56 protein-coding genes (1 of these 56 only partly in view) are annotated in these 52,241 nt (G+C 67.6%); 38 read left to right on the top strand and 18 right to left on the bottom strand.

The genetic code is table 11. The annotated features are described in order from the left end of the window. The first annotated feature begins 445 nt into the window (after positions 1 to 445). From rpmH to HF024_RS19595, 8 genes are all read left to right on the top strand, one after another. On the top strand, positions 446 to 583 hold the full coding sequence (gene rpmH, locus HF024_RS19630; RefSeq protein WP_055897189.1) for a 50S ribosomal protein L34: 138 nt from the start codon (positions 446 to 448) through the stop codon (positions 581 to 583). 9 nt (positions 584 to 592) lie between these two features. Further along, positions 593 to 946, top strand: a complete 354-nt coding sequence (rnpA, locus tag HF024_RS19625) for a ribonuclease P protein component (protein WP_085367446.1) — start codon at positions 593 to 595, stop codon at positions 944 to 946. After that, positions 943 to 1,254 (top strand): membrane protein insertion efficiency factor YidD, encoded by a 312-nt coding sequence (gene yidD / locus HF024_RS19620; RefSeq protein ID WP_085367445.1) that lies wholly within the window; start codon positions 943 to 945, stop codon positions 1,252 to 1,254. Before rnpA ends, yidD begins: the two co-directional genes overlap by 4 nt. A gap of 7 nt (positions 1,255 to 1,261) precedes the next feature. Further along, entirely contained in the window at positions 1,262 to 2,224 is a 963-nt protein-coding gene (gene yidC, locus HF024_RS19615; RefSeq protein ID WP_085367444.1) for a membrane protein insertase YidC, read from the top strand. 12 nt (positions 2,225 to 2,236) lie between these two features. Beyond that, complete coding sequence (locus tag HF024_RS19610; protein ID WP_168690697.1) at positions 2,237 to 2,854, top strand: R3H domain-containing nucleic acid-binding protein; 618 nt, start codon at positions 2,237 to 2,239, stop codon at positions 2,852 to 2,854. A gap of 29 nt (positions 2,855 to 2,883) precedes the next feature. After that, positions 2,884 to 3,513, top strand: a complete 630-nt coding sequence (gene rsmG, locus HF024_RS19605) for a 16S rRNA (guanine(527)-N(7))-methyltransferase RsmG (protein WP_168690696.1) — start codon at positions 2,884 to 2,886, stop codon at positions 3,511 to 3,513. Positions 3,514 to 5,250: 1,737 nt separating this feature from the next. After that, positions 5,251 to 6,168: an AAA family ATPase gene (locus HF024_RS19600; protein ID WP_085367441.1), complete on the top strand. Its 918-nt coding sequence runs from the start codon at positions 5,251 to 5,253 to the stop codon at positions 6,166 to 6,168. Then, complete coding sequence (locus HF024_RS19595; RefSeq protein ID WP_168690695.1) at positions 6,168 to 7,121, top strand: ParB/RepB/Spo0J family partition protein; 954 nt, start codon at positions 6,168 to 6,170, stop codon at positions 7,119 to 7,121. The genes HF024_RS19600 and HF024_RS19595 overlap by 1 nt, the downstream gene beginning before the upstream one ends. Before the next feature lie 155 nt (positions 7,122 to 7,276). Here HF024_RS19595 and HF024_RS19590 read toward each other — a convergent pair whose 3' ends face one another. The 6 genes from HF024_RS19590 to HF024_RS19565 form a co-directional block, all read right to left on the bottom strand. Beyond that, positions 7,277 to 8,233: a D-alanine--D-alanine ligase gene (locus tag HF024_RS19590; protein WP_168690694.1), complete on the bottom strand. Its 957-nt coding sequence runs from the start codon at positions 8,231 to 8,233 to the stop codon at positions 7,277 to 7,279. A 91-nt stretch (positions 8,234 to 8,324) separates the two neighbouring features. Then, on the bottom strand, positions 8,325 to 9,647 hold the full coding sequence (locus tag HF024_RS19585; protein ID WP_168690693.1) for a PLP-dependent aminotransferase family protein: 1,323 nt from the start codon (positions 9,645 to 9,647) through the stop codon (positions 8,325 to 8,327). Positions 9,648 to 9,782: 135 nt separating this feature from the next. Beyond that, on the bottom strand, positions 9,783 to 10,109 hold the full coding sequence (gene trxA, locus HF024_RS19580) for a thioredoxin (RefSeq protein WP_055897216.1): 327 nt from the start codon (positions 10,107 to 10,109) through the stop codon (positions 9,783 to 9,785). Positions 10,110 to 10,121: 12 nt separating this feature from the next. Continuing rightward, positions 10,122 to 11,108 carry a thioredoxin-disulfide reductase gene (trxB, locus tag HF024_RS19575; protein WP_085367437.1) on the bottom strand — a complete coding sequence of 329 codons (987 nt, stop codon included), beginning with the start codon at positions 11,106 to 11,108 and terminating at the stop codon, positions 10,122 to 10,124. A 75-nt stretch (positions 11,109 to 11,183) separates the two neighbouring features. Beyond that, a complete protein-coding gene (locus HF024_RS19570) occupies positions 11,184 to 12,800 on the bottom strand; it encodes a lipid II flippase MurJ (RefSeq protein WP_085367436.1) in 1,617 nt (538 codons plus the stop codon). Continuing rightward, on the bottom strand, positions 12,793 to 15,126 hold the full coding sequence (locus tag HF024_RS19565; RefSeq protein WP_168690692.1) for a DUF6049 family protein: 2,334 nt from the start codon (positions 15,124 to 15,126) through the stop codon (positions 12,793 to 12,795). The genes HF024_RS19570 and HF024_RS19565 overlap by 8 nt, the downstream gene beginning before the upstream one ends. A gap of 111 nt (positions 15,127 to 15,237) precedes the next feature. Here HF024_RS19565 and HF024_RS19560 point away from each other — a divergent pair, with 111 nt between their 5' ends. The 9 genes from HF024_RS19560 to HF024_RS19520 all read left to right on the top strand — a co-directional run bounded on the left by HF024_RS19560 (position 15,238) and on the right by HF024_RS19520 (position 23,928). Further along, positions 15,238 to 16,665, top strand: a complete 1,428-nt coding sequence (locus tag HF024_RS19560; protein WP_168690691.1) for a CCA tRNA nucleotidyltransferase — start codon at positions 15,238 to 15,240, stop codon at positions 16,663 to 16,665. Between the two features lie 278 nt (positions 16,666 to 16,943). After that, entirely contained in the window at positions 16,944 to 17,333 is a 390-nt protein-coding gene (rpsF, locus tag HF024_RS19555; RefSeq protein ID WP_085367434.1) for a 30S ribosomal protein S6, read from the top strand. 4 nt (positions 17,334 to 17,337) lie between these two features. Then, on the top strand, positions 17,338 to 17,850 hold the full coding sequence (locus HF024_RS19550) for a single-stranded DNA-binding protein (protein WP_085367433.1): 513 nt from the start codon (positions 17,338 to 17,340) through the stop codon (positions 17,848 to 17,850). A gap of 60 nt (positions 17,851 to 17,910) precedes the next feature. Continuing rightward, the gene (rpsR, locus tag HF024_RS19545) at positions 17,911 to 18,174 is read left to right on the top strand and encodes a 30S ribosomal protein S18 (RefSeq protein WP_055897232.1); all 264 of its coding nucleotides are present in this window, start codon (positions 17,911 to 17,913) and stop codon (positions 18,172 to 18,174) included. An 11-nt stretch (positions 18,175 to 18,185) separates the two neighbouring features. Continuing rightward, positions 18,186 to 18,638, top strand: a complete 453-nt coding sequence (rplI, locus tag HF024_RS19540) for a 50S ribosomal protein L9 (protein ID WP_085367432.1) — start codon at positions 18,186 to 18,188, stop codon at positions 18,636 to 18,638. A 511-nt stretch (positions 18,639 to 19,149) separates the two neighbouring features. Further along, on the top strand, positions 19,150 to 20,523 hold the full coding sequence (gene dnaB / locus HF024_RS19535; RefSeq protein WP_085367431.1) for a replicative DNA helicase: 1,374 nt from the start codon (positions 19,150 to 19,152) through the stop codon (positions 20,521 to 20,523). 137 nt (positions 20,524 to 20,660) lie between these two features. After that, complete coding sequence (locus HF024_RS19530) at positions 20,661 to 21,701, top strand: cupin domain-containing protein (protein WP_168690690.1); 1,041 nt, start codon at positions 20,661 to 20,663, stop codon at positions 21,699 to 21,701. Between the two features lie 62 nt (positions 21,702 to 21,763). After that, the gene (locus HF024_RS19525; RefSeq protein WP_168690689.1) at positions 21,764 to 23,350 is read left to right on the top strand and encodes an MFS transporter; all 1,587 of its coding nucleotides are present in this window, start codon (positions 21,764 to 21,766) and stop codon (positions 23,348 to 23,350) included. Positions 23,351 to 23,427: 77 nt separating this feature from the next. After that, positions 23,428 to 23,928: a hypothetical protein gene (locus HF024_RS19520; protein WP_168690688.1), complete on the top strand. Its 501-nt coding sequence runs from the start codon at positions 23,428 to 23,430 to the stop codon at positions 23,926 to 23,928. Here HF024_RS19520 and HF024_RS19515 read toward each other — a convergent pair. Then, the gene (locus tag HF024_RS19515) at positions 23,925 to 24,626 is read right to left on the bottom strand and encodes a Pr6Pr family membrane protein (RefSeq protein ID WP_085367426.1); all 702 of its coding nucleotides are present in this window, start codon (positions 24,624 to 24,626) and stop codon (positions 23,925 to 23,927) included. The genes HF024_RS19520 and HF024_RS19515 overlap by 4 nt on opposite strands. 137 nt (positions 24,627 to 24,763) lie before the next feature. On the opposite strand from HF024_RS19515, the gene HF024_RS19510 reads away from it, so the two are divergent. Further along, positions 24,764 to 25,351 (top strand): DUF308 domain-containing protein, encoded by a 588-nt coding sequence (locus HF024_RS19510; RefSeq protein ID WP_085367425.1) that lies wholly within the window; start codon positions 24,764 to 24,766, stop codon positions 25,349 to 25,351. Further along, positions 25,348 to 25,668, top strand: a complete 321-nt coding sequence (locus HF024_RS19505) for a hypothetical protein (protein WP_085367424.1) — start codon at positions 25,348 to 25,350, stop codon at positions 25,666 to 25,668. The genes HF024_RS19510 and HF024_RS19505 overlap by 4 nt, the downstream gene beginning before the upstream one ends. An 83-nt stretch (positions 25,669 to 25,751) precedes the next feature. Here HF024_RS19505 and purB read toward each other — a convergent pair whose 3' ends face one another. After that, positions 25,752 to 27,131 (bottom strand): adenylosuccinate lyase, encoded by a 1,380-nt coding sequence (purB, locus tag HF024_RS19500; RefSeq protein ID WP_085367423.1) that lies wholly within the window; start codon positions 27,129 to 27,131, stop codon positions 25,752 to 25,754. A 49-nt stretch (positions 27,132 to 27,180) separates the two neighbouring features. Beyond that, the gene (locus tag HF024_RS19495) at positions 27,181 to 27,567 is read right to left on the bottom strand and encodes a phage holin family protein (RefSeq protein ID WP_085367422.1); all 387 of its coding nucleotides are present in this window, start codon (positions 27,565 to 27,567) and stop codon (positions 27,181 to 27,183) included. Between the two features lie 89 nt (positions 27,568 to 27,656). On the opposite strand from HF024_RS19495, the gene HF024_RS19490 reads away from it, so the two are divergent. From HF024_RS19490 to HF024_RS19430, 13 genes are all read left to right on the top strand, one after another. Then, positions 27,657 to 28,766: a pyridoxal phosphate-dependent aminotransferase gene (locus tag HF024_RS19490; RefSeq protein ID WP_247597217.1), complete on the top strand. Its 1,110-nt coding sequence runs from the start codon at positions 27,657 to 27,659 to the stop codon at positions 28,764 to 28,766. A gap of 4 nt (positions 28,767 to 28,770) precedes the next feature. Then, positions 28,771 to 29,910 carry a pyruvate dehydrogenase (acetyl-transferring) E1 component subunit alpha gene (gene pdhA, locus HF024_RS19485; protein WP_085367420.1) on the top strand — a complete coding sequence of 380 codons (1,140 nt, stop codon included), beginning with the start codon at positions 28,771 to 28,773 and terminating at the stop codon, positions 29,908 to 29,910. 374 nt (positions 29,911 to 30,284) lie between these two features. Then, positions 30,285 to 31,244, top strand: a complete 960-nt coding sequence (locus tag HF024_RS19480) for an alpha-ketoacid dehydrogenase subunit beta (protein ID WP_085367651.1) — start codon at positions 30,285 to 30,287, stop codon at positions 31,242 to 31,244. Positions 31,245 to 31,304: 60 nt separating this feature from the next. Then, the gene (locus tag HF024_RS19475; RefSeq protein WP_085367419.1) at positions 31,305 to 32,777 is read left to right on the top strand and encodes a dihydrolipoamide acetyltransferase family protein; all 1,473 of its coding nucleotides are present in this window, start codon (positions 31,305 to 31,307) and stop codon (positions 32,775 to 32,777) included. Positions 32,778 to 32,874: 97 nt separating this feature from the next. Continuing rightward, entirely contained in the window at positions 32,875 to 33,786 is a 912-nt protein-coding gene (locus tag HF024_RS19470; RefSeq protein ID WP_168690687.1) for a zinc ABC transporter substrate-binding protein, read from the top strand. Next, the gene (locus tag HF024_RS19465) at positions 33,783 to 34,655 is read left to right on the top strand and encodes a metal ABC transporter ATP-binding protein (protein ID WP_085367417.1); all 873 of its coding nucleotides are present in this window, start codon (positions 33,783 to 33,785) and stop codon (positions 34,653 to 34,655) included. Before HF024_RS19470 ends, HF024_RS19465 begins: the two co-directional genes overlap by 4 nt. Continuing rightward, a complete protein-coding gene (locus HF024_RS19460; RefSeq protein WP_085367416.1) occupies positions 34,652 to 35,533 on the top strand; it encodes a metal ABC transporter permease in 882 nt (293 codons plus the stop codon). The genes HF024_RS19465 and HF024_RS19460 overlap by 4 nt, the downstream gene beginning before the upstream one ends. 6 nt (positions 35,534 to 35,539) lie before the next feature. Beyond that, positions 35,540 to 35,929 (top strand): transcriptional repressor, encoded by a 390-nt coding sequence (locus HF024_RS19455; RefSeq protein ID WP_085367415.1) that lies wholly within the window; start codon positions 35,540 to 35,542, stop codon positions 35,927 to 35,929. A 181-nt stretch (positions 35,930 to 36,110) separates the two neighbouring features. Further along, on the top strand, positions 36,111 to 36,347 hold the full coding sequence (gene rpmB / locus HF024_RS19450; RefSeq protein WP_018188988.1) for a 50S ribosomal protein L28: 237 nt from the start codon (positions 36,111 to 36,113) through the stop codon (positions 36,345 to 36,347). Next, complete coding sequence (gene rpmG, locus HF024_RS19445; protein WP_085367414.1) at positions 36,347 to 36,514, top strand: 50S ribosomal protein L33; 168 nt, start codon at positions 36,347 to 36,349, stop codon at positions 36,512 to 36,514. Before rpmB ends, rpmG begins: the two co-directional genes overlap by 1 nt. Positions 36,515 to 36,518: 4 nt before the next feature. Then, complete coding sequence (gene rpsN, locus HF024_RS19440) at positions 36,519 to 36,824, top strand: 30S ribosomal protein S14 (protein WP_085367413.1); 306 nt, start codon at positions 36,519 to 36,521, stop codon at positions 36,822 to 36,824. 255 nt (positions 36,825 to 37,079) lie between these two features. Further along, positions 37,080 to 37,367, top strand: a complete 288-nt coding sequence (locus tag HF024_RS19435; RefSeq protein ID WP_085367412.1) for an HU family DNA-binding protein — start codon at positions 37,080 to 37,082, stop codon at positions 37,365 to 37,367. Positions 37,368 to 37,530: 163 nt separating this feature from the next. Then, a complete protein-coding gene (locus HF024_RS19430; RefSeq protein WP_210724114.1) occupies positions 37,531 to 39,441 on the top strand; it encodes a cytochrome c oxidase assembly protein in 1,911 nt (636 codons plus the stop codon). Between the two features lie 26 nt (positions 39,442 to 39,467). Here the strand turns inward: HF024_RS19430 and HF024_RS19425 are convergent, their stop codons facing one another. Continuing rightward, on the bottom strand, positions 39,468 to 40,538 hold the full coding sequence (locus tag HF024_RS19425) for a hypothetical protein (protein ID WP_247597216.1): 1,071 nt from the start codon (positions 40,536 to 40,538) through the stop codon (positions 39,468 to 39,470). A 91-nt stretch (positions 40,539 to 40,629) separates the two neighbouring features. On the opposite strand from HF024_RS19425, the gene HF024_RS19420 reads away from it, so the two are divergent. After that, positions 40,630 to 41,919 (top strand): AAA family ATPase, encoded by a 1,290-nt coding sequence (locus HF024_RS19420; RefSeq protein ID WP_085367411.1) that lies wholly within the window; start codon positions 40,630 to 40,632, stop codon positions 41,917 to 41,919. A 38-nt stretch (positions 41,920 to 41,957) separates the two neighbouring features. Then, entirely contained in the window at positions 41,958 to 42,317 is a 360-nt protein-coding gene (locus HF024_RS19415; protein ID WP_085367410.1) for an FHA domain-containing protein, read from the top strand. On the opposite strand, the gene HF024_RS19410 is transcribed toward HF024_RS19415, so the two are convergent. From HF024_RS19410 to HF024_RS19395, 4 genes are all read right to left on the bottom strand, one after another. Then, positions 42,314 to 42,958: a biliverdin-producing heme oxygenase gene (locus HF024_RS19410; protein WP_168690686.1), complete on the bottom strand. Its 645-nt coding sequence runs from the start codon at positions 42,956 to 42,958 to the stop codon at positions 42,314 to 42,316. The two genes, HF024_RS19415 and HF024_RS19410, sit on opposite strands and share 4 nt — an antisense overlap. 114 nt (positions 42,959 to 43,072) lie before the next feature. After that, a complete protein-coding gene (locus tag HF024_RS19405) occupies positions 43,073 to 43,615 on the bottom strand; it encodes a hypothetical protein (protein WP_085367408.1) in 543 nt (180 codons plus the stop codon). A gap of 31 nt (positions 43,616 to 43,646) precedes the next feature. Next, positions 43,647 to 44,060: a DUF4383 domain-containing protein gene (locus HF024_RS19400; protein WP_085367407.1), complete on the bottom strand. Its 414-nt coding sequence runs from the start codon at positions 44,058 to 44,060 to the stop codon at positions 43,647 to 43,649. A gap of 82 nt (positions 44,061 to 44,142) precedes the next feature. Beyond that, a complete protein-coding gene (locus tag HF024_RS19395; protein ID WP_168690685.1) occupies positions 44,143 to 44,442 on the bottom strand; it encodes a DUF2470 domain-containing protein in 300 nt (99 codons plus the stop codon). Positions 44,443 to 44,527: 85 nt separating this feature from the next. Here HF024_RS19395 and HF024_RS19390 point away from each other — a divergent pair, with 85 nt between their 5' ends. Beyond that, on the top strand, positions 44,528 to 45,790 hold the full coding sequence (locus HF024_RS19390) for a serine hydrolase domain-containing protein (protein WP_168690684.1): 1,263 nt from the start codon (positions 44,528 to 44,530) through the stop codon (positions 45,788 to 45,790). A 17-nt stretch (positions 45,791 to 45,807) separates the two neighbouring features. Here the strand turns inward: HF024_RS19390 and HF024_RS19385 are convergent, their stop codons facing one another. The 4 genes from HF024_RS19385 to flgN are packed head-to-tail and all read right to left on the bottom strand — an operon-like array spanning position 45,808 to position 49,006. Next, positions 45,808 to 46,191 (bottom strand): flagellar assembly protein FliW, encoded by a 384-nt coding sequence (locus HF024_RS19385; RefSeq protein ID WP_168690683.1) that lies wholly within the window; start codon positions 46,189 to 46,191, stop codon positions 45,808 to 45,810. Continuing rightward, positions 46,188 to 47,072, bottom strand: coding sequence for a flagellar hook-associated protein FlgL (flgL, locus tag HF024_RS19380; RefSeq protein ID WP_168690682.1), 885 nt, complete (start codon positions 47,070 to 47,072; stop codon positions 46,188 to 46,190). The genes HF024_RS19385 and flgL overlap by 4 nt, the downstream gene beginning before the upstream one ends. A 2-nt stretch (positions 47,073 to 47,074) precedes the next feature. Next, complete coding sequence (gene flgK / locus HF024_RS19375; RefSeq protein WP_168690681.1) at positions 47,075 to 48,499, bottom strand: flagellar hook-associated protein FlgK; 1,425 nt, start codon at positions 48,497 to 48,499, stop codon at positions 47,075 to 47,077. Positions 48,500 to 48,511: 12 nt separating this feature from the next. Then, positions 48,512 to 49,006 (bottom strand): flagellar export chaperone FlgN, encoded by a 495-nt coding sequence (gene flgN, locus HF024_RS19370; RefSeq protein ID WP_085367402.1) that lies wholly within the window; start codon positions 49,004 to 49,006, stop codon positions 48,512 to 48,514. Positions 49,007 to 49,398: 392 nt separating this feature from the next. Between flgN and HF024_RS19365 the strand changes: the two genes are divergently transcribed. The 3 genes from HF024_RS19365 to fliD all read left to right on the top strand — a co-directional run. Then, positions 49,399 to 50,214, top strand: a complete 816-nt coding sequence (locus tag HF024_RS19365) for a sigma-70 family RNA polymerase sigma factor (RefSeq protein ID WP_085367401.1) — start codon at positions 49,399 to 49,401, stop codon at positions 50,212 to 50,214. 113 nt (positions 50,215 to 50,327) lie between these two features. Then, the gene (locus tag HF024_RS19360; protein ID WP_210723993.1) at positions 50,328 to 51,161 is read left to right on the top strand and encodes a flagellin; all 834 of its coding nucleotides are present in this window, start codon (positions 50,328 to 50,330) and stop codon (positions 51,159 to 51,161) included. 108 nt (positions 51,162 to 51,269) lie between these two features. Then, a protein-coding gene (gene fliD / locus HF024_RS19355; protein WP_168690680.1) for a flagellar filament capping protein FliD crosses the window boundary here: on the top strand, positions 51,270 to 52,241 show its 5' portion. The gene runs 414 nt beyond the window's last position; the window shows 972 of its 1,386 coding nt (coding positions 1-972); the start codon lies at positions 51,270 to 51,272; its stop codon lies beyond the right edge, outside the window.

The raw sequence follows: 52,241 nt of genomic DNA, 5'->3' as shown, positions 1-52,241 counted from the left end.
CGTTCCCCGTAATTCGTCTCGTGTGGATGCCTTCGACCGGCGAAGTACCCCGACTCCTTCGTCGATGCGTTCATCGGTTCGGCTGCGCGTACGCGGCCGGAAAGGTATTCACAGGGTTATCCACCGCTGTGTGTCCAATACCGTAGCGATCTCCTGCCGATTTTGGGATGGGCTGGGGATAACTTTGGTCCTCACGGTAACTTGTCCACAGGTTGTGGATCAAATTCGTTTGCGGGCATACGGCGGCGCGTCGCTCCTCAGGTTCTTCCCATTCCTGTGCATAATCATTGGATTTGTCTCGTCTGGTTTGACCTCGTCCGCCACAGGTCGTAGTTTTAATCAGTTGACTTCAGCCGTTGAGGCTGCCCAAAAACTTTTCACGGCCTCCCCGTGCTGGACTTTGCATCAGCACCGGCCTGTTAAGAGACCACACGGAGATTGAGATATGAGCAAGCGAACCTTCCAGCCGAACAACCGCAAGCGGGCGAAGACCCACGGCTTCCGTCTGCGTATGCGCACCCGTGCGGGTCGCGCGATCCTCGCTGCACGTCGCAGCAAGGGCCGCACGAAGCTCTCGGCCTAGCCTTCACCGGTGCTCGCCAAAGCCAATCGCATCACGCGGGGGGCGGACTACAAGGCGACTGTGCGCCGCGGCGCTCGCTTCACTGGAGCGAACACCGTGACGTACATCCGTCCCAGTCCGGACCCGGATGTGGTGCGATTCGGCTTTATCGTGGGCAAGACAGTCGGTGTCGCCGTCCGGCGGAATCTCGTGCGTCGTCGCCTGAAGGCTGCGGCCCACGAACTGCTTCCGCGGATGTCGCCGGGCACCGACATCGTGATCAGGGCATTGCCAGCGTCCGCTCAAGCGGAGTGGGCTACCCTGCACGAAGAGATCTCCGCAGCAATCAGCCGATTCACCAGTAGAGGCAACGTCCGTCGATGAACACCGCATTCACTGCAGTGCTCCTTCTTCCGCGGAACTGTGCCGTGTTGGTGCTTCGCGCATACCGTGCGGTTATCTCACCTCTGTACGGAGACGTCTGCCGGTACTACCCGTCCTGTTCCGCTTATGCGTTGCAGGCCATCCAGGAGCACGGACTCGCTATCGGGACCGTGCTCGGCGTTCGCCGAATCGCCCGTTGCCACCCGTGGGCCGCGGGCGGGGTCGATGATGTCCCCCTCAAGAAGAAGCGCCGCTATCGGGTGACACCGTTCGGATTCGTCGTCGCCACAAGCCAGGGAAAGGCCTAGCAACCACATGGACATCATCGGAACGATTCTGTGGCCCATCAAATGGGTCGTGGAGCTCATCCTCGTTGCGTTCCACTGGCTGTTCTCGCAGATCGGCCTCGACCCGGCCGCCGGCCTCACCTGGGTGCTTTCGATTGTCGGACTGACGGTCGTCGTCCGTGCCGCCCTCATCCCGATCTTCGTCCGCCAGATCAAGAACCAGCGCCGGATGCTCGAAATCGCTCCGCAGCTGAAGAAGATCCAGGAGAAGTACAAGGGCAAGAAGGATCAGTTCTCGCGTGAGGCGATGTCCCGCGAGACGATGGACCTCTACAAGAAGACCGGCACGAACCCGCTGAGTTCGTGCCTCCCCCTGCTGCTGCAGATGCCGGTGTTCTTCAGCCTCTTCCAGGTGCTGAACGGCGCCCAGGGTGGCCACGCAGGCGTCGGCCCCCTCAACTCTGAGCTTGCCAAGCAGTTCGGTGGTGCCACCCTGTTCGGTGTCGCTCCCCTGCACCAGAGCTTCCAGGGTGCGATGAACGCCCACCCGCAGCAGGTCGCCGTGATGATCATCGCGGCCGTGATGGTCGTGCTGATGACCGGTTCGCAGTTCCTCACTCAGCTGCAGATCGTCTCCAAGAACATGTCGCCGGAGACCAAGGCGAGCCCCCAGTTCAAGCAGCAGCGCATCCTGTTGTACCTCCTCCCCTTTGTCTTCCTCTTCTCGGGCTTCGCCTTCCCGCTCGGCGTCATGTTCTACTGGCTGACCTCGAACCTCTGGACCATGGGTCAGCAGTTCCTCGTCATCCGCAACATGCCGACCCCGGGTTCGGACGCCGCGAAGGCGCGCGAGGCGCGTCTGGCACGCAAGGGCAAGCTCGTCCAGGAGGACGGCGCCGTCGTGCTGACGGTCGAAGAGGAAACGAAGAAGACCACTCAGCGCGTTCAGCCCGTGAGCAAGAACCGCGCGAAGAAGCAGGCCGGAAAGTAGTAGGGATTCCCAATGACCGATGTGCAGCAGTCCGAGTCCGTAGCCGAGCCCACCTCGGCTGAGGTTCCGTCGGCCGAGGTCGACGTGGACGTCGACGTCGAGTTCGCCGAGTCGGGCGCTGAGTCGCCGGCTCCCGTGTCGTCGGAGTCCGGTGACTACGAGCAGCCGACCGCCGACCAGCTCGATCAGGAAGGCGACATCGCCGCCGATTACATCGAGGAGCTGCTCGATATCGCCGACATCGACGGCGACATCGACATCGACGCCCGCAACGGCCGTTCGTACATCTCGGTCAACGCCGACGAGAACGCGAACCTGCGCCTGCTCTCGAAGCCGGACACGGTGACGGCGCTGCAGGAGCTCACTCGCCTGGCTGTCCAGAACAAGACCGGCTCGTTCTCTCGCCTGATTCTGGACATCGCCGGCTCGCGCGACGCCCGCCAGGCCGAGCTCGCAACGCTCGTCGAGCGCGCGATCGCCCGCATCGAAGAGGGTGCGGAGCAGGCAGCACTTCCCGCGATGTCCTCGTACGAGCGCAAGCTGGTGCACGACATCGTCTCGGAGCGCGGCTTCGTTTCGAATTCGCAGGGCGAGGGTCGAGACCGTCACACGGTCATCACCAAGTCCTAGTTGTTTCACGTGGAACGGGGATCCGAGCGATGAACGACGTCCTCGAGGCTGAGCCTGCTGCTGCCGCTCTTCTCTTCGGCCCGCGCATCGAAGTGGCTCGACAGTTCACGACGAACCTTGCCTCGCAGGGTGAGGAACGCGGACTGATCGGCCCACTCGAACTCCCGCGCCTCTGGTCGCGCCACATCCTGAACAGCGCCATCGTCGCTCCCCTACTCCGTCCGGGCCGCGTCGGCGATATCGGAAGCGGCGCCGGACTGCCAGGGCTCGTCCTCGCCATCGCGCGGCCCGATGTTTCGTTCGTTCTCATCGAGCCGATGGAGCGACGCGTCGCCTGGCTCAACGAGCAGGTCGCCGAACTTAGTCTCACCAACGTGGATGTGGTCCGCGCCCGAGCCGAAGACGTTCGCCTGGATGCGCCGCTCGACCAGGTGACCGCGCGAGCGGTCAGCGCCTTCCGCAAGCTCCTCCCCCTCACCGCTCCACTTCTTCGCGATGGCGGCGAGCTGGCCCTGATGAAGGGCGCCGGCGCGCAGGCCGAAGTGGATGCGGCGACAAAAGAGATTCGCAAGTACAAAGTGCACGAAATCGAGGTTATGACCCTTGGTCAGGACGTCCTGGACGAGGTCACGAGGGTAATCCGCGCGACCGTGAGGTAGCAAGAGGCGCTTAGGATCGCTCCTGTGGCACTGAAGCGGGTGTGTTTTCGGGGGTTTATGCCCTGATAGTGGGTGCTGTTTTGGTGTTTCGGGATATTGCGGGCTCGAAGTCTGATCGCGTTCGTGTTGGTTCCTCGACGGTGTGTAGGTCCTACTAGGGGTGGCGGCGTACGGCGGAGCTCTGCTCTACGCTGAGCCGAAGGTCGTGGCACTTCGCGGCTTGATGCCGTTGGGGCGTTCATTGCTGGCGCATGGCGGCGTGGTAGGGCCCAGCGCCGGTCGGCTGCGGCTGCACCTGTCGCTGCCTATCGGTGGTGATGAATGCGGTGGGGTACCCCGGTCGGCGCAGCGGTCGCGGGCACAGACCGACGCAGCCAGTTCGGCGTGGAGTTGTTGCCTCGTGAGCGTCAGGTGGAGTTGCTTCCCTCGTGGCTCCGCAATAGACGTGAGGCAATGCGGGGAAACGGGGTGTGACGTGAGACCTGAGGATCCTTATCAACCCGCGCTCTCCGATGAGTCGCTTGACCTGGGTGAATCTACTTCGTCGGCTTCCTGTTGCCCGCGACGACGCAAATGGTATTGGCGGGCCGTGCCGGGCGCGGAGTTGAGGTCGATTCAGGTGCGCGCGTGTGGATCGGGGATCGTTGGATGGGCGTGTGGCGATCGGCGCGGCCTACTGGGTTCCCAGCGCAATTCGCGTCCGACATATAGAGACCGGCGCGGGGATCGCAGCGTGACTGGACGGCGTTTCACGTGAAACGGGCACCTGAACTGGCCGTCGCCGGGCGCGCCCGGTGCGGCTATCGCCTGTCATGTGGGGGCGCTTGCCCGTCGCTAGAACCGGTTTCGTGTGTGCCTCGGTGCTGGTATCTGGCCAGGGGTGTCCTCGCTCCTCACTGGAAACGAGTTGGTGTATCCGGGTCCGACCAGAGAGCGTGAGATCGCTTTCACCGCGGTGGTCAATGTAATGGGAGTGGCCCGCTGTCCAGCCGCCCGCCCCCGGTCGAGCAGCGTGGCTGCGATCCCAGGAAGTCGCATCACCAGGGAAGGTGTCGGCAACTCCGCGCGCCGACATGAGCGGCACGCGGAATCCTGCGCGCGCCGTTCAAGTCGGGTCACTCTGGACGGCGCAATCCGCCACCCGACACTGCTCCTCCGCCGCTCAGGACCAGCAGTCCCCCCCGGCGCACATCACATCACATCGTCCCTACAGGCACTAATTGGTGCGCGAACTGGTTCCGCCTGGCCCGCACATCCACTCGCAGGAGCCGTGCGCCTAACGTCCGCATGATTGGGAGGCCTGTGCGCCAGATATGCCGAGCCCGCACCCTTTACGCGATCGGTGACGGAACGAGTCGCCGCGCGGGACGCGCCGAGCGTTTCACGTGAAACTGTAGCCCAGGAAGCGCCGACATGGACGAGCGGCGCAGCCCGCGAACGGTGCGAGGAGCTCGCGAGGACCGGCGCGCCGAATTCCTATGTAGATGTGAGCGGTTTCGAGGCAATCTAAGGAGTACATCCCCGCTGCCTAGAGCTACCCGGCGGCGCGAGCCGAGGCAACCATCATCTCGGGCCACTCCCCACATTTCCCACAGCCTCCAACTATCCACAGCGTGCCGCGAATCGGAATGGCAAGCACACCATCCAAGATAGAGTTGACTGATGGCCGCAGAGCGCATGCGACCCCGTACTCAGACACCCGGTGCCGTGCACCATGATCGAGCGACAAGGTTTCACGTGAAACAACCGGACCAGGATGCCCAGGTCGGATCGAGCCCGACCGGCTTCGACGCATCCACTCCCCTGGCGCAGGAAATCCACGAACTGACCCGTCGACGGGAGGCTATCGCCTCCGAGACACTCCCCCTGCCGTCGCGGACCCGTATCTTCACCATTTCTAATCAAAAGGGCGGGGTCGGGAAGACTACCACCGTCGTGAATCTCTCCGCTGCACTCGCGAAGTCGGGTGCTCGGGTGCTGGTGATCGACCTGGATCCGCAGGGAAACGCATCCACTGCTCTCAGCGTTGAGCACCGTGAGGGCACTCCCAGCGTCTACGACGTGATCGTCAACGACAAAGAGCTAGACGAGGTGATTCAGAAGTCTCCGGAGTTCGATGGACTGTTCGTGGTCCCGGCGACAATCGACCTCGCCGGCGCAGAAATCGAACTCGTGTCGATGGTTGCGCGTGAGCAGCGCCTGGGGCGCGCCCTGACAAGGTTCCTCGACGAATACGACTTCGACTACGTCCTGATCGACTGCCCCCCGTCGCTCGGATTGCTCACGATCAACGCATTCGTGGCCGCGACCGAGGTGCTCATCCCCATCCAGTGCGAGTATTACGCTCTGGAGGGCCTGAGCCAGCTGCTCAAAAACATTCAGCTGATCGAGCGGCACCTCAACCCCAAGCTTCAGGTGTCCACGATCCTGCTGACCATGTACGACTCCCGCACCAATCTGGCCCATCAGGTCGCCGAGGATGTGCGGGATCACTTCCCCAAGGAAGTCCTGAAGACCATCATTCCGCGTTCGGTCCGCATCTCGGAAGCACCGAGCTACGGGCAGAGCGTCATCAGTTACGACACGAATTCGTCCGGCTCGCTCTCCTATCTGGAAGCCGCCGCCGAGATCGCACGCAGAGGAGCACCCCGCTAATGGCAGCGAAGCGCACAGGATTGGGCCGAGGAATCGGCGCGCTCATCCCCACCACCGACCAGTCGGCGCGTCCCGTCGACGTGTTCTTCCCCGACTCCTCCGCAAACGCTGCATCGGATGGCCTAGTCGCCGTCCCGGGTGCCCGGCTTGCCAACCTCTCCCCCGCTGACATCGTGCCGAACGCTGTGCAGCCGCGCACCGAGTTCGACCGCGAGGCGCTGGACGAGCTTGTGGCGAGCATCCGGGAAGTGGGCGTGCTGCAGCCGGTTGTCGTGCGGCCGATCGCTGGGCAGCCGGACAAGTTCGAGCTGATCATGGGCGAGCGCCGCCTGCGCGCGACGAAAGAACTCGGGCTCGACTCCATCCCGGCGGTGGTCAAAGAGACCGCCGATGAGGACATGCTCCGGGATGCGTTGCTCGAGAACCTTCACCGCTCACAGCTCAACCCGCTTGAAGAAGCATCGGCGTACCAGCAGCTTCTTGCTGATTTTGGGATCACCCAGGAAGAGCTTGCTACGCGGATCGGACGTTCGCGCCCACAGATCACCAACACCCTGCGTCTTCTCAAGCTGCCGTCCAGCGTGCAGAGCCGCGTGGCGGCCGGCGTTCTGAGTGCGGGTCACGCGCGGGCGATCCTGTCCGTCGGGGACGACGAAGAAGCCATGGCGCGACTCGCGGACAAGATCGTCAACGAAGAGCTTTCGGTGCGCGCGGCCGAGGCTGCGGCGAGCACGAGTCCGAAACCGGTGCGGTCGAAAGCGACGGCGGGCAAACACCGTGGGCACCTGGATGAGATCGCCGAGAAGCTCGGGGACCGTCTGAATACGCGGGTCAAGATCTCACTCGGCGCGAGAAAAGGCCAGATCGTGGTGGATTTCGCGACGATTCAGGACCTCAACCGCATCCTGGATGAGATCGGGCAGCCGAGCTACACCAGGCCGACCTTCAGCTGACGCGGCGGGTGCACTGACGCAGCGGGTCCCCCCTGACTCCGCGGGTACGCTGACGCCGCGAGTCCGCTGACGCCGCGAGTTAGCTAGGGCCGCGAGTCAGTTGACCCCGCGGCCCGACTAGCGGTCGATCGGAGCCGCCACCCGCCGCGACCCCGTCACGCCTCCGCGATAGCCGCTAGCGCCAGCGCCGCGTACACATCCCCGAGGTCGCGCCCCGACGCCGCGATTGCCTGCGGCATGATCGACGTCTCCGTCAGACCCGGGAGCACGTTCGCCTCCAGGAACCACGGCACCCCGGCTTCGTCCACGATGAGGTCGATGCGGGACAGGTGGCGGAGGCCGAGCGCGACGTGCGCCGTCGTCGCAGCCGACGCCACCGCAGCGGCGGCCTCGTCGTCCAGCCGCGCCGGCACGTAGAACCGCGTCTCCCCCGCGTTGTACCGCGCGTCGAACGTGTACGCACCGGACACCGGCTCGATCTCCACGGCGGGCAGCGCTTCCGGCCCGTCCCCCGTGTCGATGACCGCCACCGACACCTCAACGCCCGTCACCTTGCGCTCGATCAGCGCGACGTCGGCGTAGGTGTACGCGTCGACCATCGCGCGCGGCAGCTCGTCGGCCTGCTCCACGATCGTCACGCCCTGCGCGGAGCCACCCTGCGCCGGCTTCACGACGAGCGGCGTGCCGAGACCGTCGAGCACCGTCGCCAGGACGCTGTTGGCGCCCAGCTCACGGAAGGTCTCCTTCGGGAGGGCCACCGACGGGGGCGTCGCCACTCCGGCGCGTTCCACGATGGTCTTCGCTGTCGGCTTCGACCAGGCCAGCCGGGAGGCGTCCGTGCGGGAGCCGACGAACGGGATGCCCGTCTGCTCCAGCAGGGCACGCAGAGCGCCGTCCTCACCGCTCGCGCCGTGCAGGGCCGGCCAGACCACATCCGGTCGGTTCTCGGCGAGGAAGCCGAGCAGGGACGCATCCGGGTCGCGGAACGTCACCCGGTGACCCAGCGAGTTCAGCGCGTCCGCGACGCGGCGGCCGCTGCGGAGGGAGATGTCGCGCTCGTGCGAGATGCCACCGGCAAGCACGACGATGTTGAGAGCGGCGTTTTCTGCCATGATCAGCTCTTTTCTTCAAACTCTGTCGGGTGATGAGTGCGCGGTGGCCTGCTGCGGGATGGGATCGAGCGGGCAGGACACTGGAGGCTGCTCAGCGCAGGTCGGTGGGTGGGTTGGGACTGTTGCGTTCGCGGCGCGCGGAGAACAGCGGGCCGGTGCCGGCGAACGTGTCCAGCAGGTCCTGCTCGCCGTTGAGGACGTTCGCCAGCCGGCGAACACCCACCCGGATGCTCTCGGGCGTCGGATAGCAGAACGACAACCGGATGTTCTGGGCGCCTGAACCGTCCGCGAAGAACGCGGTCCCCGGCGTGTACGCGACCAGTTCGGTGACCGCTCGCGGAAGCATCGCCTTCGAGTCGAGGTGCGGCGGGAGTGTCAGCCAGACGTAGAACCCGCCGTTGGGGTTCGTCCAGCTCAGCTCGGGCAGATACTCCTCGAGCGCGGCGATCATCGTCTCCTTGCGCTCCCGGTACACGCCGCGGAAGGTGTCGATCTGGCCCTTCCAGTCGGCGTCGCGCAGATACTCGGAGATGACCAGCTGGCTGAACGAGCTGGGGCTCAGCACGGCCGCCTCGTTGGCGAGGATCAGCTTCTCGCGGATCGCGTGCGGCGCCAGCGCCCACCCGACCCGGAACCCGGGGGCGAGCGTCTTGGAGAACGTGCCCAGATAGACAACACCGTCCTGCTCGACGGAACGCATCGCCTCCGGCGGCCGCTCACCGAAATAGAGCAGACCGTACGGGTTGTCTTCGAGCACGAGGATGTCGTTGGCCTTGCAGATCTCCAGAATCTCCAGGCGGCGCTCCCAGCTGAGGGTCACACCGGCCGGATTGTGGAACGTCGGCACCGTATACAAGAACTTCACCTTGCGGCCGGCGGTCTTCAGCCGGGCGATGTGCTCGCGGAGGGCCTCGGGGATCAGACCGTGCTCATCCATCGGCACGTGGTCGACCTCGGCCTGGTACGAGCGGAAGATCACCAGCGCGGTGACGTAGCTCGGCCCCTCGGCGAGCACCACATCCCCCGGGTCGATGAAGAGCTTGCTGAACAGCTCGAGCGCGTGCTGCGAGCCGGTCGTCACGACCACGTCGTCCGCGCTGGCCTTGATGCCCTCCAGCGCCATCACATCCAGGATCTGCTCACGCAGGGCAGGAACGCCCTGGCCAGAGCCGTACTGCAGCGCCACAGGGCCCTGCTCGCGCATCACCCGGTCCATCGCGCCGACGACCAGATCCTCCGGGAGGGCCGCGACGTACGGCATGCCGCCGGCCAGGGAGACCACCTCTGGCCTGCTGGCGACGGCGAACAGGGCTCGGACCTCACTGGCGGCCAGGCCGCTCGTGCGCTGCGCGTAGTGGTTGTACCACGGGTCCAGATTGTTGCCGCGTGAAAGCGGGCTGCCCTGTTCAGTCACTTGTCTTCCGTTTCTTACGCCGTTTGCCAATGCTATTTGTGTGGTGCGCCGTGCCCGAAATCGAGGGATGCGCGGTGATACAAAAAAAGACCCGCCCGGCGTATTCGCCGGACGGGTCTGTGAAGAACTGGTCGGCTACGCGAGGTAGGCGGCCAGGTCGGCTTCGAGGGCAGGCTTCGGCTTGGCGCCGATGACGGTCTTGACGACCTCGCCACCCTGGTACACCTTCATCGCGGGGATGGAGGTGATCTGGTACTTCGCAGCGGTCTGCGGGTTCTCGTCCACGTTGAGCTTCACGATCTCGATCTTGTCGGAGTGCTCAGCGGCGATCTGGTCGAGGATCGGGCCGACGGCGCGACACGGGCCGCACCACTCTGCCCAGAAGTCGACGAGGATCGTCTTCTCGCTGTTGAGGACATCGCTCTCGAAAGAGGCGTCCGTGACCGAACGTGCTGCAGACATTCTTATATCTCCTTATGCGGTGGTTGTGAGTTCGAGATCGCTGGACTCGACCTCGACGGTCTGGTCCAGCAGGTCTTTGGGGAGGGTCGTGAGGTAGTGCTCCGCGTCGAGAGCCGCGACCGTTCCGGATGCGGCTGCCGTGATGGCCTGACGATACGTCGGGTCGATCACATCACCGGCGGCGAACACACCGGCGACCTTGGTCTTGGACGAACGACCGGCGACCGCGATGGTGCCCTCCGGCGTGAGGTCGAGCTGACCGTGCACCAGGTGGACGCGCGGGTCGTTGCCGATCGCGATGAACAGGCCGTTGAGGGCGAGCTGGCTCTCGGCGCCGCTGTTCACATCCCGCAGGGTGACGCTCTCCACGGTCTCTTCGCCGTTGATGGCGACGACCTCGGAGTTCCACACGAACTCGATCTTCTCGTTCGCGAAAGCGCGCTCCTGCATGATCTTGGATGCGCGCAGCTCCTCCTTGCGGTGGATCACGTAGACCTTGTCCGCGAAGCGGGTGAGGAAGTTGGCCTCCTCCATCGCCGAGTCGCCTCCGCCGACGACAGCGATCGTGCGCTCACGGAAGAAGAACCCGTCGCAGGTGGCGCACCAGGACACACCGTGTCCGGACAGGCGCTCCTCGTCGTGGAGACCGAGCTTGCGGTAGGCGGAACCGGTGGCGAAGATCACCGAGAGGGCTTCGTGCTTGGCACCGGAGCCCAGGGTGACGCTCTTCACGTCGCCGGTGAGGTCGACGGACACGACGTCGTCGAGGACGACCTCCGTGCCGAACCTCTCGGCCTGCGCCTGCATCTTGAACATGAGGTCAGGACCCATGATCCCCTCGGGGAAACCGGGGAAGTTCTCCACCTCGGTCGTGTTCATGAGTTCTCCGCCTGCTTCGACGGAGGAAGCGATCAGCAGCGGCCGGAGGTTGGCACGCGCAGCGTAAATCGCTGCGGTGTAACCGGCGGGGCCGGAACCGATGATGATGATCTGCCGCACGGCGGGAGCTCCTTGCACTATCTGTAACGGCCCGGAACCGGACCGCTGAGGTGTAGAACACATCCTAGGCGGATGCTATTCCGTTTCACGTGTGAGTTCGGAGCGGACGCCCAACCGGTTCAGAACCGGTGCCAGACCGGCCTGCAGATCGCGCGAACGCAGCAGTGTCAGGATGCCCAAATACACCACGAGCATGACCACACCGACCACCGCGGACGACACCACGGCGCCGATGATCCCGCTCACCGGGAACGCACCTTCGTCCACCCCGCCCATGATCACCAGGAAGCCGCCGCCGGCGATCATCGCGGCCAGCGCGGCCACCGCGAACCGCCACAGACCGCTCAGAATGCGCCGCCCATCCACTCCCCCGGTCTGGCGGCGCAGAAGGGCGAACGCGAGAGCGGCCTGCGCGACGCTCGCGATCGAGACGACGAGGGCGACGGATGCGGCCCTCGCTGGCGCGGGGACGGCGAAGCACACGAGCACGCCCACCACGATCAGGATCACCTGGGCGAGCGTGAAGAAGAACGGCGTGCGTGTATTGCCCAGGGAGTAGAAGGCGCGCTGGGCCATGAAGACGAGCGAGAACGGCACGAGACCGACGAGATACGCGATCAGCACCCAGCCCATCGCCTGGTAGTCGACGGTGAACACGCGCGCGACGGGGAACGCGACGACGATCAGCGCAGCGGAGGAGAACGTGATCAGCAGCATGATCGAGCGGGTGGCCGACGAGAAGTCGTCGCGGAAGCCCGCGGTGTCCCTGAGGTGCGCGTGCTCGGCCATCCTGGTGTAGAAGCTGGTCACGATCGAGACGGCGATGATGCCATGCGGCAGCATGAAGATCAGCCAGGCGTTGTTCATCACGAACGTTCCCGCGTTGCCCGTTCCGGCGGAGTTGGCGACGTTGGTCTCGACCAGCCCGGCGACCTGGGTGGCGATCAGCATGGCAAGTGTCCAGCCCGCCGCCTTGCCTGCGTGGCCGAGATTGACGCCGCGCCAGCCGAAGTCGAAGCGGAAGCGGAGGCCGATGCGCCGCCAGAAGAAGAAGAGCAGAAACGCCTGCACGGCGACCCCGAGCGTCGCGCCACCCGCCAGCAGGGCGACCATCCCGCCCGACCATTCGTGGCTGCGCGTCCCGGCGGGGTCTGCGCCGAACATCGCGATGAAGGCGATGAGCATCCCGATCGCGATGACGTTGTTGACGACGGGCGCCCAGGTGAACGGCCCGAACGACTTGCGCGCGTTGAGCACTTCGCCGAGCAGGGTGTAGAGGCCGAGGAAGAAGATCTGAGGGAGCGACCAGTACGCGAACGCCGTCGCGAGGTCGGCCTTCGCGCCGCGCAGACCGAACAGCGTGATCAGCACGGGCGAGAGCAGCGTCGCGACGAGCGCGACGGCCGCGAACACGACGATTCCGAGCGTGACCAGCTTGTTGATGTACGCCTTGCCGCCGTCCGCGTTGACGGAGGCGCGCACGATCTGCGGCACCAGGATGGCGTTCAGGATGCCCTGGGCGATGATCGCGTAGATGCTGTTCGGGACGATGGTGGCGGTGGCGTACGCGTTGGAGGCGAACGCCACGGCGCCGATCGCCTGCAGCAGCAGCCACGCCTTCGCGAAGCCGAGCAGCCGGGAGACGAGCGTGCCGGAAGCGAGCACGGCGCTCGCGCGGCCGATGCTAGCCACGGGCGTCCCCCTCGGGCGGGGTGGTGGGCTCGGCCTCGTCGGTGGTGTCGGCCGCGTGCGTGGGCTCGGTCGCGTCGGTGGGCTCGGCCGCGTCGGCGGGGTCGGCTACCTCGGCCTCGCCCTCACCTCCGCCGCTCTCCCCCGCCAGCCGCTTCCTCCGCTGGTCGCGGCGGCGCAGGATGTTGCGCACGATGCCGAAGCCGAACAGCAGCACCAGCAGGATGCCGAAGATCAGCGCGCCGATGCCCTCCCAGTCGGCGTGCACATCCACTGTCACAGCGCTCGGGTCGCCGATCGGCACGCCGGCGGGGCTGTAGAGCCGCAGCGACAGCACCACCTGCCCGTTGCCGAGCTTCGCCTTCACCGGAACCAGCATGGTCGCGCGGGAGTCCTGCGGGATGCGCTTGGTCGCGTTCTGGTCGATCTCCAGCCGGCTGTTGGACGGCGCGGCCGTCAGCACGAGGTTCGCCGCCTCGTCCTTCAGCTCGTTGCTGACCGTGAACGGGATAGATCCCTGGGCGCTCACCAGGTTGACGTTCTCGGTCGGCAGGATCTTGATCGAGTGGAGGGTGTCGACCGTGCCCTTCCGGGAGGCGGCGACCGCTGCAGACCAGTCGGTGCGGGGGTTCTGCCACGACACGGCGAACAGGGTCAGCAGCTCGGCCCTGGTGCGTCCCGTCATCGTCTCCGGCTTGTCGAGCACCGTCGCGAAGGCGTCGAGCGAATGCTCGTCCTGCACCAGCGCCTTGAAGGCGTCGATGCGGGTCTGCGACTCCGGGGCGTCGCTGAGCGCGAGGCCGGAGCTCGCGGCCGCGGACGCCGTCGACGGGAAGGTGGCCGGCGTCGTCCACGGGGAGGAGAACAGGGTCTCGAGGGTGCGGCGCAGCTGGGTGCCGCTGGACGGCCAGGAACGGTCGAAGGAGATGAGTAGCTGCTTGCTCTGGGTGCCCTCCGCGCTGATCAGTTCGAGCTGCGCGTTGACCTTGGACATGGCCGTGTTCCAGGCGACGTCGCTGGGGGCGGAGGCCGCTTGCCGGATCGCGGTGGAGAGCGCCTCGTCGGAGATCACGAGCTTGCCGCCGTCGAAGGGAAGCGTCGCGTTGGGGGTGCTCTCGAGCGTGCTCTGGTTGGTGTTGGACCCGGAGGCGATCACGGTGCGCAGGCCGGCGGCGGCCAGCGGCGCGAGGTCCGCCGTGCGCACCGTGTTGTCTCCCGGCCAGCCGATGCCGGTCAGCGAGTATTTCCAGGCCACCAGCTCGTCGAGGGTCGGCAGGGTGACGTCGGTTCCGGAGGTGGGCGTCGGCGACGGCGTCTCTGCGGGCGGCGTGGGCGTCGCGGTGGACGGCTCGCCGACCGGCGTGGGCGACGGCGTGAAGTTCTTCGGATCGAGCGCGTACGCGAGCGAGGTGGGCGCCAGCGGAGCCGCGATGCCCGCCTGCACCTGACCGGTCACGTCGGCGTCGCCGAACCCGAGGGAGAAGGTGTCGTTGGGCAGCCCGGCGAGGCGGTTCAGCCAGTCGGTCGCGCTCGCGGGCGCCGCGTTCCCGAGGGCGCGCACGGAGGCGACGATCATCGGGTCGATGCCGACCGTGACCGTGCTGTGGCCGATCAGTCCGTCGAGGTCGCGGGTGAGGACGCCGTTCGGGGACGTGTACGTCGCGAGGTCGGCCGCCGAGATGAGTCCGTCGGAGGTCGACGGGCTGACGATCGGCATGACGACGCCGACCGAGGAGCGGGTGCTTGCGACACCGGGGTTCCAGACGACGCTGCCCCGCGCATCCACTGTCTTGCCGCCGACGCTGGCGGTGGCACCGATGCCGTAGACCGCGCCGGAGGGGTTGGTGCCGAACGGGACGGCGGCGGCCGGGACCGTGATCCGGACGACCGTGCTGGTGCCCGGCTCGAGAACGGTGACGGTGCCCTCGCCGATGGTGACCCTGTTCGACACGGCCGTCGTGGAGGCGAGCCAGGAGTTGAGGGAGGCACGCGACTTCTGCGGGGACGGGTCGAGCCAGAGCGAGACGGAGCCGGCCGGGTACGCGCTATCGGTGGGGTTGGTGACCGTGACGGAGACCGTGAGGTCTTGCGTCGGTGTGAGCACGCCGCCGTTGTCCGCGGAGAGGGAGGCGGAGATGTCGTCGGTGGTGACGGCGGTGAGGGTGGACGCGGAGACGGTGGATGCGGCGCTGACTGACGCCGCAGACCCCGCTCCGGAGGCGGTGGCACCGGATGCCGCCGCCGGCACGACAGCGACGGCCAGCGCGGCGCAGACGAGCGCGGCGAGGCTCCTCACCCCCTGCCGAAGGGTGAATCGGGGTGCGCTCATGCGTCGATGCACGATCCCGACTCGGCCTCCATGTCGACGATTCTAGAGGCCGCCCGCTGTGAGACGCCGACGAGCGCGCCCGGTGGAGCGCCCCTATTAAACTGAGGCACCATGCACAGCGTCGCCGATTCCCTCGCCCGCCTCGGCGACCTCGCCCGTTCGGCGACCGTCGCAACGCTGGCCTCCGCGTTCTCCGGAGCGGGCTACGAGCTGGCGCTGGTCGGGGGTCCTGTCCGGGATGCTCTGCTCGACCGGCCGGTGCACGACCTCGACTTCACGACCGACGCGCGGCCGGACGACATCCTGCGTGTCGTGTCCCCGCTCGCCGACGCCGTCTGGGACATCGGCCGACAGTTCGGCACGATCGGCGCGCGGTTCGGTGACGACACGGTCGAAATCACCACATACCGCACAGACAGCTACGACGGCGAGACGAGGAAGCCGGATGTGGAGTTCGGCGACACGCTCGAAGGCGACCTCCTCCGCCGCGACTTCACCGTGAACGCGCTCGCCCTGCGCATCCCGGAGGTGAAGCTGGTCGACCCGTCCGGTGGTGTCGAGCACCTGCTGAGCCGCACGCTCACGACGCCGAGCACCCCCGCCGTCTCGTTCGGCGACGACCCGCTGCGCATGATGCGCGCCGCCCGGTTCACGTCGCAGCTCGGCTTCACCGTCGACGACGAGACGAAGGATGCGATGGCGGAGCTCGCCGGGCGCATCGAGATCGTGAGCGCCGAACGGGTGCGGGACGAGCTCAGCAAGCTGCTCTGCACGGACGACCCTCGGCCGGGCATCGAGCTGCTGGTCGCCACCGGCCTCGCCGCCCAGGTCATCCCGGAGATCCCGGCGCTGCGGCTGGAGATCGACGAGCACCACCACCACAAAGACGTCTACCAGCACAGCCTCACGGTGCTCGACCAGGCGATCGGCTACGAGAAGGAGCGGCACCCCGGCGAGGCGCCCGACCTCGTGCTGCGGTTGGCGGCGATCCTCCACGACATCGGAAAGCCGGCGACGCGCAGGCTGGAGCCCGGCGGCGTCGTCAGCTTCTACCACCACGACGTGGTCGGCGCGAAGCTCGCGAAGAAGCGGCTCACCGCGCTGCGATTCGACAAGGCGACCATCGACTCCGTCTCCCGCCTGATCGAGCTGCACCTGCGGTTCTTCGGGTATGCGGACGCGCACTGGACGGACTCCGCCGTGCGCAGGTACATCCGGGATGCGGGGCCCGAGCTCGAACGCCTGCACATGCTCACACGTGCCGACGTCACCACCCGCAACCGCCGCAAGGCCGACAGGCTCGGTTTCGCCTACGACGATCTGGAAGCGCGGATCGCCGAGCTCAAGGAGCGGGAGGAACTGGATGCGGTGCGTCCCGACCTCGACGGGGAGCAGGTCATGCGCATCCTGGGCCTCAAGCCGAGCAGGGAGGTGGGTCAGGCGATGAAGTTCCTGCTGGAGCTGCGGCTGGACGACGGCCCGCTCGGCGAGGAGGAGGCGACCAGGCGGCTGCTGGAGTGGTGGGACGCGCAGCACTGACGCCGGGTTCTCCACAGGGACGCGCGCCCGCCGGGTTATCCACCGATCACTGACCGCCTGTTCCCGGATGCGCCCCTCCCCGCGAGGGTGGATGCATGACCAACGCACTCCTCGAAGCCCCCGCCGCCGTTCCCCTGGCCACCGCCGACTGGCGCGACACGCCCGCATCCGTTACGCTGGACAGGTTGTCTGGGCAGACGTATGCCCGCACGACAGATGTAGAACCCTCCTGCTACAGACCGTCTGTAGCCGCCAAGTCCAAAGGAGGTGGGTTAGTCATGCATCAGTACGAGTTGATGGTCATCCTCGATCCAGAGATCGACGAGCGCACCGTAGCTCCCAGCCTTGACAAGTTCCTCAACGTCGTCCGCGACGCAGGTGGATCCGTCGACAACGTCGACATCTGGGGCCGCCGCCGCCTCGCCTACGAGATCAACAAGAAGACCGAGGGCATCTACGCCGTCGTTCAGCTGACCTCGAACGGTGAGACCACCAAGGAGCTCGACCGCCAGCTGAAGCTGAGCGAGGCCGTCATGCGCACCAAGGTCCTCCGTGCGGAAGAGGCGATCGCTCAGGTCGCCGCCGCAACGAAGCTCGCCGACGAGAAGGCCGCCCGCAAGGCTGCCGCTCCCGCCAAGGCAGCCGCCGCCGACAAGGCTGGCGCCTAGTCCCATGGCCGGCGAGACCGTCATCACCGTGGTGGGCAACCTCACCAGCGACCCGGAGCTGCGTTACACGCAGAACGGGCTCGCGGTTGCCAACTTCACCATCGCATCCACACCCCGCACGTTCGACCGTCAGGCGAACGAGTGGAAGGACGGTGAGGCTCTCTTCCTGCGCGCGAGCGTCTGGCGTGAATTCGCCGAGCACGTCGCCGGATCGCTGACGAAGGGCTCGCGCGTCATTGCGCAGGGCCGTCTGAAGCAGCGTTCCTACGAGACGAAGGAAGGTGAGAAGCGCACCTCGATCGAGCTCGAGATCGATGAGATCGGCCCGTCGCTGCGCTACGCCACCGCTTCGATCACGCGCGCGCAGTCGTCTGGCCGTGGCCCCGGAGGGTTCTCCTCCGGTGGCGGCGCCGTCGAAGAGCCGTGGGCAGCATCGGCGCCTGCAGACGCCTCCTCCTCTTCGGGAGCAGACGTCTGGAACACGCCGGGCAACTACAGCGACGAGACTCCCTTCTAAGGGTCACCAACATTCACCAGCCCCATCGGGCTTCGATGAGGGCGGAAAGCAAAGGAAATCATGGCTGGAAAGTCGAGCGGCGACCGCCGCAAGCCGATCCGCAAGGGCAAGGACGGCAAGAACGCCGCTCCGGCGAAGTCGATTCGCGTCGGCGTCATTGACTACAAGGACGTCGCGACCCTGCGGAAGTTCATCTCGGAGCGTGGAAAGATCCGCGCCCGCCGCATCACCGGTGTCTCCGTGCAGGAGCAGCGCCTGATCGCACGTGCCGTCAAGAACGCACGCGAGATGGCACTCCTCCCCTACGCCGGCTCGGGCCGTTAGGAGATACGGATATGTCGAAACTCATTCTGACGCACGAGGTCACCGGCCTCGGCTCGGCCGGAGACGTCGTCGACGTCAAGAACGGCTATGCACGCAACTACCTCATCCCGCAGGGCTTCGCTATCGCGTGGACCCGCGGTGGTGAGAAGCAGGTGGAGCAGATCAAGGCGGCTCGCACCGCTCGTGAGCTCCACACCATCGAGCAGGCGCAGGACCTCAAGGCGAAGCTTCAGGCCACCAAGGTCAAGCTCACCGTGAAGGCGGGCCGCGAGGGTCGTCTCTTCGGTTCGGTCAAGACCTCCGACATCGCGGACGCCGTCAAGGCTGCCGGGATCGGCGAGCTGGACAAGCGCAAGATCGAGATCACGTCGCCCATCAAGGTCGTCGGTGACCACGAGGCCACGGTTCGTCTTCACGACGACCTGTCCGCCGTGATCACCCTTCAGGTGGTCGCTGCCAAGTAGGCACGATAAGCAGTGATTGTAGCGGCGGGCTGAGGCCCGCCGCTACACCCGTTAACGGGCAATATCCGCAGCTTTGTACACAGGTCGGACCGCCCCGCATGCGGGTTTCACCACAAGAATGAAACTGTTTTCTACACACAGGGTGTGGAAAGAAAAACCCCCGGTCAAGAGTAAAATAACTCGGGAGATTCATTTTTAGTCCACACCTTTCCACACAGGTTGTGCACAAGCAGCGCGGCGTTTCGCGCAGATTCTCCCCAACGTTATCCACAGGGCGAGTTGTGGCCTGTGGATGTGCTCCATAGGGTGGAGCGAGGTCGGCGGAAGCCGGTCGCAGGGAACCGGCGATGTCGGTGGTCACCCGCAAGATCCTGATAGTCAGCGAGCCGTGCCACGCAGTGTGGCGTGAGCGAGTTTCACTGGTATTCAGGCTGCTCGGGATGCGCGCCGTGAAACGCTCGCGCCGGTCACCCTGCCCGGACAGACGTGACGGAACGAAAGAGGAGAAAACGTGTCGATCGCCCACCTGGGTCTCGCAGACCAACGCGAACCGGGCGAAGCGCGCACCTCGGAACGGACACCGCCGCACGACCTCCTGGCCGAGCAGAGCGCCCTCGGCGGAATGCTGCTCAGCAAGGATGCGGTCGCCGACGTCGTCGAAGTCGTCCGTGGCCCTGACTTCTACATCCCCAAGCACGAGATCATCTACGACGCGATCCTCTCCCTCTACTCCCACGGAGAGCCGACCGACGTCATCACCGTCACCGACGAACTCACCAAGGTCGGCGAGCTTTCCCGCGCGGGCGGCGCCGAATACCTGCACACGCTCACCAGCCTGGTGCCGACGGCGGCGAACGCCGGGTACTACGCGAACATCGTTGCCGAGAAGGCTCTGCTGCGCCGCCTGGTCGAGGCCGGCACCCGCATCACGCAGATGGGCTACAAGGCCGAGGGTGAAGTCCTCGACCTCGTCAACAACGCGCAGGCCGAGATCTACTCCGTCACCGGTTCGCAGGAGACCGAGGACTACGTCCCCCTCTCCGACGCCGTCACCGTCGCCATCGACGAGATCGAGGCCGCGAAGCACAAGGACGGCTCGATGACGGGCGTTCCGACCGGCTTCGCCGAGCTGGACGAACTCACCAACGGCCTCCATCCCGGCCAGATGATCATCGTCGCCGCCCGACCCGCCCTCGGAAAGTCGACGCTCGCCCTCGACTTCGCCAGGGCCGCCGCCATCAAGCACGACATGGCCACCATCTTCTTCTCCCTCGAAATGGGCAGGAGCGAGATCGCGATGCGTCTCCTCTCCGCCGAGGCGTCCATCCCGCTGCAGAGCATGCGTAAGGGAATGGTGGAGAGCCGCGACTGGACGACCCTCGCATCCACTCGCGGCCGCATCAACGACGCCCCCCTCTACATCGACGACAGCCCCAACATGACCCTCGTCGAGATCCGGGCCAAGTGCCGCCGCCTCAAGCAGCGCGTCGGCCTCAAGATGGTCATCATCGACTACCTGCAGCTGATGACGAGCGGCAAGCGCGTCGAAAGCCGCCAGCAGGAGGTCAGCGAGTTCTCCCGAGCCCTCAAGCTGCTCGCCAAAGAGCTCCAGGTGCCCGTGATCGCCCTCTCCCAGCTGAACCGTGGCCCGGAGCAGCGAGCAGACAAGCTCCCCGCCCTGAGCGACCTCCGCGAGTCCGGCTCGATCGAGCAGGACGCCGACATGGTCATCCTCCTCCACCGCGAATCCGCCTACGAGAAGGACAACCCCCGCGCCGGAGAGGCCGACCTCATCGTCGCCAAGCACCGAAACGGCCCCACCCGCACCGTGACGGTGGCCTTCCAGGGCCACTTCTCCCGGTTCACGGATATGGCGCCGGTGTAGGCGGGCCACCCCACCAGCGCAAACTCCTTGCCCCGCCCCGTCCCGCGTCGGTAGCCTCGCGACCGTGACCCGGATGCGCTCCGGCCTCCCCGGCCGCGGGCTGCCTTCCGTGTTCCGAGACGAGAAGGAGACCCAGCATGGCCACCGAATCCCGCCACGTCGCATCCCTCATCGGGGCCGGCGACACCTACCGCACCGAGCTCGGCAGCATCTCCGAGCTGACCGCGGAGGACTTCCCCATCCTGAGCGGCCTGTCGCTCAAGCGCATCGTGCTCGAGCCGGGTGCGATCCGGGAGCCGCAGTGGAACGTCAATGCCAACCAGATCGCATACGTGGTGGCCGGCACGGTGCTCGTGTCGATGCTGGGGGACGGTGACGAGTTCTCCACCTTCGTCGTGAAGCCGGGGCAGATGTACCACGTCGCCTCCGGCGCGGTCTATCACATCGAGAATGTCGGGGAGGGGACCGCCGAGATCATCGCCTCGCTGCGCTCCGACCGGCCGGCGCACTTCTCACTGCAGAACAGCTTCAACGCCATGTCGGATGCGGTGCTCGGCAACACCTACGACCTTCCCGCCTCCGCGTTCGAGGTGTTCGGGCGGCAGGACGCTGCGCAGATCGTGCGGCGCGAAGGCGCGGCGCGCATCCCGGACTCGGCGGGGCTGCCCAACGCGCACCTGTTCGACATCGAAGCGCAGAACCCGCCGCTGTCGTACAACTACGGCTCGGCGAGGCTGGGTCGCAAGCAGTTCTGGGCCGCCCTCGACGACCTGTCGATGTACTCGCTGAACGTCGCGAGCACCGGGATGCGCGAACCGCACTGGCACCCGGTAACCGCCGAACTCGGTTACGTGCAGAGCGGCCACGCGCGGATGACCGTGCTCGACCCGGACGGCAGCCTGGACACGTACGAGCTGGAACCGGGGCACGCGTACTTCATCCCGCGCGCGTACCCGCACCACATCGAGGCGCTCGGCGAGGAGGGCATCCACTTCCTGATCTTCTTCGACCAGCCGACGCCCGGCGATGTCGGTTACCGGGCCACAGCGTCCGCGTTCTCGCGGGAGGTGCTGGCGGCCTCCTTCGGGGTGCCGGAGCGGCAGCTGCCGCAGTTCCCGCCGACGCCGGTCGACCCGCTGATCGTGTCACGCAACAACCCGCTCGACCCTGTGGCCTGAGCGGGCACTGTCCGGGATGCTCCGGACACACGGCCGTAACGCGCTCGCCGCATAATGCAAGCATGTCGAAGACCGCTGCCGCCCCCTCCATCGTGTCCGCGTGGGCGCCGATGGCCATCCCGGCCTTCCGCGTGCTGTGGTTCGCGCAGCTCGGCAGCAACATCGGCACCTGGATGCAGACCGTCGGCGCCCAGTGGTTCCTGGTGGATGCGGCGGCCGGCGCGACCGTGATCGCCCTCGTGCAGACCGCGAGCCTCGCCCCCGCGATGCTGTTCTCGCTGCCCGCGGGAGTGCTGGCCGACTCGCTCGACCGGCGCAAACTGCTGATCTGGGGGATGGTCGCGAGCGTCGTCATCGCGGCCGCCCTCACCGTGGTCGCGCTGCTGAACGATCTGACCCCGCTCAGCCTGCTGGCCTTCACGTTCCTGCTGGGCGTCACTTCCACACTCACCTCGCCCGCCTGGCAGGCCATCCAGCCCGAACTCGTCCCGCGCGAGCAGATCGGGGCGTCGTCGGCCCTCGGCGGCGTGACGGTGAACGGGGCGAGGGCGGTCGGGCCGGCGCTCGCCGGAGCGATCCTGTCGCTGACGGGCGCGCCCGTGGTGTTCGGCATCAACGCGCTGAGTTTCATCGCCGCCGCCGCAGCGCTGGTCTGGTGGAAGCGGCCGCCGCAGGACGGACTCGACGACAGGGAGCGGTTCGGCCCCGCGCTGCGGGCGGGTGTGCGGTACGTCGCGTCCGCCCACCTGGTGCGGCGCATCCTGTTGCGGTCGGCCCTGTTCGCGGCGCCGGCCAGTGCTCTGTGGGCGCTCCTGCCCGTCACGGCGAAACGACTCGAACTCGACTCCAGCGGCTACGGCCTGCTCCTCGGCGCGCTCGGGGTGGGCGCTGTGCTCGGGATCTTCGCCCTGCCCGTGGTGCGCAAACGGTTCTCGGACAACGTGGTTGTGGCGGTCAGTGCCGTGCTGTTCGCCGTCGGGACTGTCGCGGCCGCCTACCTGCCGTACATCCCGACGCTCCTCCTTCTCGTGCTCGCCGGGCTCGCCTGGATCGGGACCCTCACGGTGCTGAACGCCGCCCTGCAGCTGACCCTGCCGCAGTGGGTGCGCTCGCGCGGCGCCGCCGTCTACATCCTGGTCTTCATGGGCACGATGGCGATCGGCTCGTTCCTCTGGGGACTGATCGCGCAGCTGTTCGGCACCACGAACGCGCTCGCCCTCGCCGCGCTGCTGCTCCTACTCGTGGCCGCGAGCGTGCGGCTGCTGCCGCTCCTGCCGGGGACCGGAGAGATCGACCGCACCATCTCGCTCACCTGGGCGACGCCGATGCTGGTGTTCGAGCCGGATCCGACGGACGGGCCGGTGCTCATCGAGGTCACGTACCCGGTACGGGCCGGTGAGACGTCGGAGTTCCGCGCGGCGATGGAGCACGTCGAGGACTCGCGCCGCCGGACAGGTGCATCGCGGTGGAGGCTCTACCGCAGCGGGGAGGACGAGAACAGGATGCTGGAGGCGTTCGTCGTGCCGTCGTGGGGCGAGTTCCGGCGGCAGCAGTCGCAGCGGCTCACGGGCAGGGATCGCGAGCTGTTGGCGGATGCCCTCCGCTACTGCGACGGCCCTGCCACCGAACGGCACTACTTCGCCGCCTGACCGGGTGCTATCGCAGCGGCGAAAGAGTCATTCTCCGGAATGATGCGAACGCATCCCCATCGGCGTTGAATATCGGTATGAACGTCAACCTGCTTCCGCTCGTCCAGGGCGCCGGCGCGGTCGCGCTGGCCGTCGTGGCGTTCTCGTTCGCACTCACCTGGCCGTCTGTGGTCGGCACCATCCAGGCGTTCCGGTCCGAGCGCGTCCGGCTCCTCGGGTTCGTCGGGCTGGGGCTCGCCATGCTCGCCTCCGCCGCGCTGCTCTACCTGGTGCCCGGGCTGCTGCTGCGGGACGAGCTCGCGCTGCTGATCTCGTTCCCGCTCGGGGCCACCTGGCTGATCGCCGCCATCGCGCTGATCGTGCGCGGGATGCTGCTCGACGGGGCCGCCAGGGTCATCTCGTACTCGTTCGCCGTCGTTTCCGTCAGCGGGCTCGCCGCGGGGGTCGCCTCCGCGCTCTGCGCGCAGCACAGGATCGCGGACACGATCACGCCGACCGGCGCGTTCCTGCTCGCCCTGACGGCGGTCGCCGGGGTGGTCTTCTGGTCGAACAGCGTGGACAGGATGGCGCGGGCCTAGGAGGGCCTGGCCACACCTCCACGGGTTGGCGCATCCCGCGCCCACCGCCGCGACACCCACACCACCCCGAACCCGACGCACAGGATCACCGCGGCGATCAGCAGCACGTAGAACGAGACAGACAGGTATCCGTTCGGCGAGGTGTGCGGGTTGAGGAACGGGTACGGGTACCACGGCTGCTTTCCCGTCACCGGGTCCGCTCCGAACGGCGCCCGGATGAGCGTGTAGACCGCCCAGACGATCGGGAACCCGACGATCCACCACAGGACCGAGTTGCGCAGCGCGGCACGTCCCGGCGCGAACAGCCAGTCGATCAGCAGGTAGACGGGGCCGACGACGTGCAGCACCTCGTTCGACCACTCCACCGTCTGGCCCTGCGGCAGCGGAATGTTGCGCAGCAGCAGGTTGTAGACCACGCCGGTCGTGACCATGTACGTCGTCACCGCCGCCCGCAGCCCGGTGAACCAGCCGGGGTCGTCGCCGGTGCGGGTGAAGAGGAAGACGGCGCCGATGCCCAGCACCACGACGTAGCCGATGTTCGAGTCGATCGTGAAGAAGCTGAAGAAGTTCACAACGTAGCCGGCGATGTTGCCGCCCTTGCCCGAGATGAAGTTCACACTCGTCGCGAACTGGGCGACGATCGCCACGATGGTGAGCAGGCACATCGCCGCTCGGACGATTCCGAAACCGATCCGCATCCGGAGCCCTTCGTGGTCGGGTGGTGCTCGGACAGGAGACAGCCCGAGCATACCGAGCGCCCGCGCGCGCACGCGGCAAACGCGCAGGCGCACCGCGACTAAACTAGCGGGGAAACCCGTACGAGAGAGGTCGCCGAGTGGCACCCGCTGTTCCTGCCCCGAAGTCCAACCGGTACTGGGTGGTCCCCGCTGTCCGTGCCGTCGTCGCGCTCGCGGCGACCGCCGTCATCACCTTCACCAGGGATGCGCACACCGCCGAGTTCGGGCTGATCGTCTTCGGGGTGTTCGCCATCCTCGACGGACTCGCCACAGCGGTCCTCACCGCCACCAGCGGCCTCCGCGGCAACACGCGCACCCTCTTCATCGTGCAGGGCGCCATCGGCGTCATCGCCGGTGTTCTCGCCCTCACGCTGATGACCAGCGGCCTCGGCCTCTACCTCTATCTCGTGACCGTGTGGGCGGCGCTCACCGGCTTCCTCGAGCTCTACAACGGCATCCGCAACCGGGGCAGGGATGCGGCCGCCCGCGACTGGCTCATCACCGGCGCGCTGACCGCCGTGCTCGCCGTCGCCTTCCTGCTCATCCCGGTGGATGCGCTGCTCTCGATCGGTCTGTTCGGGGCGTGGGCCGTGATCGTGGGCGTCTTCCAGGGGATCGGCGCCGTGTCGCTGAGGAGCGCATCCCGTGCCGTCGCCGCCGAGCAGAACGCGGGGAACGGATCGTGACCAAGCGTGACAAGAAAGACCAGAGCGTGACCTCCGACTCGAAACTCCAGCCCACCCGCAAAGACCGGTTCCTGCCGGCGGAACTGCTCGGCATCTCGGCGGCGCTCGCCGTCTTCGTCGGCCTGATCGTGCTGATCGCGACCCGCGAGTTCCTGCTCGCCGGCGTGAGCTTCGGCATCGCGTTCATCGTCGCGCTCGTCCTGATGGCCCTCTTCGCGCTCGCCTTCAAGCCGAACGCCGCCGAGGTCCACGACCTCCAGGAGCAGAACGGCGAGTCCCCCGACTCTCCCGAGTCCCCCAAGCCCTCCGCGCACTAGCCCCAAAACAATCGAGTCCGAAGCTCTTCACGCGACACGCCGAGCATGACCGTGAGTAACTTCGGACTCGATTGTCTGTGGGGTCAGAGCCGGTCGACGAGAGCCGAGGCGAGGCCCGTGTACGTGTGCGGCGTGAGCGCGAGCAGACGGTTCTTGGCGGCCTGGCCGATGTCGAGGGTGTTGACGAAGTCGGTGAGGCCCTGGTGGTCGACGCGCTTGCCGCGGGTGAGTTCCTTGAGCATCGCGTACGGGTCGGTGATCTGCGACCGCCCCGCCGTGACCTCGGCGCGGATGACCGTCTGGATCGCCTCTGCGAGCACCTCCCAGTTGGCGTCGAGGTCGGCCGCAAGCAGGTCGCGGTCGAGGGCGATCTGACCGAGGCCGCGCTGGATGTTGTCCAGGGCCAGCAGGGAGTGCCCGAGGCCCACGCCGATGTTGCGCTGCGTGGTGGAGTCGGTGAGGTCGCGCTGCAGGCGGCTGGTCACCAGTGTCGCAGCGAGCGAGTCGAGCACGGCCGAGCTCAGTTCGAGGTTGGCCTCCGCGTTCTCGAACCGGATCGGGTTGACCTTGTGCGGCATCGTCGACGAGCCGGTCGCGCCGGGCTCCGGCGTCTGCCGGAAGTAGCCGAGCGAGATGTACGTCCAGATGTCCGTCGCCAGGTTGTGCAGCACCCGGTTGGCGTGCGAGATCTTCGCGTACAGCTCCGCCTGCCAGTCGTGCGACTCGATCTGCGTGGTCAGCGGGTTCCAGTCGAGCCCGAGACTGGTGACGAACTCCTCCGAGATGCGCGGCCAGTCGGCGTCCGCATCCGCAACGAGGTGCGCGGCGAAGGTGCCGGTCGCGCCGCTGAACTTGCCGAGGTATTCGTTGTGGTCGATCTGCTTCGCGATGCGCTCGAGGCGGTAGACGAAGACGGCGAGCTCTTTGCCCATCGTCGTCGGCGTCGCCGGCTGACCGTGCGTACGCGCCAGCATGGCGTCGTCGCGGTACTCGAACGCCTGTGCGCGCAGCTCGCCGATCACGGCGCGCAGCTTGGGCAGCCACACCTCGTTCACGGCCGCGCTCACCGTGAGCGCATAGGAGAGGTTGTTGATGTCCTCGCTGGTGGCCGCGAAGTGGGTCAGCTCGGCGATGCTGTCGAGCCCGAGAGCGTGCAGGCGCTCGCGCACCAGGTACTCCACTGCCTTCACGTCGTGCTTGGTGGTGGCTTCGAGCTCCGCGAGCCTGTCGATCTCCGGCTGGCCGAAGTCGTCGACGAGCGCGCGCAGCGAGCGCACCTGCTCCTCCGTGAGCGGGGTGGACCCGAACATCCGGTGGCTCGTCAGGTAGATGAGCCATTCGACCTCGACCTGGACGCGGGCCCGGTTGAGGCCGGCCTCCGAGAGGTGGTCGCCGAGGCCGAGCACCGCCGAGCGGTAACGGCCGTCGAGTGGGCTCAGCGGCTGGGGAGGCAGCGCGGTCATGGGTCTCCTTGCGTGGTGGGGTCTGACCTATTCTCCCGCATCCACGCTGTCAGCGTCGCGTGAGCGGGCGCAGGATCAGGCCCATGAGCCAGGCGATGAGCGCGAGCACCAGGGCGCCGAGCACACCCCACCAGAAGCCCGCGATGTAGAGCCCGAAGCCCATCAGTCCGCTGATCCACGCCACGAGCAGCAGGAGCAGCCCGTTCACGATGAACGAGATGAGCCCGAGCGTCAGGATGTAGATCGGGAACGCGACGACCCGGATGGCCGTGCCGACGATCGCGTTGACCACACCGAAGATCAGCGCGATCAGCAGATAGGTGAGGATCGTCGGCAGCGTGCCCTCTGCGTATGGGCGGACGGTGACGCCGGACACGATGAGGGTCGTGAACCAGAGTGCGAGAGCGTTGATGATGAGCTTGACGAGGAATCTCATGCGTCCATGATCCCAGGTGGCGCATCCAGGAAGCGAGGGGTGGAGCGAGAATTCCCGCGGCAGTATGCGGCCGCGGGTAAGTTAGGGGCGTGAGTACCGAACACACCCGTGGCGTGAGGCTGCGCCCCGAGATCGTGGCTGTCCCCGCATACAAGCAGGGAAGGCCGGCCCCGGCCGACGGCTTCAAGCTGTCCAGCAACGAGAACCCGTTCCCTCCCCTTCCGTCGGTGGTGGATGCGGTCACCCGCGTCCTCAGCGACCTCAACCGCTACCCGAACGCGGGCGGCGGCGACCTTCGGCAGCGTCTCGCCGACCGGCACGGCGTCGACGTCGAGCAGGTGCACCTCGGAAACGGCTCCGTCTCCCTGCTCTCGCAGTTCATCTCCGCCGCGGCGGGCGTCGGCGACGAGGTCGTCTATTCGTGGCGCTCGTTCGAGGCGTACCCCGGGCTCGTGACGGTCGCCGGCGCGACCAGCGTGCAGGTCCCGAATCGCGCGGACGGCAGTCACGACCTGGATGCCCTGGCGGCGGCCATCACCGACCGCACCCGGGCCGTCATCGTCTGCACCCCGAACAACCCGACGGGCACGATCGTCACGGCGGCGGACTTCGAGCGCTTCATGGCCGCCGTGCCCTCCGACCTGCTGGTGCTCCTCGACGAGGCGTACTACGAGTTCGTCACCGACGACGACGCCGTCGACGGCATCCCCCTTCTCGGCCGATATCCCAACCTCGTGGTGCTGCGCACCTTCTCCAAGGCCTACGGTCTGGCCGCGCTGCGGATCGGATACGCGGTCGGTCCGGCGCACGTGCTCGACGCCGCCCGCTCTGCGGCGATCCCGCTGTCCGTCACCGACGCCGCGCGCATCGCCGCGCTCGCCTCGATCGAGGCGGAGGACGAGCTGATGGAGCGCGTCGCCCGCATCGCGATGCGCCGCGACCAGCTGCGGGATGCGCTGATCGCGCAGGGCTGGGCGGTGCCGGAGGCGCAGGGCAACTTCGTCTGGCTCGCCACCGGCGACCAGACCGCCGAGGCGAACGACGCGTTCTTCGACGCGGGACTGACGGTCCGCGCGTTCGTGCCCGAGGGCATCCGGATCAGTGTCGGGGAGCAGGAGTCTGTGGACAAACTCCTTGAGGTGGCCGCAGATATTGTGCGGAACCTACCAAATGGGCACCCCGCCAAGCGGTTAGGTTAGACAGGTGGTTGCCACGAACGATACCCCGCGCCCGGCGAACACGGTCCAGCTGCTGACAGCAGACGGCCGTTTCCAGCCCAGCGAACTCGCAGCGGAATACCTGCCCTACCTCGAACGACTGGACGAGGACGACTACCGGCGGCTGTACCGCGACATGGTCAAGGTCCGCGCCTTCGACCACGAAGCCGCGAACCTGCAGCGCCAGGGCCAGCTCGGACTCTGGGTGCCGAGCATGGGCCAGGAGGGTGCGCAGGTGGGCTCGGCCCATGCCGCCCGCCCGCAGGACCACCTCTTCCCCTCCTACCGCGAGCACGTCGTCGGCATGATCCGCGGCATCGACCCCGTCGGCATCATGGGGCTCCTCCGCGGCACGACGCACGGCGGCTGGGACCCGACGGACCCCGCTGTGCAGAACTTCCACCTCTACACGCTGGTGATCGGCTCGCACACGCTGCACGCCACCGGATACGCGATGGGCATCAAGTTCGACGGCAAGGTCGGCACGGGCAACCCGGAGACCGACGAGGCCGCCATCGTCTACTTCGGCGACGGCGCCACCAGCCAGGGCGACGTGAGCGAGGCGTTCGTCTTCGCCGCCAGCTACCAGACCCCGCAGGTCTTCTTCCTGCAGAACAACCAGTGGGCCATCTCGGTGCCCGTCACCACCCAGTCGCGATCGCCGCTCTACCTGCGATCCAGCGGATTCGGCATCCCCGGCGTTCAGATCGACGGAAACGACGTGCTCGCCTCGTACGCGGTCACCGCAAAGCACCTCGACGACGCCCGCAACGGCGAAGGCCCGAGCATGATCGAAGCCCTCACGTACCGGATGGGCGCCCACACCTCCAGCGACGACCCGAGCAAGTACCGCACGGACGAAGAGACGGCGTACTGGGGCGAGCGCGATCCGATCGTGCGGTTCAGGACGTTCCTCGAACAGCAGGGCGTCGGTCAGGCGTTCTTCGACAGTGCGGACGAGGAGGGGGCCGACCTGGCCGCCGACGTCCGCAGGCGCACCCTCGAACTGGAGGTGCCGCCCATCGCGTCGATGTTCGACAACGTCTACAGTGAGCCGCACCCGCTGATGGACGAGCAGAAGCAGTGGCTCACCGATTACGAAGCATCGTTCGGAGGTGACGCATGAGCGACGTGAGAAGCGAAGCGCCCGAGACGGAGGGCGAGATCGTCGAGGCTGAACTGGTGGAGACGCCGGAGCACTCCGACGCACCGGTCGGCGAGGACACCCAGGCCATCGACGTGGTTGAGATCATCGAGAGCGAGCCGGGCTCCATCGTGCTCGAAGAGCACGTCGCCGAGCAGGAGTGGTCGCGCGAGTTCACAATCGAGGACGCGGCTCCCACCCCCACGGGCACGGAGACGGCTCAGGATGCGCGCGCCGAGGATGGCGAGCAGGCCGAGGCCGCAGAGTCGTCGGAGTCGTCCGAGCCCGCCGAAGCAGCAGAGCCCGCTCAGCCTGCCGCGCCCGCCGAGCCGGAGCCGCGCATCCAGTCGCTGCCGATGGTCAAGGCGCTCAACGCCGGACTGAGGAAGGCGCTCGCCGACGACGACCGCGTGCTCATCCTGGGTGAGGACGTCGGCCCGCTCGGCGGTGTCTTCCGCGTGACGGAGGGTCTGCAGAAGGAGTTCGGTCCGCAGCGCGTCATCGACACCCCTCTCGCCGAAGCGGGCATCGTCGGAACGGCCATCGGTCTCGCGATGCGCGGGTACCGTCCCGTGCTGGAGATCCAGTTCAACGGCTTCATCTTCCCCGGCTTCGACCAGATCACCACCCAGCTGGCCAAGCTCACCAACCGGCACGACGGCAAGATCAGCATGCCGATCGTCATCCGGGTGCCGCACGGCGGTCACATCGGCGCTGTCGAGCACCACCAGGAAGCCCCCGAGGCGTACTTCGCGCACACGGCAGGTCTGCGCATCGTCGCACCGTCGACCCCGCACGACGCGTACTGGATGATCCAGGAGGCCATCCAGTCGAACGACCCCGTGCTCTTCTTCGAGCCGATGAGCCGCTACTGGCCCAAGGGCGAGGTCGACCTGGCCGAGAACGAGACGCCGCTGCACGCCAGCCGCGTCGTCCGCACCGGCACGGACGCCACCGTCGTGGCGTGGGCCGGGATGGTCAGTGTCGCGTTGCGCGCTGCAGAGCTCGCCGCCGAGGAGGGCCGCAGCATCGAGGTCATCGACGTGCGCTCGCTCTCGCCGATCGACTACACGCCGATCGTGGAGTCCGTGCGGAAGACCGGCAGGCTCGTGGTCGCCCAGGAGGCGCCCGGCAACGTCAGCGTCGGCTCGGAGATCGCCGCGACCGTCACCGAGAAGGCGTTCTACTCCCTCGAGTCCCCCGTGCTGCGGGTGGCCGGATTCGACACCCCGTTCCCTCCCGCGAAGCTCGAGGACATCTACCTCCCCGACGCCGACCGCATCCTCGAAGCCGTCGACAGGGCGCTCGCGTACTGATCCGGTCGCCGCAGCGCGCCCGCGTCGTCACCTGATCCCGCTTACCGAAAGAAGTCGCACATGAGCGAATCGAAGTTCCTTCTTCCCGATGTCGGCGAGGGTCTGACCGAGGCCGAGATCGTCGCCTGGAAGGTCGCGCCCGGCGACCCGGTGGCGGTCAACCAGGTGATCGTCGAGATCGAGACGGCCAAGTCGCTCGTCGAGCTGCCGTCGCCGTTCGAGGGCGTCGTCGGCGAGTTGCTGGTGTCCGAAGGACAGACAGTGGATGTGGGCACGCCCATCATCACCGTTTCGAGCGACGCCGGAGCAGGCTCGGCCGACGCCGGCGAACCGCAGGCGGCGGAGCCGCAAAGCGAGGTGGCCGAAGCCGCCGCCGACACCGCGGCCAGCGTCTCCCACGAAGTGGATGCGCCCGCCGAGAAGCCGGGAGCAGTGCTCGTCGGCTACGGCGCGGCCGGACACGGCGCCAGCAGGCGCCGCAGGGTCACCCACCCCGGCACGTCGGCGATCCCGGTCGCGACGAGCGGCGCTGCAGCGCCCGCGCCCGCTGCAGCGGCGGCGCCGGCGGCCACAGCGAGCCAGGCGGCCGCCGCCCCGGCCACGGCGGCGACGCAACCCGCCCCCGCCGCACCGTCGCTCACCGTGCGCTCCGAGGTGCACGTGACCCCGACCATCCCGGTGATCGCCAAGCCGCCCATCCGCAAGCTCGCCAAAGACCTCGGCGTCGACCTGACGCTGGTGACCCCCACGGGCCCGATCGGCGAGGTCACCCGCGAGGACGTGCTGCGCGAGGCGACCCAGGCGAGCGTGTTCCGCAACATCCAGACGCCGGAGTGGCCGAACGACCGCGAGGACCGCATTCCGGTCAAGGGCGTGCGCAAGACGATCGCGAACGCGATGGTGTCCAGTGCGTTCAGCGCTCCGCACGTCAGCCTGTTCGTCGACGTGGATGCGACCCGCACGATGGAGTTCGTCAAGCGCCTCAAGAACTCGCCCGACTTCATCGGCGTGAAGGTCTCCCCGCTGCTCATCATGGCGAAGGCGATCATCTGGGCCGTGCGCCGCAACCCCACCGTGAACTCGTCGTGGACCGACGAGGAGATCATCGTGCGCCACTACGTGAACCTCGGCATCGCGGCGGCGACCCCGCGCGGCCTCATCGTGCCGAACATCAAAGAGGCGCAGGAGATGTCCCTGCTCGAGCTCGCCACGGCGCTCGAACAGCTCACCCTCACCGCCCGCGACGGCAAGACCACCCCGGCCGAGATGTCCGGCGGCACCATCACGATCACCAACATCGGCGTGTTCGGGATGGACACCGGCACGCCCATCCTGAACCCGGGCGAGGTCGGCATCGTCGCCCTCGGCACGATCAAGCAGAAGCCGTGGGTCGTCGACGGCGAGGTGCGGCCGCGGTTCGTCACAACGCTGGGCGCGTCGTTCGACCACCGCGTGGTGGACGGCGACGTCGCATCCCGGTTCCTGGCGGATGTGGCCTCGATCATCGAGGAGCCCGCGCTGCTGCTCGACTGATGATGGTTTTGACAATCATTATCAATAAGGATTAGTGTGTGGGGGTGCCGCTCGCCGGCGCGCATCCACGATCAGCCGAATTAGACAGGCCCCCCACATGAAGTCGCGCTCCATCGCCACACTTCTCACTCTTCCGCTCGCCGCCGCCCTCGCCCTCACGGGATGCTCGGCCGGCGCATCCGGAGCAGCGGACTCCGACAAGACCGTCTCCGTCGTCGCCAGCACCAACGTGTACGGCGACATCGCCAAGACCATCGCGGGCGACGCCGTCCAGGTCACCTCCCTGATGGACAACCCGGCCCAGGACCCGCACTCGTTCGAGGCCAGCGCCCAGAACCAGCTCGCCGTCTCCAAAGCCGACATCATCATCGAGAACGGCGGAGGCTACGACGACTTCATGGACACGCTGCGGAAGTCGGCGGGCGACAAGGCGGCCGTGCTCAACGTCGTCGACATCTCCGGCAAGAAGGCGACGGCGGGCGACCACCTCAACGAGCACGTCTGGTACGACTTCCCCACCATCCAGAAGTTCACTGGGAAGCTAGTGGATGCGCTGACGAAGGCCGACCCGTCGCAGGCGTCGACGTTCACCAAGAACGCCGCAGCCTTCACCGCAGACCTCGGCGATCTGGAACAGCGCACGGCCGACCTCAAGAAGACGTACGCGGGCGAAGGCGCCGCCATCACCGAGCCCGTTCCGCTCTACCTCCTCGACGCCATGGGGCTCGTCAACAAGACCCCGGAGGCGTTCAGCTCGGCCATCGAGGAGGGCACCGACGTGTCGCCCTCCGTGCTCAACGAGATGCTGCACCTGTTCAGCGACAACGCCGTGAAGGTCTTTGCATACAATGAGCAGACCAGCGGCCCGGAGACCGAGAAGGTCCTCGCGGCGGCGAAGAGCGCAGACGTTCCCGTCGTCCCCGTGACGGAGACCCTGCCGGCAGGCAAGGACTACATCAGCTGGATGACGAGCAACGTCGACGCCGTGGCCAAGGCCCTCGGCGAATGACCGCCGAAGCGGTCGAGCCGCTGGAGCGCGTCCCATCCCCCGACCAGCGGCCCGTGGTGCTGCGACTCAGGGATGCGAACCTCGGCTTCGGCGACCGCACCCTGTGGAGCGGCCTCGACCTGGATGTGCACGCCGGCGAGTTCGTCGCCGTGCTCGGTCCGAACGGCTCCGGCAAGACCAGCCTGCTGAAGACGATCCTCGGCCAGCAGCAGCTCGACTCCGGCACGATCCAGTTCGACGGCCACGACGTGCGTCGCGGCGACAGGCGGATCGGGTACATCCCGCAGCAGAAGATCATCGCCTCCGGCACCCCGATGCGCGCTCGCGACCTCGTCGCACTCGGCGTCAACGGGCACCGCTGGGGGCTGCCCATCCCCACCAAGGCCGACAAGGCGCAGGTGGAGCAGCTGATCGACTCCGTCGGAGCACGCCGATACGCCAACGTGCCCGTCGGCAGCCTCTCCGGCGGCGAGCAGCAGCGGCTCCGCGTCGCCCAGGCGCTCGCCGGGGACCCGTCGCTGCTGCTCTGCGACGAACCGCTCCTCTCCCTCGACCTGCAGCACCAGCGCGGCGTCAGCGAACTGATCGACAAGCGCAGGCGCGACCACGACAGCGCCGTCGTCTTCGTCACCCACGACGTGAACCCCGTGCTCGGGATGGTCGACAAGGTGCTCTACCTGGCCGGCGGCCGGTTCCGCGAGGGCACCCCGGACGAAGTGTTGCGCAGCGACGTGCTCACCGAGCTGTACGGCACCCCGATCGACGTGATCCGCAGCCGCGGGCGCATCGTGGTGGTCGGGATCCCGGACTCCGAGACCCACGACCACCACCATCACGGGCACACCGCGCATCCGGAGCCTGCGGCATGATCGCGCACCTGGCAACCAGCACCGACCTGTGGTCGCAGCTGTTCGACTTCGCCAACTACGGAGAACTGCTCGCGCTGGTGAAGAACTCGATCGTCGCGGGAGCCGTGCTCGGCGTCGTCGGCGGGCTGATCGGCGTGTTCGTGATGCAGAGGGACATGGCGTTCGCCGTGCACGGCATCAGCGAGCTCTCCTTCGCCGGCGCGGCCGCCGCCCTGCTGTTCGGGGCGAACGTCGTGGTCGGTTCGGTGGCCGGGTCGCTCATCGCGGCCGTGCTGATCGGCCTGCTCGGCGCGAAGGCGAGGGACAGGAACTCGATCATCGCGGTGCTGATGCCGTTCGGTCTCGGCCTCGGCATCCTGTTCCTCGCGCTCTATCCGGGGAGGAGCGCCAACAAGTTCGGGCTGCTCACCGGGCAGATCGTCTCCGTCGACGACCCCCAGCTCGGCTGGCTGCTCGGGATCGGCGCCGTGGTGCTGATCGGGCTGCTGGTGATCTGGCGCCCCCTCACCTTCGACAGCCTGGATGCGGATGTAGCCGCCTCCCGCGGGGTGCCCGTGCGGTTCGTCGCCCTGGCGTTCATGGTGCTCCTCGGGCTCGCCGTAGCCGTGTCCGTGCAGATCGTCGGAGCGCTGCTCGTGCTGTCGCTGCTGGTGACCCCGGCCGCCGCCGCGATGCGCGTCTCGTCGTCGCCGCTCGTCGTTCCCCTGCTCAGCGTCGGCTTCGCGCTCGTCTCCGTCGTCGGAGGCATCATGCTCGCGATCGGCAGCGCCCTGCCGATCAGCCCGTACGTCACCACCATCTCGTTCGTCATCTACGTGGTCTGCCGCCTGGTCGGCGGACGCCAGGGTTCACGGCGACTCGTGAGGCAGAACGGATAACCTGGCGTGGTGAAGCGGAACACCTGGCAGCGCGAAGCCGTCCGAGAGGCATTGACCTCCACGGAGGGCTTCATCAGCGCGCAGGGACTCCACCTCAGCCTGCACGAGACGGGATCGCCCATCGGGCTCGCCACGGTGTACAGGGCGCTCGCCGACCTCGCCTCCGAGGGTGAGGCCGATTCGCTGCAGTCGCCGGAGGGTGAGGCCCTCTACCGTGCGTGCACCACCGGCCATCACCACCATCTGATCTGCCGCAACTGCGGCCTCACGGTCGAGATCGAGGCGGACGCCGTCGAGCAGTGGGCCCAGGCCGCTGCGGCGGCGCACGGCTTCACACAGCCCCAGCACGTGGTCGACATCTTCGGTCTGTGCGCATCCTGCTCCCGCCTGGCGTGAGCAGCGCATCCCGGGCGATTGGCGGGATGCACGGATGTGACGTACTATTGATGTTTGGCTGAGTGGGCCTCTCCTGCTCAGATCGTACGTGAACCCCAACATCTCCGGATTTCTGGGGTGAACCGTGCCGACAAGTGACCTTGGGCGGAGCATCCGGCTCCGCGGTATTGGAGAAAAGACAATGGCAGCAGTGTGCCAGGTGACTGGAGCCGTTCCCGGCTTCGGACACAACATCTCGCACTCGCACCGACGCACCAAGCGTCGTTTCGACCCGAACATTCAGAAGAAGACGTACTACGTGCCGTCGCTTCGCCGTAACGTCACCCTGACCCTGAGCGCCAAGGGCATCAAGGTCATCGACGCCCGTGGCATCGAGTCCGTGGTCAAGGACCTCCTGGCCCGTGGGGAGAAGATCTAATGGCAAAGCAGCAGGACGTTCGTCCGATCATCAAGCTTCGTTCGACGGCTGGAACCGGTTACACCTACGTGACCAAGAAGAACCGTCGCAACAACCCCGACCGTCTCGTGCTCAAGAAGTACGACCCCGTAGTGCGCAAGCACGTCGACTTCCGAGAGGAGCGCTAAACACATGGCTAAGAAGTCCAAGATCGCCAAGAACGAGCAGCGCAAGGTGATCGTTGACCGCTATGCGGCACGTCGTCTCGAGCTCAAGAAGGCCCTGATCGACCCCAACGGCACCGACGAGTCGCGCGAAGCGGCTCGCCAGGGCCTGCAGAAGATCCCGCGCGACGCCTCCCCGATCCGCGTTCGCAACCGCGACGCCGTCGACGGCCGTCCCCGCGGAAACCTCAGCAAGTTCGGCATCTCGCGCGTTCGCTTCCGCGACATGGCGCACCGTGGCGAGCTGCCCGGTATCACCAAGTCCAGCTGGTAAACAGCGAGACAGCATCCTCGAAGGGGTGTCCGGCTTCGGCCGGGCACCCCTTCGTCGTTCCCGCCGGGAGGTGGATGCGGTCCCCGCGCCTGCCCAAATGCTCCCTACTTTGTGAAAAACGCCGAGAATCCGCGTGTTTTCGCGGGTTTCTGATACATTCGAGGCGGTCAACCGACCAAACGTAACGGCCAGTTTGGCCTCAACCGTTCCACATAAAAGCTGTATATCCAGCACAAGGTCCGAGGAGGACACTCAATGGCTGACAAGTCGCTGAACAAGACCGAGCTCGTTGCCGCCGTCGCCGCGTCGTCGGGTCAGAGCCAGGCTGCCGTCGGTGGCGTGCTCGACGCATTCTTCGCCACCATCGCGGAGACCGTCGCCAACGGTGGCAAGGTCACCATCCCGGGATGGCTCGCTGCAGAGCGCACCGAGACCGCTGCCCGCACCGGCCGCAACCCGCAGACCGGCGCCGAGATCGCCATCCCGGCCGGTCACCGCGTCAAGCTGACCGCCGGCTCGAAGCTCAAGGCTGCCGTCAAGTAGTCTCACCGGCTTGATCGAGGGCGGCACCGCACGGCGGTGCCGCCCTCGTCGTCTGTCCGCACCTGTGTGCGGGCTCTCAGCGCGTGAGACGTAGGCTTGTCCGGTGCCCCGACTCGTCCGCATCATCGGTCCTGCCGTCCTGCTGATCGTCGCGATCGTCTCCATGATCGCGGCCCTCGCGTTCGGCGGAGGCGCTGCGGCACCCCTCCTGGCCGACCCGGGGGCGCTCGTGCGGTGGGGTCTGCCAACGGCGACCCTCATCGTGAACCTGAGTGCCGCAGGCACGATCGGCGCGCTGGTACTCGCCTGTTTCGCGTTCAGCCCGGAGAATGACGAGTTCGGCAAGTCCCTCGACTTCGCCGCAGGCTCTGCCGCGGTGATGACGGTCGCGAGCGCTGCCACCGGCCTGTTCACGTTCGTGAGCGTCTCGAACGTGCCGTGGTCGTTCGACGAGGCGTTCAGCAACGGCCTCAGCTCGTTCGTCACCAGCGTCTCCATCGGGCAGGCCTGGCTGGGCATCACGCTCATCGCCGCCGCCGTCACGGTGCTCTGCTTCGCGGTCCGCAACCACACGGCCCTCATATTCGTCACCGCTCTCGCCATCGCGTCGATCGTCCCGATGGCGCAGCAGGGCCACAGTGCGGATGCCGCCGGTCACGACGCGGCGGTCACCTCGTTCGGCCTGCACGTGCTCTTCGCCGCGATCTGGCTCGGCGGGCTCGTCACCCTCATCGTCGCCAGGCGCACGCTCGACAGCGGCCGCCTCGTTCCCGTGCTCGAGCGGTATTCGTCGCTCGCCCTGATCGCCTTCATCGTCGTCGCGGCCTCCGGCTACGTGAACGCGGAACTGCGCGTCGGCACCCTGGCGCAGCTGGCCACGCCGTACGGCATCCTGGTGCTGGTCAAGGTGGCGGCGCTCGGAGCGCTCGGCGTCTTCGGCGTGATGCAGCGGCGCATCCTGATCGGCAGGCTCAAGGCGGGCGGCAGGCGCAGCACCTTCTGGTGGATCGTCACGGCCGAACTCGCGTTCATGGGGATCGCATCCGGTGTCGCCGCCGCGCTCGCCCGCACCGCGACGCCCGTGGCGGAGAAGCTCGGACAGTCTCCGACGCCCGCCCAGATCCTCACCGGAGAGAAGCTGCCGCCCGAACTCACCTGGGGCCGGCTGTTCACGAGCTGGAACTTCGACCTGCTCTGGGTGCTCGCGTGCGGCTTCGCGATCTTCTTCTACCTCGCGGGCGTCTGGCGGCTGCGCAAGCGCGGAGACGCCTGGCCCATCCATCGCACGGTGTTCTGGATCCTCGGCATCGTGCTGCTGTTCTACATCACGTCCGGCGGCGTCAACGTGTACGAGAAGTACCTCTTCTCCACCCACATGCTCGCCCACATGGTGCTGACGATGATGGTGCCGCTGCTGCTTGTGCCCGGAGCGCCGGTCACCCTCGCGCTGCGGTCGATCAAGAAGCGCACGGACGGCTCCCGCGGCGGTCGGGAGTGGATCCTGCTGGCGGTGCACTCCCGCTTCGCGAACGTCATCTCGAACCCGGTGGTGGCCGCCGTGCTGTTCGCCGGGTCGCTCTGGGCGTTCTACTACACGCCGCTGTTCCGCTGGGCCACCACCGACCACATCGGGCACGAGTGGATGATCATCCACTTCCTCATCACCGGCTACCTCTTCGTGCAGTCGCTGATCGGCATCGACCCCGTGAAGTACCGCCTGCCGTACGCGTTCCGACTGCTGCTCCTGCTCGGGACGATGGCCTTCCACGCCTTCTTCGGCCTCTCGATCATGCAGAGCACCGGTCTGCTCCTCGCCGACTGGTTCGGCTCGATGGGCCGCACCTGGGGCGACAGCCCGCTCGTCGACCAGCAGACGGGAGGCGGCATCGCCTGGAGCGTCGGCGAGATCCCCACCGTCATCCTGGCGATCGTGGTGGCCATCCAGTGGAGCCGCAGCGACGACCGCGAGACCAAGCGCCGCGACCGCAACGCCGACCGCACGGGCGAGGCGGAGCTGAACGCGTACAACGAGCGGCTGCAGAAGCTGGCGTCGCGGGATGGGGCGCGGCGGTAGGGGCGAGCGCGTAGCGCCGAGCAGCCCTAGTCCGCCACCACCAGGTCGATCCCGTCGTCGTCGCGGAGGGTGATCTTCGACACGGACATCGCGAACGGCTCGTCGGTCTCGCGCTGCGACACCGACCCGTCGAACAGCGATTGCACCGTCACGGACAGGTGGGCGGCGCCCTCGGAGCGCGGCATCACCCATCCGGTCTCCCCGGCCTGGATGGTCACCGGCGGGTAGCGCACGATCGACCAGGCCGGCAGTCCTTGCACCCTGTCGTCGATGACCGCCCCGAACGGGCAGCCCGCCGGTTGCAGCACCTCTTGCTTGGCGCAGTCGTCGAGGAAGTCGTGGAGCTGCGTCTGCACGACGGAAACGAACGCGTTGGTCGGCTGCGCATCCACTGCCACCGGCACCCGCTGCCCTGCCGCGGCGGGGAAGGCGACCGTGTCGGCCGTGAGATAGCGGGAGTGGTGCCCGAGCGAATACCGGGCGGGGGCGAACATGAGGTAGTCGGCCGCGACGGAGAACGCGTCGGCCGGCTGCTTCTCCGCCGCGCGGGGTTCGAGGGTGTGGCCGGCGATCGTGAACGTGTCCGCGTGCTGCACCTGGATGTGCGCGACCGTCAGCGGCGTCTTGGCGAATTCCCACAGCGGGAGGAGCCCGAGCACCGAACCGGTCTGCCGCACGGTGAACTTCGCCGTCACCGGATGCCCGTCCGCGCGGGCTGCGACCTCCACCAGGTGCGAGCCGGACGCCAGCTGGTCGTCGCTGACCACCCGGATGCCGGTGAGGTGAGGGAGCACATCCGGTCGGAGCAGTTCGCGTGACGGCTTCTCGGGCAGGCCCTGCGCCGACAGGGATGCGGGGGTCGGGTCTGCGCCCGGCATCGCCATCGCGGCGCGCACGTCCCTGGCGGCCAGCGCATCCACGTAGGAGGTGGCGAAACCGGCCGGGCTGTAGAACGCGCGCTGCACGGCGCCGACCGCGGCGACGAACGCCAGGACGAGCAGCACGGCCACGCCGGACCAGATCAGCAGGACGCGCGTGCGGGGGCTGAGAGCGGCGAGCGGATGCGCGGGTGCACCCTCCGACTCGTCCCCACTCATGCCGCCATCCTATGGGCCTGTGGAGAACCGCCGCCCGAGCCCGGTGCCGCGTTAGAGTAGTTCGGCAGGTCGCGCGACGGAAGGGAATCGGATGGGCCGACTCTCCCTCACGCCCGAACAACAGCGGGTGTTCGAGCTGATCGAGCACACCCGCGAGCACGTGTTCGTCACCGGTCGCGCCGGCACAGGGAAATCCACGCTGCTCAACCATCTCTCCTGGAACACGGAGAAGTCGCTCGTCATCTCCGCGCCCACCGGGGTCGCGGCGCTGAACGTCGGCGGGCAGACCATCCACTCGCTGTTCCGGCTGCCGATCGGGGTCATCGCCGACCACGACATCGAGCAGAGCGCCGAGCTGCGCAAGCTGCTCAACAGCATCGACACCCTCGTGATCGACGAGGTCTCGATGGTCAACGCCGACCTGATGGATGCGGTCGACCGCAGCCTGCGCCAGGCCAGGCAGCGCAACAAGGAGCCGTTCGGCGGCGTGCAGGTGGTGCTGTTCGGCGACCCGTACCAGCTGGCTCCCGTGCCGGGCGATCCGGAGGAGCGGGCGTACTTCGGCGACACGTACCGGTCGATGTGGTTCTTCGACGCCAAGGTGTGGCAGGAGGCCGACCTCAAGATCGTGGAACTCGTCGAGGTGCACCGCCAGCACGAGTCCGACTTCAAATACATGCTCAACGCGGTGCGGCACGGCCAGGTCACCAAGGAGATCGCCGACCGGCTCAACGAGATGGGCGCCCGCCCGGCACCGGATGACGGCACGATCACGCTGGCGACCCGCAACGACTCCGTCAACCGCATCAACGCGGAGGCGCTGCGCCGCCTGCCCGGCCGCGCGCTCACTGCCAAGGCGGAGGTCAGCGGCGACTTCGGCGGCCGCACGTACCCGGCAGACGAGACGCTCGAGCTCAAGGTGGGGGCGCAGGTCATGTTCCTGCGCAACGACGTCGGCCAGGGCGGCGAGGGGCCGCGCTGGGTCAACGGCACCATCGGCACGGTCACCCGCATCGACTCCAACGTCTACGTGGACGTGGACGGCGAGATCCACGAGGTCGAGCCGGCCATCTGGGAGAAGTTCAAGTACTCGTACTCCCCCGCCACCAAGAAGCTCACCAAAGACGTCGTCGCCGAGTTCACCCAGTTCCCGCTGCGGCTGGCGTGGGCGGTCACCATCCACAAGTCCCAGGGCAAGACCTACGACTCCGCGGTCGTCGACCTCGGCCAGCGGGCGTTCAGCCCCGGCCAGACATACGTGGCCCTGAGCCGCATCACCTCGCTCGACGGGCTGTACCTGTCCCGCCCTCTGCGGCCGAGCGACATCATGGTGGATGCGGACGTCGAACGATTCATGCGCACCCGGCCCCGCGAGGGCTGAGGCGCGCACACGCCGAACACACGCGACAGGAGACTCAGATGGCGGTGACCTTCGTGCTCGACTTCAGTGACGGGCAGCACGTGGAGACGAGCGGGAACGGCGTGATCGGGCGCAACCCGGCCGCGCACACGCCGGGGACCGAGCTGGACGATCCTGCGCACGCCGAGCTGATCACGGTGGCGGACGACGCCAAGTCCATCTCGCGGGCGCACCTGGCGTTCGGGCAGTACGACGGGATCTTCTGGGTGCTCGACCTCGGGTCCGCCAACGGCACGACAATCGTGTATCCGGGCGACGGCGCGTACGCGTGCGACCCGAACACCCGGCACGAGGTCGATCCCGGGTCGACGGTGCGGTTCGGGAACGGATCGTTCGTGCTGCGGCGCGCGGGCGTCTAGGCGGCGGCTTTGGCCGCGGCCAGGTCTTCGAACAGCGACGTGTTGAACGCGTATGCGACGATGACCTCGTCGATGACGCGCTCGCGCTCGGCGTCGTCCCAGTCGACGGCGTCCAGCTGGGCGCGGTAGACGTCCTTGAACTCGCGCGGCTTCGCGATCTCCGCGAACAGGTAGAAGCCGACGCCGTTCGTCTCGAACCCGAACTGGCGCTGCATGAGGGTGCGGATGATCTGGCCGCCGGACAGGTCGCCGAGGTAGCGCGTGTAGTGGTGGGCGATGAAGCCGCCCGGCCAGTCGGTGACCTCGTGGATGCGGTCGACGTAGCGGACCGTTGTGGGGACGGGGGCGATGCGGTCGCGCCAGTCCGCACCGAGCAGGAACGCCAGATCGGCCTCGATCGCGGGAAGGCGGGTCAGCTTCGGGGTGATGAAGGCGGCGGCCACCGGGTCGTCGCTTATCCGGGCGGCGACCGCCTCCAGAGCCTCGTAGATGAAGTAGTGCTGGGCCACCAGGGCGATGTAGTCCTCGCGGCAGCCCTTCCCGGTCATCAGGTCCTGCATGAAGCCGGCGCCCTCGCTGGACCCGTGATCGGTTCGGGTCCGCTCACGAAGGGCTTGGGAGAAGGGGATGATTGCTGCCACGATGCTCCAGCCGTTCGGGATGCTAGTTAGGGTTACCTAAGGAAGGGTGTCCTAAGTGTAGCAGCGAGGCTGGGAAACGCCAGTGGGTGGAAAGCCGGGCCGATGGAGCGCGGCTCAGTGGTGCCCCGAGTGCTGCAGGTGCACATCCACTGCCGCCACACCCGCGTCCGTGACACCGAGCGCCGGGATGGTGACCGCGCTGACCGCTGCTGCACTCAGCAGGAGCGCCAGCACGAAGCGCAGGGCGCCCGCATCCGGGTTGGCCGCCTTCCCGCGGCGCAGCACCACGGCGATGGTGGCCGCGACCGCGACGTCGAGCAGGGCGGCGACCGCGAGCGGCAACGGCGGCAGCGCCAGGACGGTCCCGGCCTCCGACGTCGCTCCCACGGTCGCGACGACCGCCCAGGCGCCCACGGGCACCAGCGCGGCGACGAGTGCCGCCCGGAAGAAAGGCGGACGGTCGCGGACGAAAGCCGCGACCGCCCACCCGAGCTCCCCTGCCGCGAACGCCACGAGGACGATCGCGGCCGGGAGGGGTGCGCTGGCGGCGAGAGCCGCGTGAAGCAGCCCTGCTCCCAGCGCAGCCACGGCGAGCCAGGCGCGGGTGGCCGCCGAGACGGCCACGCCTACAGCCTCCCCCTGAACTGCCCTGGTCATGGTGCTCACCGTGACTCGTCTCTCAGCCGGGTCAGGCGACGGCCGACGTGCGGCGGACGGTCTTCTCCGCGCCGAGGCCGACGCCGAGGAGCACGATGGCGCTCACCAGGTGAAGGAAGTGGTCGGGCGTGTTCAGCGCCAGGATGTTCGCGCCCGTGCCGACCAGGAAGAACCCGACGATGCCGAGCAGCAGGTAGACGGCGCCGACCGTGGTGTTCACGGCCTTGGCGGCGGCCACCCTGGTGAGCCCGGCGATGAGCAGCGCAGCGCCGATCAGCAGGTGGGCGATGTTGTGCAGCGGGTTGACCTCGAAGATGCCGAGGATGAGCCCACCCTTGGTGGCGACGAAGCCGACGCCGCCGGTGTAAGCGAAGCCGAGAAGCCCGACGACGAGATAGACGGCGCCGAAGATGGTGGCGACCAGACGGTTCGGTGATGTGCGCATGATGTTCCCTCCTAGTGTGCGGCGCGGCTGGCGCTGCGCCTCATCTCCTGGTTCGGAGGATGGGCGGGAACGGATTGGTCGCCTATTCGGTGCGCGGCTCGATGCCCAGCGTCCGGCACGCCGAACGGTAGAGCAGCACGACGGCTTTGCGGATGTCCGCGCGCTCGGCGACCGGGATCGTCCACGGGATGCGCACGTCCGTCGCGTGGTCGTCGGCGGTGACGACGCGCCACGTGCCGCCCTGCGCATCCAGTGCCGTCATCGTCGCCTGCACGGCATCCGGCACCCCGTTGGCGCGCACGATCACGAGGTTGTCGTCGGTGTGGTCACTGTTCATGTGGCGGAGGACGGCGTCGACGATCTCGGGAGGGAAGCTCTGCATGCCACGATCGTATGCTGCACGGTGCGTCCCCCGTGAGCGGTTAGAATCCTTTGACCAGGGACACCGAACCCATCGGGGGATGGCAATGCGACGACGAGCGAGACGGATCACCGCCGTCGCACTGGCGAGCGTCCTCGCCCTGGTTCTGGCCGCGTGCACCCCGAATGCCGGCGCGAGCTCCACGCTGCCGAAGCAGGTCGCCGGCGGCTTCTCCTCCGAGGTCACGGGCAAGCTGAAGACCGCGGTGACGGACGCGATGAAGCAGGCAGGCGCATCCGGAGCGATGGTCGGCGTGTGGGCGCCGTGGGCGGGCAGCTGGACCGACGGCATCGGCACCACGACCCTCAAGGGATCGAAGCCGGTCACCGCCGGCATGACCTTCCGGATCGCGCAGAACACCATGCCGATGACGTGCACGGTGCTGCTCGGCCTGGTGGACGACGGCACGGTCGAGCTCGACGACCCGCTCACCAAATGGCTGCCGGGGCTGGTCGGCGTCGACGGCGTCACCCTGCGGGAGCTGTGCCAGAACACCTCGGGCATCGGCGACTTCCAGGGCCAGCTGAACCACATCTTCCTCAACAACCCCACCAGGCAGTGGCCGGCGCTCGAACTCGCCAGCGACGGCCTCGCAACGCAGCCGTTCGGCAAGCCGGGCGAGAAGCTCGGGGTGTCGATGACGAACTTCGTCCTGCTCGGCATGGCGCTCGAGAACGCGGCGGGGAAGTCGTGGCAGGACCTCTACTCCCACTACATCTTCGACAAGCTCGGGATGACGTCGAGCTCGTTCCCCGGTCCGTCGCAGCTCACCGTTCCCGGCCCGCATCCTGCCGGGTACTCGGTGGGCATCGACCCTGCGGGCGCCGTGGTCTGTGAGCCGATGCGGGATGTGACGCAGCTGTCGCCGTCGATGGGCTGGACCGCATCCGGTGTCGTCTCGAACGTCCCGGACCTGAAGGCATACGTGCAGGCTCTCGCCAGCGGCTCGCTGCTGTCGGAGAAGTCGGCGAAGGCGCAGGCCACCGGCATCCCGAACGGGTCGGACTGGCAGAAGTACGGGCTCGGCGTGCAGATCCTCGGGCCGCTGCGCGGCAGTGCAGGAGCGATGCCGGGCTACATGTCGGCGATGTACAGCGACCCGTCGTCCGGCCTGACCATCGTGGTCGCCCTCAACAACTCGACGCCGGGACCCGCGTTCGCGCAGTACCTCGCGCAGCGGCTCGCCTCCATCGTCTCCAAGGTGCCCGCAAAGGTGAAGGGCGCGAAGGTCGTCGCCGGGCTTCCGTGGTCGGAGGCGCAGATGACAGAGGCTATCGGCAAGACCGTGCCGTGCCCTCCCGCCAAGTAGTGCGAGTGGTCTGAGACTCAGGCGCCCGCGAGGGCGGCGAGCTCTGCCTGCACAGGGAACACGTCGTCGTCGAGCACCAGCTGGAGCCCGGCGCCGGTCGCCCTGTTGACGAGAACGGGAGCGGCCAGGTTGACCGTGCTGCCCTCGCGCGACGGGGTGACGACGACGAGCGCCAGCACCTCCGCCGCCGTGCTGACGCCCAGGTCGGCGGCCTTGTCATCCGGGAGCTCCGGCGAGTAGCCGGGCAGGTGCCTGGCCGCGTCGATCGTGAACAGGCGGATCTCGGGGCGCTCGGCGGCCTGCAGCGTGTACAGGCCCTCCGCGCCGGCGACGGCGGTGAGCTCGAAGTCGACCAGCGGCTCCAGGCCGGGAGGCGGGGCGAGGAAGCTGACGGCGCTCATCGGAGGAAGTCCATCAGCGTCGGCTGGAGCACCTTCGCCGTGACGGCGATCGCGGTCTGGTAGTTCACATCCTGGGTCTTCAGGTCGAGGAGGACCTTGCTGAGGTCGACGTCCTCGAGGCTCGCGCGCTGGCCCTCGAGCGAGTTCGAGTTCACCGCGAGCGTGTCCTTCGCCTTGTCGATGCGGGTCTGGCGCCCACCGATCTCCGCGTGCTCTCCCACGATGGCCTTCATCCGGTTGTCGATCTCGCCGAGGCGAGGTCCCGTGTTCACCCCGGAGCGCAGATCGCTCACGGTGTTGTCGATGAGCGCGAACACCGAGCTCGCCCCCGTGCCGAACACCGCTGCGCCGTCGGAGTCGACGCGCACGGTCGAGTCTGGACCGACTCTGCGGTCGACTGTACTCCCGGCGACGCCGGTGAACGTGTAGTCGGGCTGGAACGCGACGCCGGCGTTCGAGTTGCCCGCGAAGACCGTTCGGCCGAGGTAGGTGGTGTTCGCGAGCGAGAGCAGGCTCTTCTTGAGGCCGTCAAGCTCGGTGGCCACGGCCTCCTTCGCCTCGGGAGACAGAGCGCCGTCGTTGGAGCCCTGCACCGTGAGGTCGCGGACCCTGTTCATGATCGCCTCGACGGAGGTGAGCGTGGAGTCGGCGGTGGTGAGCCAGGCGTCCCCGTTGTCCGCGTTGCGCGCATACTGTGCGTTGGCCGCCTGGTCGGAGCGGACGCCGAGGGCGCTCGCCGTGGCGGTCGGGTCGTCCGACGGCCGGTTCAGGAGGCGCCTGCTCGTCGCCTGATCGTAGAGCGCGGTCTGCCGCTGCAGGCTGGCCTGCAGGTTGTTCTGCGCGTTGAGCGTCTGGGTCGCGTTCGTCACACGGGTGAACACGGTTACCTCCCGACCAATCCGGTGTGGTTGATGAGCACGTCGAGCGCTTCGTCGACCGCGGTCATCACGCGGGCGGCACCCTGGTACGCATGCTGGAACGCCAGCATGTTCATGTTCTCTTCGTCGAGGTCGACGGACGAGTTGGAGAGCTGCGCGTTCACCGCGCCCTTGGAGGCGAGGTCGGCCAGCGCGGACTGCTGCTGCTCCGACTTGCTCGCAACGCCGATGCGCACGACGAACGCCGTCCACTGCTTGTCGACTGCATTCGGGCCGGTGCCGAGCTGGGCGATGGCCCCCGCGAGGCTGCCGTCGCTTCCGCCGGCACCCGGCGTCCCGGTAGCGATCTGGCCGATGGTGGTCGGCACGACGGACAGGCCGAGCGCGGCGGGCTTGGTGGCGTCGATCGCGAAGAAGTCGAGGCCGGTCGCGCCGCTCGGGGTCGCTCCCGTGCGGTGCAGGTCGTTCACCCGCTGGGCGAGCGTGACCGCGAAGGCGTTGTATCCGGCCGCTGCCTCAGCCAGCACTCCCCCGGTGCCGGATGCGTCTGCCGGCGCGAGCGTGGAGATCGCGCCGGAGATGGCGCCGCCCTCCATCGCGATGGCGGAGCCCGGACGGCTCGCCCACTCGAGGCGGACGGGGTCGCCTGTCGCATCCCCCATCAGCCGGGCGCCTGCGGCCTGAACGGCATTGAACGAGGTCTCGGAGACGATCGCGTTGCCGCCGATCAGCACATCCACCGTTCCGTCGTCGCGCGGGCGCACGACACCGCCGGCGAGGTTGGCGATCTGCGTGGTGAGCACGTCGCGGCGGTCCATCAGCTCGTTCGCCGAGCCCCCGGAGGCCAGCGTCGCCCGGATGCGGCCGTTGAGCTCTGCGACCTGGCTCGCGGCCTGGTTGAGGTCGGTGACCATGCCGTCCACGTTGGTGCGCAGAGCGCTCCACTGGTTGTCGACGGACGCGTAGCCCTGCGAGATCTGGGTGACCAGGCTGCCCGCCTGGCCGAGCAGCACGCCGGCCGGCGCCTGCTCCCCCGCCTGGTTGGAGACGTCCGACCAGGCCGACCAGAACTTCTGCAGCTGCGCCGAGATGCCGTTGGTGCCCGGCTCGTTGAGCGAGGCTTCGAGCGTGGAGAGGGCGGACGCCCTGGTGTTCGAGTATCCGGAGAGGGCCGTGGTGGTGCGCACCCGCGCATCCAGTGCTGCATCGTCGAGACGCTGGATGCCGTCGACGCTCACACCCTGGCCCGGGCGGACGCCGCCGACGAAGAGCCCGGCCTGGTTGAGCGCCGGCACGCCGGACGTCTGGACGCGCTGCCTGGTGTATCCCTGCGTGTTGGCGTTGACCAGGTTCTGGCCGACCACATCCAGGCCCGCCTTGGCGGCGACCAGCCCGGTGTACGCGGTGTTGAGTCCGCTGAAGGTGCTCATCCTGTCGCTGTCCTACGCTTCCGTGTCGAAGAGCCTGGCAGTGGATGCGCCGGGCCGGCTCTCGCCGCCCGCGCCGTACACCCCGGGGTCTCCCCCGCCGCCGGCGAGGCCGTTGATGGTCTCCTGGGTGGAGCGGGCCGCTTCGCGCAGCAGGCGCTCGTTGGTGTCCCGCACCTCGGCGATCTGCGCGGTGAGCTCGATCATGGCGGCCAGGTGCGAGGCGAAGATGTCGGACCAGATGCCGTCGGGGGCGGCCGTGGCGAGTTCGCGGAGGCTGGAATCGGGGCTGATCCCCCACTCCTCTGCGAGCGAGGCGACCTCGACGGTGCGGGCGAGCCCGACGGAGCGCATGCGCTCCATCACCTGCTCGACCTCGCGGGTCGCGTGGGAGATCCAGCGCGACTTGCCCGCGGTGAGCAGTAGCTGCTCCTCCTCGAGCTTGAAGAGCAGCAGCTCGAGCAGCTCGCGTTCCTTCCAGAGCTGCGCAGAGAGTTCACTCGCCGCCATGTCGCTACCAACCTCCTCGTGAGTCGTCGTGCGCACATGGTCCCCTTGTGTCCGCGGCGCCGGTCTGCGCCGTCACCAGAGACCATCGGCAGGTTTGGCCTCGATGTTAGGGGCGGCGGCCAGTGAGTTGGCTGGGACGCCTAGCGCTTTTCACATGAATGTCAGTATTCCCCGTACTGGGGGTAGGTACTGCCCCATAGTGGGGGCGCGACACCCCCGCGCGGAGTTACTTGCAATTGTTACCGTGAACACGAGCAAGACCCCTAGCGCCTGTTCGGCACCCGAAGTAAGTCCGGACACTCCACAGAACCGCCCGCACCACCCGCACCGAAACCACCGGCGAACGCCGGACGGACGCGGGCGCTCGGCAAACCAGGACAGGGGTCGCCCGCGTGAACCGCACAGAACGCAACACGCTCGTCGTCGAGAATCTGCCGCTCGTCGGCTACCTCGTCTCCGACCTGTGTTCCCGGGCGACACACCTGTCGCGCGACGACCTGGCCTCGGCCGGCGCCCTCGCCCTCGTGCAGGCCGCCGGAGCGTTCGACCCGACACTGGGCATCCCGTTCGGGGCATACGCCCGCACCCGCATCGTCGGCGCGTTCGCCGACGAGATGCGCGCGAGCGACTGGGCCACCCGCTCGGCCCGCAAGCGCATCAAGGAGACGATGGCGGTGCAGGAGAGCCTCACCGCCGGCCTCGGCCGCACGCCGAGCGTCGAAGAGATCGCCAACGCGCTGGGCGTCGACCGCGAGACGGCGGCCGCTGCGCTGTCCGACGCATCCAGGACCGTCACCACCATCGACGAGACCGTCGAGACGATCCTCGTCTCCGACGCCGTCTCCCCCGAGGACTCGCTACTGGCCGGAGAGCAGACCGCATACGTGCGCGCCGCCGTCTCCGCCCTCCCCGACCGGATGCGCTACGTGGTCGAGGCCATCTACTTCGACGACCGCACCGTGACGGAGGTCGCGGAAGAGCTCGGCATCACCCACTCGGCCGTGTCGCAGCAGCGCTCGGAGGCGATCCGCCTCATGCGCGAGGGCATGGCCACGCACTACGCAGACGAGGGCGACCCGGAGGTCATCGAGGCGAAGACTTCGCAGGCCCGCCGCAGCGCATACCTCGCCCGCCTCGCGCAGCACGCGGTGGCGAACGTCGCGCGGCTCTCGCCGCCGCCGTCGTCCACCTCGGCACGCGCATCCTGAACTCGTCGCAGATCGTCGCAGATCATCGCTAACGGGATGGGCGCGACGGCCGATAGAAGATGTTGCAGCCCACGGACGGGCCGCACAAACCCAATCATGGAGGAATAGCAATCATGGGTATGCAGATCAACACCAACGTGTCGGCACTCAACGCCTACCGCAACCTGAACAACACGCAGAGCGACCTGTCGAAGTCGCTCGAGAAGCTGTCCAGCGGCCTCCGCATCAACCGTGCGGCGGACGACGCGGCAGGCCTGGCGATCTCGCAGGGCCTGAAGTCGCAGGTCGGAGGCCTCACGGTCGCCGCCCGCAACGCTCAGGACGGCATCAGCGTCGTGCAGACCGCTGAAGGTCAGCTGACCGAGGTCCACTCGATCCTGCAGCGCGTGCGCGACCTGGCCGTCCAGGCCGGCAACGACTCGAACAACGCCGACTCGCGCGCCGCTATCAAGACCGAGGTCGACCAGCTCACGAAGGAGCTCACCCGCATCTCGGGCGACGCGAACTTCAACGGCATCAAGCTGCTCGATGGCTCCAACGCCACGCTGACCTTCCAGGTCGGTGCGGGTTCCGTTGCCGCCAACGACCAGATCGCGGTGGACCTGTCCGGTGCGAACGTCGCGACCGTCGCGACCGCCGTCGGCGCGCTCACCTTCGACAGCGCTGCGAACGCGCTGACCTCGATCGCTGCTCTGGACACCCAGATCACGAACGTGTCGACCGCTCGCGCCAACCTCGGTGCGGTCCAGAACCGCTTCGAGAGCACCATCCGCAGCCTCAACGTCTCCAAGGAGAACCTGTCGGCCGCGAACTCGCGTATCACCGACACCGACATGGCGGACGAGATGGTGAAGTACACCCGCTCGAACATCCTGTCGCAGGCCGGCACCGCGATGCTCGCGCAGGCCAACCAGTCCGGCCAGGGCGTTCTGCAGCTGCTCCGCTAGTAGGGCCGCGGCCGGGATGCGCAACCCCAAAGCGCATCCCGGCCGCACCACCGGCTGACCCTTCCCGCACGCGGGCAGGACAGCGAGAAGACACGAAGGGAGACGCTCATGGGCTTGGCCATCGACGGGCTGATCAGTGGTCTCAAGACCACCGACCTCATCGACCAGCTGATGCAGGCGGAAGCCATCCCGCAGACCCTGCTGAAGAACAAGGTCAGCGACTCCACCAGCTACATCACCGCGATGCAGGCGCTCAACACGAAGGTCGCCGCGCTCGCAGACGCCGCGACGAAGGCGTCGAAGCCGGCAGGCACAGACCTGCACACCGCGTCCAGCAGTTCCACGGCTGTGACCGTCACCGCAGGAGTCGGCGCCGTCGACGGCACCATCGACTTCACGGTGGACAAGGTTGCCCAGTCCCAGGTGATCGTCACCGGCCCCCTCACCCAGTGGCCGGACGAGCCGCCCGTGCTCACCTTCGTCGCCGCAGACGGCACGACCAAGCAGGTCACCGCGGCGAGCTCATCCCTCGCCGACGTCGCCGCAGCGATCAACAAGGCGGGCGTCGGCGTCAGCGCCACCCGCGTCGCGGCCGGCCTCGACCCGGTCAGCGGCGCGCAGACCTACCGGCTGCAGCTCAGCTCCACCGCCACCGGCTCGACCGGGGCGTTCACCGCATACCGCGGAACCCCGGCCGACGTCACGGCGGGAACGGCCACCAACCTGCTCACGGAGCCGGGCGCAGCCCAGGTGCGTGCAGCACAGGATGCGCAGCTCACCCTGTGGAGCGGCACCGGCGCCGCGCAGGCCGTCACCTCCACCACCAACTCCTTCGCGGACGTGCTCCCCGGTGTCTCGATCACCGTGAGCGCAGCATCCACTACCCCCGTCACGCTGACAGTGGCCCGCGACGACAAGTCGATCACCGACCTGGCGAACACCCTGGTCAGCAGCCTGAACGACATCTTCGGCTACGTCAGCTCGAAGCAGGCGGTGTCGACCACAACCAACGCGACGGGCGGCACGGTCGTCACGGCCGGAGCGTTCACCGGCGACTCGACGGTGCGGGACGCGAACCAG

The sequence above is a fragment of the Leifsonia sp. PS1209 genome, assembly GCF_012317045.1.
Classification (GTDB): Bacteria; Actinomycetota; Actinomycetes; order Actinomycetales; family Microbacteriaceae; genus Leifsonia.
Note: the sequence above shows the minus strand (reverse complement) of the source record. Positions and strands in the feature narration are given on the sequence as shown.

Coding starts and splice junctions, on each gene's coding strand:
- rpmH (WP_055897189.1), top strand. CDS start 446: ATGAGCAAGCGAACCTTCCAGCCGAACAACCGCAAGCGGGCGAAGACC.
- yidD (WP_085367445.1), top strand. CDS start 943: ATGAACACCGCATTCACTGCAGTGCTCCTTCTTCCGCGGAACTGTGCC.
- yidC (WP_085367444.1), top strand. CDS start 1,262: ATGGACATCATCGGAACGATTCTGTGGCCCATCAAATGGGTCGTGGAG.
- HF024_RS19610 (WP_168690697.1), top strand. CDS start 2,237: ATGACCGATGTGCAGCAGTCCGAGTCCGTAGCCGAGCCCACCTCGGCT.
- rsmG (WP_168690696.1), top strand. CDS start 2,884: ATGAACGACGTCCTCGAGGCTGAGCCTGCTGCTGCCGCTCTTCTCTTC.
- HF024_RS19595 (WP_168690695.1), top strand. CDS start 6,168: ATGGCAGCGAAGCGCACAGGATTGGGCCGAGGAATCGGCGCGCTCATC.
- HF024_RS19590 (WP_168690694.1), bottom strand. CDS start 8,233: ATGGCAGAAAACGCCGCTCTCAACATCGTCGTGCTTGCCGGTGGCATC.
- trxA (WP_055897216.1), bottom strand. CDS start 10,109: ATGTCTGCAGCACGTTCGGTCACGGACGCCTCTTTCGAGAGCGATGTC.
- HF024_RS19565 (WP_168690692.1), bottom strand. CDS start 15,126: ATGAGCGCACCCCGATTCACCCTTCGGCAGGGGGTGAGGAGCCTCGCC.
- HF024_RS19560 (WP_168690691.1), top strand. CDS start 15,238: ATGCACAGCGTCGCCGATTCCCTCGCCCGCCTCGGCGACCTCGCCCGT.
- rpsF (WP_085367434.1), top strand. CDS start 16,944: ATGCATCAGTACGAGTTGATGGTCATCCTCGATCCAGAGATCGACGAG.
- HF024_RS19550 (WP_085367433.1), top strand. CDS start 17,338: ATGGCCGGCGAGACCGTCATCACCGTGGTGGGCAACCTCACCAGCGAC.
- rpsR (WP_055897232.1), top strand. CDS start 17,911: ATGGCTGGAAAGTCGAGCGGCGACCGCCGCAAGCCGATCCGCAAGGGC.
- rplI (WP_085367432.1), top strand. CDS start 18,186: ATGTCGAAACTCATTCTGACGCACGAGGTCACCGGCCTCGGCTCGGCC.
- HF024_RS19530 (WP_168690690.1), top strand. CDS start 20,661: ATGGCCACCGAATCCCGCCACGTCGCATCCCTCATCGGGGCCGGCGAC.
- HF024_RS19525 (WP_168690689.1), top strand. CDS start 21,764: ATGTCGAAGACCGCTGCCGCCCCCTCCATCGTGTCCGCGTGGGCGCCG.
- HF024_RS19520 (WP_168690688.1), top strand. CDS start 23,428: ATGAACGTCAACCTGCTTCCGCTCGTCCAGGGCGCCGGCGCGGTCGCG.
- HF024_RS19515 (WP_085367426.1), bottom strand. CDS start 24,626: ATGCGGATCGGTTTCGGAATCGTCCGAGCGGCGATGTGCCTGCTCACC.
- purB (WP_085367423.1), bottom strand. CDS start 27,131: ATGACCGCGCTGCCTCCCCAGCCGCTGAGCCCACTCGACGGCCGTTAC.
- HF024_RS19495 (WP_085367422.1), bottom strand. CDS start 27,567: ATGAGATTCCTCGTCAAGCTCATCATCAACGCTCTCGCACTCTGGTTC.
- HF024_RS19480 (WP_085367651.1), top strand. CDS start 30,285: ATGGTCAAGGCGCTCAACGCCGGACTGAGGAAGGCGCTCGCCGACGAC.
- HF024_RS19475 (WP_085367419.1), top strand. CDS start 31,305: ATGAGCGAATCGAAGTTCCTTCTTCCCGATGTCGGCGAGGGTCTGACC.
- HF024_RS19470 (WP_168690687.1), top strand. CDS start 32,875: ATGAAGTCGCGCTCCATCGCCACACTTCTCACTCTTCCGCTCGCCGCC.
- HF024_RS19465 (WP_085367417.1), top strand. CDS start 33,783: ATGACCGCCGAAGCGGTCGAGCCGCTGGAGCGCGTCCCATCCCCCGAC.
- HF024_RS19460 (WP_085367416.1), top strand. CDS start 34,652: ATGATCGCGCACCTGGCAACCAGCACCGACCTGTGGTCGCAGCTGTTC.
- rpmB (WP_018188988.1), top strand. CDS start 36,111: ATGGCAGCAGTGTGCCAGGTGACTGGAGCCGTTCCCGGCTTCGGACAC.
- rpmG (WP_085367414.1), top strand. CDS start 36,347: ATGGCAAAGCAGCAGGACGTTCGTCCGATCATCAAGCTTCGTTCGACG.
- rpsN (WP_085367413.1), top strand. CDS start 36,519: ATGGCTAAGAAGTCCAAGATCGCCAAGAACGAGCAGCGCAAGGTGATC.
- HF024_RS19435 (WP_085367412.1), top strand. CDS start 37,080: ATGGCTGACAAGTCGCTGAACAAGACCGAGCTCGTTGCCGCCGTCGCC.
- HF024_RS19430 (WP_210724114.1), top strand. CDS start 37,531: ATGATCGCGGCCCTCGCGTTCGGCGGAGGCGCTGCGGCACCCCTCCTG.
- HF024_RS19425 (WP_247597216.1), bottom strand. CDS start 40,538: ATGAGTGGGGACGAGTCGGAGGGTGCACCCGCGCATCCGCTCGCCGCT.
- HF024_RS19420 (WP_085367411.1), top strand. CDS start 40,630: ATGGGCCGACTCTCCCTCACGCCCGAACAACAGCGGGTGTTCGAGCTG.
- HF024_RS19415 (WP_085367410.1), top strand. CDS start 41,958: ATGGCGGTGACCTTCGTGCTCGACTTCAGTGACGGGCAGCACGTGGAG.
- HF024_RS19405 (WP_085367408.1), bottom strand. CDS start 43,615: ATGACCAGGGCAGTTCAGGGGGAGGCTGTAGGCGTGGCCGTCTCGGCG.
- HF024_RS19400 (WP_085367407.1), bottom strand. CDS start 44,060: ATGCGCACATCACCGAACCGTCTGGTCGCCACCATCTTCGGCGCCGTC.
- HF024_RS19395 (WP_168690685.1), bottom strand. CDS start 44,442: ATGCAGAGCTTCCCTCCCGAGATCGTCGACGCCGTCCTCCGCCACATG.
- HF024_RS19390 (WP_168690684.1), top strand. CDS start 44,528: ATGCGACGACGAGCGAGACGGATCACCGCCGTCGCACTGGCGAGCGTC.
- HF024_RS19385 (WP_168690683.1), bottom strand. CDS start 46,191: ATGAGCGCCGTCAGCTTCCTCGCCCCGCCTCCCGGCCTGGAGCCGCTG.
- flgK (WP_168690681.1), bottom strand. CDS start 48,499: ATGAGCACCTTCAGCGGACTCAACACCGCGTACACCGGGCTGGTCGCC.
- flgN (WP_085367402.1), bottom strand. CDS start 49,006: ATGGCGGCGAGTGAACTCTCTGCGCAGCTCTGGAAGGAACGCGAGCTG.
- HF024_RS19360 (WP_210723993.1), top strand. CDS start 50,328: ATGGGTATGCAGATCAACACCAACGTGTCGGCACTCAACGCCTACCGC.